Source organism: Streptomyces sp. CG4, from assembly GCF_041080655.1.
Classification (GTDB): domain Bacteria; phylum Actinomycetota; class Actinomycetes; order Streptomycetales; family Streptomycetaceae; genus Streptomyces.
The window spans coordinates 9,325,402-9,380,678 of sequence record NZ_CP163525.1 but is presented as its reverse complement, the minus strand read 5'-3'; the positions used below and the strand labels follow the sequence as shown (position 1 = coordinate 9,380,678).

The 55,277-nt window shown below is 69.3% G+C and carries 59 protein-coding genes and 3 pseudogenes (2 of these 62 only partly in view); 32 read left to right on the top strand and 30 right to left on the bottom strand.

The genetic code is table 11. From position 1 onward, the window contains the following. Positions 1 to 415: the final stretch of an acyl-CoA reductase gene (locus AB5L52_RS43330; protein ID WP_369368552.1), read on the top strand. It extends 2,111 nt beyond the left edge of the window; only the last 415 of its 2,526 coding nucleotides appear in the window; the start codon falls outside the window, past its left edge; its stop codon occupies positions 413 to 415. 197 nt (positions 416 to 612) lie between these two features. On the opposite strand, the gene AB5L52_RS43325 is transcribed toward AB5L52_RS43330, so the two are convergent. Next, positions 613 to 1,089: a MerR family transcriptional regulator gene (locus AB5L52_RS43325; RefSeq protein ID WP_351029725.1), complete on the bottom strand. Its 477-nt coding sequence runs from the start codon at positions 1,087 to 1,089 to the stop codon at positions 613 to 615. Positions 1,090 to 1,113: 24 nt separating this feature from the next. On the opposite strand from AB5L52_RS43325, the gene AB5L52_RS43320 reads away from it, so the two are divergent. After that, on the top strand, positions 1,114 to 2,562 hold the full coding sequence (locus tag AB5L52_RS43320; RefSeq protein WP_369368551.1) for an MFS transporter: 1,449 nt from the start codon (positions 1,114 to 1,116) through the stop codon (positions 2,560 to 2,562). Between the two features lie 223 nt (positions 2,563 to 2,785). Then, positions 2,786 to 2,950: a hypothetical protein gene (locus AB5L52_RS43315; RefSeq protein ID WP_369368550.1), complete on the top strand. Its 165-nt coding sequence runs from the start codon at positions 2,786 to 2,788 to the stop codon at positions 2,948 to 2,950. A gap of 61 nt (positions 2,951 to 3,011) precedes the next feature. On the opposite strand, the gene AB5L52_RS43310 is transcribed toward AB5L52_RS43315, so the two are convergent. Further along, positions 3,012 to 3,476, bottom strand: a complete 465-nt coding sequence (locus AB5L52_RS43310) for an SRPBCC family protein (RefSeq protein WP_369368549.1) — start codon at positions 3,474 to 3,476, stop codon at positions 3,012 to 3,014. 46 nt (positions 3,477 to 3,522) lie between these two features. Here AB5L52_RS43310 and AB5L52_RS43305 point away from each other — a divergent pair, with 46 nt between their 5' ends. Then, a complete protein-coding gene (locus AB5L52_RS43305; protein WP_369368548.1) occupies positions 3,523 to 4,131 on the top strand; it encodes a TetR/AcrR family transcriptional regulator in 609 nt (202 codons plus the stop codon). Between the two features lie 553 nt (positions 4,132 to 4,684). Here the strand turns inward: AB5L52_RS43305 and AB5L52_RS43300 are convergent. Next, complete coding sequence (locus tag AB5L52_RS43300) at positions 4,685 to 5,983, bottom strand: DUF5933 domain-containing protein (protein WP_351029739.1); 1,299 nt, start codon at positions 5,981 to 5,983, stop codon at positions 4,685 to 4,687. A 524-nt stretch (positions 5,984 to 6,507) separates the two neighbouring features. Between AB5L52_RS43300 and AB5L52_RS43295 the strand changes: the two genes are divergently transcribed. Then, on the top strand, positions 6,508 to 6,849 hold the full coding sequence (locus AB5L52_RS43295; protein ID WP_369368547.1) for a hypothetical protein: 342 nt from the start codon (positions 6,508 to 6,510) through the stop codon (positions 6,847 to 6,849). A 508-nt stretch (positions 6,850 to 7,357) separates the two neighbouring features. Here AB5L52_RS43295 and AB5L52_RS43290 read toward each other — a convergent pair. Further along, a complete protein-coding gene (locus tag AB5L52_RS43290; RefSeq protein ID WP_369368546.1) occupies positions 7,358 to 8,440 on the bottom strand; it encodes a S1 family peptidase in 1,083 nt (360 codons plus the stop codon). 545 nt (positions 8,441 to 8,985) lie between these two features. Here AB5L52_RS43290 and AB5L52_RS43285 point away from each other — a divergent pair. Further along, positions 8,986 to 10,161 carry an epoxide hydrolase family protein gene (locus AB5L52_RS43285; protein ID WP_369368545.1) on the top strand — a complete coding sequence of 392 codons (1,176 nt, stop codon included), beginning with the start codon at positions 8,986 to 8,988 and terminating at the stop codon, positions 10,159 to 10,161. Positions 10,162 to 10,331: 170 nt separating this feature from the next. Here AB5L52_RS43285 and AB5L52_RS43280 read toward each other — a convergent pair whose 3' ends face one another. Continuing rightward, a complete protein-coding gene (locus AB5L52_RS43280) occupies positions 10,332 to 10,982 on the bottom strand; it encodes a response regulator (RefSeq protein ID WP_369368544.1) in 651 nt (216 codons plus the stop codon). 2 nt (positions 10,983 to 10,984) lie between these two features. After that, positions 10,985 to 11,224 (bottom strand): hypothetical protein, encoded by a 240-nt coding sequence (locus tag AB5L52_RS43275; RefSeq protein ID WP_369368543.1) that lies wholly within the window; start codon positions 11,222 to 11,224, stop codon positions 10,985 to 10,987. 159 nt (positions 11,225 to 11,383) lie between these two features. Here AB5L52_RS43275 and AB5L52_RS43270 point away from each other — a divergent pair, with 159 nt between their 5' ends. From AB5L52_RS43270 to AB5L52_RS43240, 7 genes are all read left to right on the top strand, one after another. After that, positions 11,384 to 11,581 (top strand): hypothetical protein, encoded by a 198-nt coding sequence (locus AB5L52_RS43270; RefSeq protein WP_351765209.1) that lies wholly within the window; start codon positions 11,384 to 11,386, stop codon positions 11,579 to 11,581. A gap of 302 nt (positions 11,582 to 11,883) precedes the next feature. Further along, entirely contained in the window at positions 11,884 to 12,102 is a 219-nt protein-coding gene (locus AB5L52_RS43265; protein WP_369368542.1) for a YceI family protein, read from the top strand. Between the two features lie 210 nt (positions 12,103 to 12,312). After that, complete coding sequence (locus AB5L52_RS43260) at positions 12,313 to 12,591, top strand: ATP-binding cassette domain-containing protein (RefSeq protein ID WP_351034591.1); 279 nt, start codon at positions 12,313 to 12,315, stop codon at positions 12,589 to 12,591. A 481-nt stretch (positions 12,592 to 13,072) separates the two neighbouring features. Next, positions 13,073 to 13,426: a PadR family transcriptional regulator gene (locus AB5L52_RS43255; RefSeq protein ID WP_351034594.1), complete on the top strand. Its 354-nt coding sequence runs from the start codon at positions 13,073 to 13,075 to the stop codon at positions 13,424 to 13,426. 12 nt (positions 13,427 to 13,438) lie between these two features. Then, a complete protein-coding gene (locus AB5L52_RS43250; protein WP_369368540.1) occupies positions 13,439 to 14,002 on the top strand; it encodes a DUF1700 domain-containing protein in 564 nt (187 codons plus the stop codon). A 625-nt stretch (positions 14,003 to 14,627) separates the two neighbouring features. Next, a complete protein-coding gene (locus tag AB5L52_RS43245; protein ID WP_351576523.1) occupies positions 14,628 to 14,807 on the top strand; it encodes a PLDc N-terminal domain-containing protein in 180 nt (59 codons plus the stop codon). 159 nt (positions 14,808 to 14,966) lie between these two features. Beyond that, the gene (locus tag AB5L52_RS43240; protein ID WP_351576526.1) at positions 14,967 to 15,194 is read left to right on the top strand and encodes a hypothetical protein; all 228 of its coding nucleotides are present in this window, start codon (positions 14,967 to 14,969) and stop codon (positions 15,192 to 15,194) included. Positions 15,195 to 15,437: 243 nt separating this feature from the next. Here AB5L52_RS43240 and AB5L52_RS43235 read toward each other — a convergent pair whose 3' ends face one another. Together AB5L52_RS43235 and AB5L52_RS43230 are read right to left on the bottom strand one after the other, a co-directional pair. Further along, the gene (locus tag AB5L52_RS43235; RefSeq protein ID WP_369368539.1) at positions 15,438 to 16,475 is read right to left on the bottom strand and encodes an ABC transporter permease; all 1,038 of its coding nucleotides are present in this window, start codon (positions 16,473 to 16,475) and stop codon (positions 15,438 to 15,440) included. Continuing rightward, a complete protein-coding gene (locus tag AB5L52_RS43230) occupies positions 16,472 to 16,714 on the bottom strand; it encodes a hypothetical protein (protein ID WP_369368538.1) in 243 nt (80 codons plus the stop codon). The genes AB5L52_RS43235 and AB5L52_RS43230 overlap by 4 nt, the downstream gene beginning before the upstream one ends. Positions 16,715 to 16,789: 75 nt before the next feature. On the opposite strand from AB5L52_RS43230, the gene AB5L52_RS43225 reads away from it, so the two are divergent. Continuing rightward, positions 16,790 to 16,960: a hypothetical protein gene (locus AB5L52_RS43225; protein WP_369368537.1), complete on the top strand. Its 171-nt coding sequence runs from the start codon at positions 16,790 to 16,792 to the stop codon at positions 16,958 to 16,960. Further along, a complete protein-coding gene (locus AB5L52_RS43220) occupies positions 16,939 to 17,403 on the top strand; it encodes a DUF6545 domain-containing protein (RefSeq protein WP_369368536.1) in 465 nt (154 codons plus the stop codon). Before AB5L52_RS43225 ends, AB5L52_RS43220 begins: the two co-directional genes overlap by 22 nt. Positions 17,404 to 17,460: 57 nt before the next feature. On the opposite strand, the gene AB5L52_RS43215 is transcribed toward AB5L52_RS43220, so the two are convergent. Continuing rightward, the gene (locus tag AB5L52_RS43215) at positions 17,461 to 17,616 is read right to left on the bottom strand and encodes an integrase (protein ID WP_369368535.1); all 156 of its coding nucleotides are present in this window, start codon (positions 17,614 to 17,616) and stop codon (positions 17,461 to 17,463) included. A gap of 672 nt (positions 17,617 to 18,288) precedes the next feature. Between AB5L52_RS43215 and AB5L52_RS43210 the strand changes: the two genes are divergently transcribed. After that, positions 18,289 to 18,534, top strand: a complete 246-nt coding sequence (locus AB5L52_RS43210) for a hypothetical protein (RefSeq protein ID WP_351027333.1) — start codon at positions 18,289 to 18,291, stop codon at positions 18,532 to 18,534. Between the two features lie 560 nt (positions 18,535 to 19,094). Here the strand turns inward: AB5L52_RS43210 and AB5L52_RS43205 are convergent. The 5 genes and pseudogenes from AB5L52_RS43205 to AB5L52_RS43185 form a co-directional block, all read right to left on the bottom strand. Continuing rightward, a pseudogene (locus AB5L52_RS43205) lies at positions 19,095 to 19,400 on the bottom strand (leucine zipper domain-containing protein); the annotation flags it as partial. A gap of 274 nt (positions 19,401 to 19,674) precedes the next feature. Then, on the bottom strand, positions 19,675 to 19,836 hold the full coding sequence (locus AB5L52_RS43200) for a hypothetical protein (protein ID WP_351576540.1): 162 nt from the start codon (positions 19,834 to 19,836) through the stop codon (positions 19,675 to 19,677). 209 nt (positions 19,837 to 20,045) lie between these two features. Further along, a complete protein-coding gene (locus tag AB5L52_RS43195; RefSeq protein WP_351027329.1) occupies positions 20,046 to 20,456 on the bottom strand; it encodes a hypothetical protein in 411 nt (136 codons plus the stop codon). Further along, positions 20,453 to 21,133 (bottom strand): response regulator, encoded by a 681-nt coding sequence (locus tag AB5L52_RS43190; RefSeq protein ID WP_369368534.1) that lies wholly within the window; start codon positions 21,131 to 21,133, stop codon positions 20,453 to 20,455. The genes AB5L52_RS43195 and AB5L52_RS43190 overlap by 4 nt, the downstream gene beginning before the upstream one ends. After that, on the bottom strand, positions 21,130 to 22,314 hold the full coding sequence (locus AB5L52_RS43185) for a sensor histidine kinase (protein WP_369368533.1): 1,185 nt from the start codon (positions 22,312 to 22,314) through the stop codon (positions 21,130 to 21,132). Before AB5L52_RS43185 ends, AB5L52_RS43190 begins: the two co-directional genes overlap by 4 nt. A gap of 778 nt (positions 22,315 to 23,092) precedes the next feature. Between AB5L52_RS43185 and AB5L52_RS43180 the strand changes: the two genes are divergently transcribed. After that, positions 23,093 to 23,638 (top strand): hypothetical protein, encoded by a 546-nt coding sequence (locus AB5L52_RS43180; RefSeq protein ID WP_369368532.1) that lies wholly within the window; start codon positions 23,093 to 23,095, stop codon positions 23,636 to 23,638. 392 nt (positions 23,639 to 24,030) lie between these two features. Here AB5L52_RS43180 and AB5L52_RS43175 read toward each other — a convergent pair whose 3' ends face one another. Next, on the bottom strand, positions 24,031 to 24,879 hold the full coding sequence (locus tag AB5L52_RS43175; protein WP_369368531.1) for a hypothetical protein: 849 nt from the start codon (positions 24,877 to 24,879) through the stop codon (positions 24,031 to 24,033). Positions 24,880 to 25,184: 305 nt separating this feature from the next. On the opposite strand from AB5L52_RS43175, the gene AB5L52_RS43170 reads away from it, so the two are divergent. Further along, positions 25,185 to 25,349: a hypothetical protein gene (locus AB5L52_RS43170; protein ID WP_369368530.1), complete on the top strand. Its 165-nt coding sequence runs from the start codon at positions 25,185 to 25,187 to the stop codon at positions 25,347 to 25,349. A gap of 197 nt (positions 25,350 to 25,546) precedes the next feature. Here the strand turns inward: AB5L52_RS43170 and AB5L52_RS43165 are convergent, their stop codons facing one another. Then, positions 25,547 to 26,356 (bottom strand): SDR family NAD(P)-dependent oxidoreductase, encoded by an 810-nt coding sequence (locus AB5L52_RS43165; protein ID WP_369368529.1) that lies wholly within the window; start codon positions 26,354 to 26,356, stop codon positions 25,547 to 25,549. A 120-nt stretch (positions 26,357 to 26,476) separates the two neighbouring features. On the opposite strand from AB5L52_RS43165, the gene AB5L52_RS43160 reads away from it, so the two are divergent. Continuing rightward, positions 26,477 to 27,079, top strand: a complete 603-nt coding sequence (locus AB5L52_RS43160) for a TetR/AcrR family transcriptional regulator (RefSeq protein ID WP_369368528.1) — start codon at positions 26,477 to 26,479, stop codon at positions 27,077 to 27,079. Positions 27,080 to 27,364: 285 nt separating this feature from the next. On the opposite strand, the gene AB5L52_RS43155 is transcribed toward AB5L52_RS43160, so the two are convergent. Continuing rightward, positions 27,365 to 30,070 carry an NACHT domain-containing protein gene (locus tag AB5L52_RS43155; RefSeq protein ID WP_369368527.1) on the bottom strand — a complete coding sequence of 902 codons (2,706 nt, stop codon included), beginning with the start codon at positions 30,068 to 30,070 and terminating at the stop codon, positions 27,365 to 27,367. 274 nt (positions 30,071 to 30,344) lie between these two features. Between AB5L52_RS43155 and AB5L52_RS43150 the strand changes: the two genes are divergently transcribed. Further along, complete coding sequence (locus tag AB5L52_RS43150; protein WP_369368526.1) at positions 30,345 to 30,563, top strand: hypothetical protein; 219 nt, start codon at positions 30,345 to 30,347, stop codon at positions 30,561 to 30,563. Between the two features lie 287 nt (positions 30,564 to 30,850). After that, entirely contained in the window at positions 30,851 to 31,093 is a 243-nt protein-coding gene (locus tag AB5L52_RS43145; protein ID WP_369368525.1) for a hypothetical protein, read from the top strand. Positions 31,094 to 31,203: 110 nt separating this feature from the next. Here the strand turns inward: AB5L52_RS43145 and phoU are convergent, their stop codons facing one another. From phoU to AB5L52_RS43120, 5 genes and pseudogenes are all read right to left on the bottom strand, one after another. Next, on the bottom strand, positions 31,204 to 31,902 hold the full coding sequence (gene phoU / locus AB5L52_RS43140; protein ID WP_351576568.1) for a phosphate signaling complex protein PhoU: 699 nt from the start codon (positions 31,900 to 31,902) through the stop codon (positions 31,204 to 31,206). Between the two features lie 92 nt (positions 31,903 to 31,994). Next, positions 31,995 to 33,134 (bottom strand): PP2C family protein-serine/threonine phosphatase, encoded by a 1,140-nt coding sequence (locus AB5L52_RS43135; RefSeq protein WP_369369069.1) that lies wholly within the window; start codon positions 33,132 to 33,134, stop codon positions 31,995 to 31,997. A 280-nt stretch (positions 33,135 to 33,414) separates the two neighbouring features. Then, a complete protein-coding gene (locus tag AB5L52_RS43130; protein WP_369369068.1) occupies positions 33,415 to 33,633 on the bottom strand; it encodes a SpoIIE family protein phosphatase in 219 nt (72 codons plus the stop codon). Positions 33,634 to 33,830: 197 nt separating this feature from the next. Further along, positions 33,831 to 33,971, bottom strand: a pseudogene (locus AB5L52_RS43125) (IS5/IS1182 family transposase); the annotation flags it as partial. A 302-nt stretch (positions 33,972 to 34,273) separates the two neighbouring features. After that, positions 34,274 to 35,164 (bottom strand): helix-turn-helix domain-containing protein, encoded by an 891-nt coding sequence (locus tag AB5L52_RS43120; RefSeq protein WP_369368524.1) that lies wholly within the window; start codon positions 35,162 to 35,164, stop codon positions 34,274 to 34,276. 231 nt (positions 35,165 to 35,395) lie between these two features. Here AB5L52_RS43120 and AB5L52_RS43115 point away from each other — a divergent pair, with 231 nt between their 5' ends. Then, on the top strand, positions 35,396 to 35,854 hold the full coding sequence (locus tag AB5L52_RS43115) for a peptidoglycan-binding domain-containing protein (protein WP_351576573.1): 459 nt from the start codon (positions 35,396 to 35,398) through the stop codon (positions 35,852 to 35,854). Positions 35,855 to 36,154: 300 nt separating this feature from the next. Here the strand turns inward: AB5L52_RS43115 and AB5L52_RS43110 are convergent, their stop codons facing one another. Then, positions 36,155 to 36,844, bottom strand: coding sequence for an alpha/beta hydrolase family protein (locus tag AB5L52_RS43110; protein ID WP_369368523.1), 690 nt, complete (start codon positions 36,842 to 36,844; stop codon positions 36,155 to 36,157). After that, entirely contained in the window at positions 36,808 to 37,083 is a 276-nt protein-coding gene (locus AB5L52_RS43105; protein WP_369368522.1) for a hypothetical protein, read from the bottom strand. Before AB5L52_RS43105 ends, AB5L52_RS43110 begins: the two co-directional genes overlap by 37 nt. A 504-nt stretch (positions 37,084 to 37,587) precedes the next feature. Here AB5L52_RS43105 and AB5L52_RS43100 point away from each other — a divergent pair. After that, entirely contained in the window at positions 37,588 to 38,028 is a 441-nt protein-coding gene (locus AB5L52_RS43100) for a GNAT family N-acetyltransferase (protein WP_351576579.1), read from the top strand. A gap of 283 nt (positions 38,029 to 38,311) precedes the next feature. On the opposite strand, the gene AB5L52_RS43095 is transcribed toward AB5L52_RS43100, so the two are convergent. Together AB5L52_RS43095 and AB5L52_RS43090 are read right to left on the bottom strand one after the other, a co-directional pair. Further along, positions 38,312 to 38,926, bottom strand: a complete 615-nt coding sequence (locus tag AB5L52_RS43095; protein WP_369368521.1) for a DUF3995 domain-containing protein — start codon at positions 38,924 to 38,926, stop codon at positions 38,312 to 38,314. Between the two features lie 343 nt (positions 38,927 to 39,269). Then, positions 39,270 to 40,268, bottom strand: coding sequence for a hypothetical protein (locus AB5L52_RS43090; protein WP_369368520.1), 999 nt, complete (start codon positions 40,266 to 40,268; stop codon positions 39,270 to 39,272). Positions 40,269 to 40,548: 280 nt separating this feature from the next. On the opposite strand from AB5L52_RS43090, the gene AB5L52_RS43085 reads away from it, so the two are divergent. Together AB5L52_RS43085 and AB5L52_RS43080 are read left to right on the top strand one after the other, a co-directional pair. Next, positions 40,549 to 40,959 carry a MerR family transcriptional regulator gene (locus AB5L52_RS43085; protein WP_369368519.1) on the top strand — a complete coding sequence of 137 codons (411 nt, stop codon included), beginning with the start codon at positions 40,549 to 40,551 and terminating at the stop codon, positions 40,957 to 40,959. A gap of 67 nt (positions 40,960 to 41,026) precedes the next feature. Further along, complete coding sequence (locus AB5L52_RS43080; RefSeq protein WP_369368518.1) at positions 41,027 to 42,598, top strand: MFS transporter; 1,572 nt, start codon at positions 41,027 to 41,029, stop codon at positions 42,596 to 42,598. 105 nt (positions 42,599 to 42,703) lie between these two features. Here the strand turns inward: AB5L52_RS43080 and AB5L52_RS43075 are convergent, their stop codons facing one another. Next, a complete protein-coding gene (locus AB5L52_RS43075; protein ID WP_369368517.1) occupies positions 42,704 to 43,921 on the bottom strand; it encodes a PucR family transcriptional regulator in 1,218 nt (405 codons plus the stop codon). Positions 43,922 to 44,074: 153 nt separating this feature from the next. Between AB5L52_RS43075 and AB5L52_RS43070 the strand changes: the two genes are divergently transcribed. The 4 genes from AB5L52_RS43070 to AB5L52_RS43055 all read left to right on the top strand — a co-directional run bounded on the left by AB5L52_RS43070 (position 44,075) and on the right by AB5L52_RS43055 (position 48,109). Continuing rightward, entirely contained in the window at positions 44,075 to 45,622 is a 1,548-nt protein-coding gene (locus AB5L52_RS43070) for a flavin-containing monooxygenase (protein ID WP_369368516.1), read from the top strand. Further along, entirely contained in the window at positions 45,619 to 46,179 is a 561-nt protein-coding gene (locus tag AB5L52_RS43065) for an SDR family NAD(P)-dependent oxidoreductase (protein WP_369368515.1), read from the top strand. The genes AB5L52_RS43070 and AB5L52_RS43065 overlap by 4 nt, the downstream gene beginning before the upstream one ends. A 133-nt stretch (positions 46,180 to 46,312) precedes the next feature. After that, a complete protein-coding gene (locus tag AB5L52_RS43060) occupies positions 46,313 to 47,362 on the top strand; it encodes an alpha/beta hydrolase (RefSeq protein ID WP_369368514.1) in 1,050 nt (349 codons plus the stop codon). 189 nt (positions 47,363 to 47,551) lie between these two features. Then, entirely contained in the window at positions 47,552 to 48,109 is a 558-nt protein-coding gene (locus AB5L52_RS43055; RefSeq protein WP_369368513.1) for a pyridoxamine 5'-phosphate oxidase family protein, read from the top strand. A 102-nt stretch (positions 48,110 to 48,211) separates the two neighbouring features. Here AB5L52_RS43055 and AB5L52_RS43050 read toward each other — a convergent pair. From AB5L52_RS43050 to AB5L52_RS43040, 3 genes and pseudogenes are all read right to left on the bottom strand, one after another. Further along, positions 48,212 to 48,313 (bottom strand): annotated as a pseudogene (locus tag AB5L52_RS43050) (GNAT family N-acetyltransferase); the annotation flags it as partial. A 7-nt stretch (positions 48,314 to 48,320) separates the two neighbouring features. Next, entirely contained in the window at positions 48,321 to 49,976 is a 1,656-nt protein-coding gene (locus AB5L52_RS43045) for a DUF4157 domain-containing protein (RefSeq protein WP_369368512.1), read from the bottom strand. Positions 49,977 to 50,154: 178 nt separating this feature from the next. Next, the gene (locus AB5L52_RS43040; protein WP_369368511.1) at positions 50,155 to 51,231 is read right to left on the bottom strand and encodes a S1 family peptidase; all 1,077 of its coding nucleotides are present in this window, start codon (positions 51,229 to 51,231) and stop codon (positions 50,155 to 50,157) included. A 624-nt stretch (positions 51,232 to 51,855) separates the two neighbouring features. Here AB5L52_RS43040 and AB5L52_RS43035 point away from each other — a divergent pair. The 3 genes from AB5L52_RS43035 to AB5L52_RS43025 all read left to right on the top strand — a co-directional run. Continuing rightward, positions 51,856 to 53,373: a purple acid phosphatase family protein gene (locus tag AB5L52_RS43035; RefSeq protein ID WP_369368510.1), complete on the top strand. Its 1,518-nt coding sequence runs from the start codon at positions 51,856 to 51,858 to the stop codon at positions 53,371 to 53,373. Positions 53,374 to 53,701: 328 nt separating this feature from the next. Beyond that, positions 53,702 to 55,129: an alkaline phosphatase family protein gene (locus tag AB5L52_RS43030; protein WP_369368509.1), complete on the top strand. Its 1,428-nt coding sequence runs from the start codon at positions 53,702 to 53,704 to the stop codon at positions 55,127 to 55,129. A 76-nt stretch (positions 55,130 to 55,205) separates the two neighbouring features. Next, positions 55,206 to 55,277 carry the beginning of a hypothetical protein gene (locus AB5L52_RS43025; protein ID WP_369368508.1) on the top strand. Its footprint extends 1,146 nt past the window's final position, so 72 of the gene's 1,218 nt are visible here — the first part of the coding sequence; it begins with the start codon at positions 55,206 to 55,208; its stop codon lies off the right edge, out of view.

The following is a 55,277-nucleotide window of genomic DNA, read 5'->3' as shown; positions in this document are numbered from 1 at the left end:
GGAGCGCTACGAGATCGGTGATCTGGGCCGTGCGGTGGAGGGCATGTGTGCGTGCGGCAGCACCGTGCCGCGTCTGGAGCTTCTCGGGCGCTACGGCGATGTGGTGCGCGTGGGCACGTACTTCGTCAACTACCGTCGGATCGTACGGGTGTTGGAGGAGCGGCTCGCGTACCACGGCGAGGTGCAGCTGTCGGTGGCACCCGGCACCGACCGGGAGCAGCTGACGGTCCGGCTCGACGAGCAGTACGCCCCCGACCCCGACCTCACCCGTGCCGCGATCACCACCGAGGTTCCGGAGGTGGCCTCAGCGGTGGCGGAGGGCCTGCTGTCCCTTGCCGTGGAGAGCGTACGGAGGGAGACCTTCGAGCGCACACCTGTCAGCGGCAAGCTTCGCACCGTCGTCGACCTGCGCTGAGACGGCGAACCACCTGGCCGCCGGCGCGGCCTGGGCCAGGCCGCGCCGGCGTCGATGTCCTTGAGCACACCACGGCAATCGCCGTTCCCGCTTGCAGGAGCACGCTGCTGTCCGGGGTGATGACCTCGTCGCAGCGTTGCGGGCCAGGCAGCCCGCCGCGTGAGGCTGGTGTCGTGGCCCCAGCGGAAGAGCGGTTCTCAAGGCGAACTGACGGGTGCCCAGAGTTGGTCGGCCTCGCCTGCGGCCATGCTTCCACGGTAGACCTCGATCTTGCGGTCGATCATCTTCAGGTTCTCTGTGATCTCCGCGAGCCTGGCCAGGATGTCCGCGCGGTGGGCTTCCAGGAGAGCGAGCCGTTCCGCCTCGTTGCCGGACCCCGCGGCGACCAGTTCGGCGTACTCACGGATGCCCCTGATAGGCATGCCGGTGGCGCGCAGTTTGGTGCAGATGACGATCCACTTCAGGTCGAGTTCACGGTACCGGCGGCGACCTCCGCTCGTACGGTCGACAGGACTGATGACCAGGCCCGCGCGCTCGTAGTACCGAAGCGTGTGCACGCTCACCCCGGTACGACGGGCCGCCTCGGCGATGGGCACGCCCTCCGCGGGCACGGCGCCGAAGTCCGTCTTCGACTTAACGGCGCCGGATACTGGCTGCGATTTGATTTCGAGCACGCTCTAAATTCTAGCGTCGTGGCCATGAGTTCATCAGTGCTCTCTCCCGCAGCTGCTCCCCAACTGAGCCCGCGCCACAAGTCCCTGGTGCTGGCGATCTGCTGCATCAGCATCGTCGTGGTCGTGATGGACATTTCCATCGTCAACGTCGCGCTTCCCACCATGGGCCGCGACCTGCGCGCCTCGGAGTCCGGCCTGCAGTGGACGGTCGACGCCTACACTCTGGTGCTGGCCGGGTTCCTCGTGCTGGCCGGCTCGACCGCCGACCGGGTCGGCCGACGGCGCGTCTTCCAGGCCGGTCTCGCGGCCTTCGGCCTCGGGTCGCTGCTGTGCGGACTGGCGCCGGGCATCGACTGGCTGATCGCGGCGCGTGTGCTGCAGGCGGTCGGCGGGACCATGCTCAACCCGGTGGCCATGGCGATCGTCGCGAACACCTTCACAGATGCCGCCGAACGGGCCCGGGCCATAGGCGTCTTCGCCTCGATGTCCGGGCTGGCGCTGGCGCTCGGCCCCATCCTCGGCGGTGGTTTGGTCGACGCCTTCGGCTGGCGGTCGGTCTTCTGGATCAACGTCCCCATCGTGGCCGTGGCGATCGTGTGCGCCGCGCTGTTCGTGCCCGAGTCCCGCGCCGCCCGGGCACGCCGGTTCGACCCGGTCGGGCAGGCGCTGATGGTCCTGGTCCTGGGCAGTGTCGTGTACGCGATCATCGAGTCCAGGTCGCTCGGCTGGACCTCGCCGGTCATCGTCGGTCTGCTCGCCGTCGCAGCGCTCGGCGTGGCGGGCATCCTCGGCTACGAACCCCGGCGCCCCGACCCGCTCCTGGAACTGCGCCTCTTCCGCAGCGTCCCGTTCGGTTCGGCGATCGTGATGGCGCTGTTCGCCATGTGCGGCTTCGGCGCGTTCCTGTTCGTGACCACCCAGTACCTGCAGGACGTGCGTGGCCTGCCGCCGGTGACGGCGGGGCTGTGCCTGCTCCCGGTCGGGCTGCCGGTCCTGCTGATATCACCGCTCACCGGGCGCCTGGTCGGCGAGCGCGGTCCTCTGCTGCCGCTCGTGGTGGCCGGGACCGCCCTGGCCCTCGGCGGCGCCGCATCGCTATGGCTGAGGCCGGATACTCCCCTGCCGGCCGCGCTGGCGATCTACCTGCTGTTCGGCGTCTTCCTCGGCACGATCAACCCGCCGATCACCAACTCGGCGATCTCCGGGATGCCCCGCTCGATGGCCGGGCTGGCCGGCTCACTGGCCTCCACCGGCCGCCAGGCCGGCATGACGCTGGGCGTCGCGATCTCCGGGACCGTCGTCGGCCCGGAGATCGCCAGGGGCGGAACGGCGTTCACGAGCGCGACGCGTGGCGTGTGGTGGATGATCCTCGTCCTCGGCACGGGCATCCTGACCCTCGGCGCGCTCAGCTCCACCCCTTGGGCACGCCGCACGGCCGAACGCGCGGGCGTGATGGTCGAGGCCCAGTCGTGAGGCGGGAGTTGCGAGTGGTGTCGTAGACATGTGCCATCGCGGACGGGCTGGGTGAGCGGGGCCGCTGGGCCGGGGCCTGGACGGGGCTGTGGCGGTGGCGGTGGGTTGCGTGGCGGGGCTGCGGCTGGGGGGTGTCGCGGCGGGTGTGGTTGCATTTGTGCCGGTGGGGCTGGTGGCGGCGGACGCGTACGCGTTCGCGGGGACGATCAGGTGCCCCGTACCTGTGAATACGTCACCGGCGATCCGGCACTTCGACTCCCACTCGACCCAGTCCGCAGGCGCGCTCGCCGGCCTCCTCGCCACCGCGGCCACCAAGCGGCCGAAGTCCCTGCAGTCCTTCGCCAGTTCAACACTGTCCGTGCCCACCGACGCTACCAGCCACCGCTGACAACGGGCCCAAGAGACAAGTCAGTGAAAGGGGCGGACGCCGGGGTCGAGACGTGCCTCCGTCAGGCTCCGGCAGCGGACACGTGGCGAGCGAGCTCGGCGGCCAGGCGCCGCATGACCGTGCGGTTGGCGCGCCGCATCGTGGCCCGGACGGCAGGTGCCAGCAGTCGGTCGGCGAGAGGGGCACGCGTCCAGGTGTAGGTGAACGACACGCGGCTCCCGCCGGCCGCCAGCGGTTCGATGGTGTAGACGCCGTTGGCCAGCCTCCGGCCGGCCGCGCTGACATTGCGTTCCACGATGCGCCGCGGCGCCTCGGCCTCGACGACCTCGATGGTGACGTCGGTCTTCGTGCCGCCCAGCGCTGCGGTGACCATGGCGCACGATCCGATGCCGCGGCTGGGGCCGCTGTACCGCCAGTCGGTCAGGTAGTGGTTGGTGAATCGCTCGTGGTGAGCCATGACATCGAGGAAGTCGTAGACCTGCTCGGGCGTCTGCGGTACGTCGATCGACACGGTGACAGACTTCATGTACCACACGGTACATGCGAGTTGTACCAATTGGTACACTCGTGGTGTGGTGAATACGGATGACCCGCATCGCAAGGGCGAGGCAACGCAGGGTGCGGACAGGGACCGGCGTGCCCAGCTGTTGGACGCGGCCGTCGACCACGTCGCAGCACACGGCATCGCGGACCTGAGCCTGCGCCGCCTGGGCGCCGCGATCGGCGTCAGTCACCGCATGCTGATCCACTACTTCGGTTCCAAGGAACAGCTGCTCGTCGAGATCGTCCGGACCTCGGAACGGCGTCAGCGTGATCTGCTGTCCCGGCTCCGCCTGGAGCCCGGCCGCTCGCCCGCCGATGTCGCGCGGCTGCTCTGGCAGCACTTGACGGACTCTCGACTGGCCGGTCAGGAGCGGCTCTTCTTCGAGATCTGCGGACACGCGCTGCGAGGCCGCCCCGAGGCCCTCCCGATCCTCGACGGACTCGTGACGGACTGGCTGGAGCCGCTCGTGGCCGCCGAAACGGCCGCAGGGGTACACCCCGCCACGGCCCACAACCGCGCCAGGCTGGGACTCGCCACCGTCCGTGGTCTGCTGCTCGACCTGCTCGCCACCGGCGACCGCGCCGGCGTCGACGCGGCGATGGAGGAATTCCTCCGGCTGTACTACGGCTCGGAGTGACCCAGCCGCTTTGGCGGTCGTCTCGATGGGTGCCTGTGGCCTGGGGCCATGGCCCTGCGACCCGGTCCGCCAACCTGTCATGACCATCTGGATGTGTTCCGTGGCGGGAGGCAAGAGACGGCGATACTGCTGCCCGATGGGCTGGCTACGCCGGCGCTCGTGGTCGATGTGGATGTGCTGGACAGGAACATCTCGCGGTTGACCGAGGCTTCGCGGGCCCAAGGCTTCGCCCTGTGCCCGCACGCCAAGAGCCACAAGTACGCGCAGATCCCGACCGTCACTTTCGGTCCGGCGCACGCGGGCTGTCGGTGGCCACGACCAGCGAGGCGCTGCCGGCGCCTACCGGCCGCCCCCCATGCCTGGATCGGCCCCCTGAAACAACGGACGACGCCGCCCGTGAAGTAGTTCACGGGCGGCGTTCGTCGTGGCGATGGTCAAGTCGTTCGCTGGTACGTGAGCGATGAGCGGTTCCCGGGGACCCATCGCTAAGCACTGACGCAAAGTCACGTGCTCTACGAGTCCGCCGAGCTCGCACCTCCCGATGCGCCATGGCTCAAACGGGTTCGGGTTGCGGCTCCGGTTGCGGCGCTGGTGCAGTCGTCGGTTCCCACTGTCTGGTGGTTCGTATGTAGCCGTGGACCACTGAGGCCATCGCCAGAATGAGCAGGGGTCCGAACACCCAGGGGTGTTCGGCCATCTTCGTCGGCAGATAGCGGTACGACACCAGGAGCGCGGCGAACACCGTTGCGCCGTGAGCCACCAATTGGATTCCGGACCGATCCCAGCCGCGCGCGAGAGAACGCAGGGCTGCCTCGATCGTGAGCGCGAACACCACGCCGGCAATGAGATCGGCGCCGTAGTGGTAGCCGAATCCCAGCGTTGCGCCGAGCGTTGCTGTCAGCCAAAAAGTGCCCGCGTATCGGAGAATTCGTGGACCCTTGCGGGAATGGAGGAAAATCGTGGTGGCCCATGCCGTGTGGAGGCTGGGCATGCAGTTGCGCGGGGTCATCTCGTCGAACGTCATCTGGTGCGGGGCATCGATCGGCGGCGGTGTGTCCGGCCACAGGTTCGCCAGCGCCCAGTGCCCGCCGCCGGTGCCGAAGGCGCCGGGGCCGTAGGTGAAGATCGGTCCGACCACCGGGAAGATCATGTAGATGCCCGGGCCGAGGAGGCCGATCGCCAGAAAGGTGCGCACCAGATGATGACGCGGGAAGCGGCGCTCGACCGCCACATTCCGCAGTTGGTACAGCGCGACGACGACCGCGGCCACCGCAAGCTGAACATAGACGAAGTCGAGAACATGGGCGCCGATCGGGCCGGTGGCCCTGACCATCCGGCCTGCCAGCCACGAGGGGTTGCCCAGCGCATGGTCGACGGTTGCCACGTACGGGTCGAGCACCGCCGGACGGGTCTTCGACGTGATGAGCAGCCAGGCGTCGCCGGTCTTGCGGCCGGCCACCAGCAGCAGGGCCAGCCCGACGCCCTTCAGCAGCAGGACACGTTCCTGGCCCGTGCGGCGGGTGACAGCGATGACCGCACATCCCAGAACCACCCACAACGCGCCGTTGCCGAAGGGATGGCCCTCGGTCACCCTGATGTCGAGCGCCCACCGCACCAGCAGGAAGACGACGTCGATACCGATGGCGACGCCGGCGGCAATGAACCGTTGCCGCCAGGTGAGCACGACCATCAGCAACGCCATACCGGCGTACAACAGGAAACCCGACTTGGGCGGGAATACGAGCTCTCGCACCTGATTGGTGATCGGCCCGGGCAGGCCGTACCGACGCGCGGCGATCTCCAGGGCGATGAGGAACCCGAGGGTCACCGCACCCGCCATAACCCACAGCATCACCCGTGGTCGACGCCACGCGGCGAAATCAATTCTGCAATTTGTTCGCGAAAAAAACCGTGATGCTATGGGTATCAATTTGTTTGGCCGATTTTCTGGATGCTAGATCTATGAGACAGGTCGCTCTTCGTACCGGATGGCTTTGGTCTTCAGTCCTCACGTGAAGGACGGGCGATGAGGGCGCCCGTCGTGGGGTCGATCATGGTATCGGAACCGTGCGGGTGGATTTCACCGGTCAAGGGTGGGGCGTAGGTCCGTCGTTCCTGGACCGTTGCTCCAGCGTCCGCAGCCGGGTCCGTATGCACCCCGGCCGTCGCACCGCGACGGCGAAGCTCAGCGATGACGACACCCTCTCCCCTTCAAGCTCCGCAATGCACTGTTCCGGCTGTAGAGAGGCCTTCCCGGCGAGAAGCGTTCCAGATGAACGGGTTGTTTTACCCTGGCAGTGCGGCTCTCGATCCGGTGCGAGGGACAAGCGGCTCCGGGAGTCGACGAAGGCCGGGTGGAGGAATACGGTCGTGCGCGTGCTCCAGCCCGCGGCCGCGCCACTGCCGACGCACCGCGGCTGCCCTTTCGACCCTTCGCGGGAGTACGAGCGACTGCGTGAGCAGGGACCGGTCAGCAGGCTGGCCTTCCCGGACGGGAAGATGGGCTGGTTGCTCACCCGGCGCGAGGACGTGCGTGCCGTACTCGCGGACGACCGGTTCAGCTCGGACCGAATGCGCGCCTCCTCGCCCGTACGGCAGACCGCGCTCCGCCCGGAGGCCCCCAAGGCGCGCGCGGGCATGCCGATCTCCCTGGACCCTCCGGAGCATCGCGACGACGCCCCTGCTCAGCCGGGTGCTCGCGGGCGAGGATCAGAGTAGCCCCGGCATCGCGCTGAGTGACGAAGAGCTCGCCGGGTTCGGGCGACTGCTGCGGGTCACCGGCCACGAGACCACGGCGAACATGCTGGCACTCGGCGCCTGTGCCCTGCTGTGCCACCCCGGACAGCTGAAGGTGCTGCGGGAGGATCCCGCCTCGATCGTTCGGGCGACAGTCAGCCACCACCCGAACTGCACGCCTCCGCCCGGTTCGCGGCGGCGCTGTGTCCGAACGCGGTGATCCGCCTCGTCGAGGACTCCTGACCGGGGCCAGCCGTAAGTGTGGCGCGGGTGAGCGGGGCGGCGAAGTGAGGTTCGAGGCCCACCTGCACCAGGGGCCGCTGGACGCCCCGACCGATTCCGGACTCCCGCTCCCCTTCCCGAACGTGATCATGACCGACCCGCACGCCAGGCGGCCCCGGCGGGGCGCGGACGCCTGCTCGGCCCGGCATGCGGAGTCGGCTGGGAATGCCGGACAGCCTCCGGTCACCGAAGACCGGGCAGCCTCCCGTTACGGCAGGCTGGCGCCCTCCGCGCTCACTGCCGTCGGCACCGGCTGGAAAAAGGTCTCTCCGCCGGAGGAGCAGTCGCCGCTGCCGCCCGAGGTCAGCCCGATGGCCGCGTCGCCGTCGAAGAGCGCACCGCCGCTGTCGCCCGGCTCGGCACACACGTCGGTGTCGATGAGCCCGGAGACCGAACCCTCCTCGTAGTTCACGGTCGCATCGAGCCCGTTGACCGTCCCGCCGTGGACGCCCGAGGTACTGCCACTGCGCTGGACCGACTCACCCACGTAGGCATCGGCGGCGCGGGTGATCTGCTGGCTACCGCCGTTGTGGAGGTCGACGACGCTGGCGTGGTCACTGTTCGCGTCGTCGTACCGGGCCAGGGCGTAGTCGGCGCCGGGGAAGTGCGAGTTGACGGTCTGAGCCACCTCCCTGCCGCCCTGCGAGTCGGACCACGTCGAGGACGCGTTCCCGCAGTGACCGGCGGTGAGGAAGTACGGCGCGCCGTTCACGGACACGTTGAACCCGAGGGAGCAGCGCACACTGCTGCCCCAGATCGCGTCGCCGCCCGCGATGAGCGGCTTGAACGCGGTCGCGGCCCGACGGACTACGACCCTGTCGCCGAGCGACTTGACCACGGTGTTGAGTCGGGTGCGCTTGGCGCCCGTGACCGTCGGGTCGACGGTCACGACCACCTTGTCCTTACGAGGATCGATCGCCCACGCGGTACCGGCGATCCGGGCCCGCTGCGTCAACGTGCTCAGGACACCGCGGAGTTGAGTGGTGGAGTAGCGCACAGTTCTCGGGACGGCACCGGTGCCGCGCACCTGGTCGGCCGCGGAGGAATCGGTGATGTTGACGACGAAGTGACGGGCCGCGGCGTCGTAGTAGGAACCGGCGGCGCGGTCGCCCAGCTGTGCGACGAGGGCCGCGGTGGATGCGGCCTGGGTCGCGTCCGGCTTGGGCGCAGCAGAAGCGAGGGCGGCCGTGGCGGAGCCGGCGCCGGGAAGCAGGGCCGCGCCGGCCGTGAGGACCACGACGCTCGCTCCGGTGAGCGCCCGGGTGGTGAGAGTTGTTCGGCGTTGCGCCATGTGAAGCCTCCAGTGGGGGTTGCCCCGTCCACTCGACGGGCCGGGGCCGGAGGGATGACGGGCATGGGGGCGCCCGGCCCCCAAGGATCGGACGTGCCCATGCCAAACGCCGACGAATGTGGCCACGTGCTCCCGCCGCGACGAGCAAGGGATCCGGCGGGGCGGCTGGCATGACGGACAGTCAGGGACCGCTGCCGTCTCCGCACTCCGCGCCCCCGCTCCGACGCCCGGCGTCACGCACGATGCCTGCCACCGCGCCCGCCGTCCACGCTCGGTTTACCCATGGATGATCGGTACGCAACTACTCCGTCCCGAATTCTAACCAGACGTCCTCCTTTTGGCCCTCTCTTGACCGACCGATGACCTGACACGACACCAAGTCATCGCCTCGGGACAGACGTCGGCAGGGTTCACCGCAGAGCGACCCGGTGACGCCCTGAGCCGTACCGCAGGACACCTCGGGGCCGGTGGGCCTGAAGCGGTCGGCTCGGACCTGCTCAGCGCGTCTGGTCTAGCGGCGCGGCGCGGGCGGTAGCGTGGGTGTCATGCCGGACGCGCCGCCCCGCCCCGAACCGTTCACCCCGCAGGCCGCTCCTGCGGCGCTCGAAGACCTGCGTGCACGGCTGCGCGCGACGCGCTGGCCGGATACGCCCGAGGACGCCGGGTGGTCGCTCGGCACCGACCTCTCCTACCTCCGGGAACTCGTCACCTACTGGGCCGAGGAGTTCGACTGGCCGACGCAGGAAGCCACGCTCGCCCGGCTCCCCCGCTTCCGCGTGCCCCTCCGCGGCCTGGGAACCCACTTCGTGCACGTCCGGGCCGCCACCCCGGCCGGGCCCGTCCTTCCGCTGATCCTCGGCCACGGTTGGCCGGACTCCTTCTGGCGCTACACGAAAGTCATCCCGCTCCTGACCGACCCCGGCGCACACGGCGCCGACCCCGCCGACGCGTTCGACGTGGTCGTACCCGACATGCCGGGCTACGGCTACTCCGACCGCCCCACAGGCCCCACGCTCGACGCCCTCGCTGTCGCCGGCCTCTGGGCCGACCTCATGAGCCTCCTCGGCTACCCGCGGTTCGGCGCGGCGGGCGGGGACCTGGGCAGCCACGTCAGCCGCTACCTCGCGCTCGACCACCCCGACCGGGTCGTGGCCGTCCACCGCATGGACGCGGGCCTGCCCGTCTTCACCGGCGACCCGGCGGACCTCACGCCCGAGGAACGCGCCTGGCTCAAGGGCGCCGCGGCCTGGGGCGCGACCGAAGGCGCCTACGCCGCCGTGCACCGCACGAAGCCCCAGACCGCCGCCGTCGGGCTCACCGACTCGCCGGCCGGGCTCGCCGCGTGGCTCGTCGAGAAGCTCCGGGCGTGGAGCGACTGTGACGGTGACGTCGAGCGGAGCTTCACCAAGGACGAGATCCTCACGAACGTCACGCTGTACTGGCTGACGGGGACGATCGGCTCGTCGATGCGCATGTACCGCGCGAACGCCGCGATCCCGGCCGCGCAGCACGCCCGCCGGGTCGAGGTGCCGTCCGGCTTCTCCCTCTTCCCCGGTGACGTCGTCCGCCCGCCCCGGGCCTGGCTCGAACGCATGACGAACGTCGTGCGCGTGACCGAACCCGCGCGCGGCGGGCACTTCGCACCGTTCGAGGAGCCCGAACTCTACGCAGAGGAACTCCGCGCGTTCTTCCGCCCCTACCGCACGGCGGCGACGGGCTGAGGGGACGCGGGTCTGGGTCCAGCGCGCGGCGACCGGCTCGGTACCTGCGGCGCCGCCGTCGGCCGGGCGCAGCTCCAGGGACCGTGACCGCTCCGCTCGGCGTGTGCAGGGCACCCTCGATGCGGCCATGCATCAGCAGCCGGTCCGGTGCGCTGTGCGGCAGGGACGAGCTAGGCCTCGGCGATCCCCGTGTCGTGGGCGAGAAGGCCGGCCTGGGTCCGAATGACGCAGCCCAGTTTGTCGAGCGTCCGCGAGACACAGCCCTTGATCGTGGCCTCGGAGAGGTACAGCCGGGCGGCGATCTGCGCGTTCGACAGGCCCTCGCCGAGACCGGCCAGCACTTGGACCTCCCGCTCGGTCAGCGAGGCGACCGGTTCGCGGGCGCGGTCGCGGGCCGAGAGGCTGTCCGTCGACGCGGCGATGAGCCGGCGCGCGGCGGAGGGCGAGAGGACGGTGTTCCCTTGGGCGGCCGCCCGCCCGAGACTGATCAGCTCCTCCGGCGGGGTGGACTTCACCAGGAAGCCGGTCGCCCCGGCCCGCAGCGCACGCAGCACGTACTGGTCGGCGTCGAAGGTGGTCAGCACCACGATGTTCGGCGGGTCGGCAAGGGCGTTGATGTGCTCGATCGCAGTCAGACCGTCCATGCCCGGCATGCGCAAATCCATCAGAATGATGTCCGGGCGGCTGCGCCGTACCGCCTCGACGCCGGCGACGCCGTCGTGCGCCTCGTCGACGACCTCGATGTCCGGTGCCGACCCGAGAATGGTGCGCAGGAACCCGCACACCATGGGCTCGTCGTCCACCACCGCTACCCGGGCCACGCTCACACCGCCGATTCGGAGGTCGGGACGTAGGCGGGCAGCGTCGCCTCGACGCTGAACCCGCCGTCGGAACAAGGTCCGGCACGCAATGTGCCATGCACAAGCTCGATGCGCTGCCGCAGATGCGCGATTCCCAGACCGGAGCCGGTGCCGGCGAGGGCGCTGCGAGGTCTTTCGCTCGGTGGCGTGTTACGTACCGTCAGGCGCACGTGTGCGTTGTCGTACTCCACCCGCACGCGCACGCGCGGGCGCCGGGAGCGTGCTTGCGTACGTTGGTCAGTGCCCCGCTTCCTCGATCAGCTCGGTCGGTATCCCCACCGTGACGGACTCGGCGACCAGGTCGGCGAAGCCCGCCGCCGACGGGGTCTGGTCGGTAGAAGAGCGGGCCATAGGCGGCCGGCATGGTGGCGAGAGGAGCCCGCACGTTCCCCTGGTGCGCCGGCGTCAGCACCCCCGCCGGTGAGATCAGCAGCGTCACCGCGAGCACGAACGCGCCGAGCACACCGACGACGAGCAGCGGGGCGCTGCGGCGGATGGCGAGCGAGGCGCAGGCGAGCGCCTGCACGCCCAGCACGGCCCAGGCCAGGGTTCCGGGGTGAGCGGGCCACCAGGTGCCGCCGACCAATGCCAGGCCGGTGTCGAGCAACACGAAGGCGGTCGCGATCGTCATGTCCTCGGGCGGACCCTACGAAAGTCGTGTGCCAGACCTCGTGACCAAACCTTGGTCTGGTGACGTACCGACCGCTCGCCCTGCCGCGCGGCACGCCCACCGCCATGGAACGGGCGTATGGATACGACAGGTAACACCGTCACGATGACTCCCAGGCTCGGTCGCTACACGATCGACACAGACAGTTCGTCGCTCTCGTTCAAGAGCTGATACCTCTTCGGCCTTCTGCCGGTGCGCGGCACCTTCGCGATCCGCGGCGGCACCGTCGAAGTGACCGAGCCGCCCTCCGGGTCGAGAGTGCACGCGGAGATCGACGCGGTGAGTCTCCGTACGGGCAACGCCCGGCGAGACGCCACCGTACGGTCGGCGAAGTTCCTGGACACCGACCGGTACCCGCTGATCACTTCGCCTCCGACCGGGTGGGCGCCACTACGATCGCCGGCACCCTGACCGTATGCGGTGTCTCCCGGCCGGCCGGCCTTTCGATCGTGCACTGCGACGTGCTCGCGGATGCCTACCGTCCGTGCCACCACGCGGGTCCACCGCACCGAGTTCGGTGTGACGGCGTCCCGTGGCATGGCCGGGCGGCATCTCGACCTGACGTTGGAGATCCGTTGCGTCCGCGTGTGACACCAGCACGCAGGGCGTCGGGAGACGCCCATGGCTGACGCGGTCGTGGCGCAGGGCCTGCACCAGCGGTACGGCACGGTGTGGGCGGTACGCGGGGTGAGCTTCACCGTCGAGCACGGGGAGATCTTCGCGCTGCTCGGCCGCAACGGAGCGGGCAAGACGATCACCACCGAGATCCTGGAGGGCTTTCGGGGCCACGACTTGGCACGGGTCGACGTGCTCGGTCTGGACCCGGGTGAGAAGGCCACCGGGCGCACCCTGCGCGAGCAGACCGGGCTGATGTTGCAGGACATTGCTGTCGAGCCGTAAAACCTGCGGGCCCCTGGGGAACCACCGTTCTCCTCACCACCCACTGCGTGGACGAGGCCCAGGAGCTGGCCGACCGGGTGGCGGTGATCGCCGACGGACGGATCGTGGCCGAGGGCACCCCCGCGACCCTGGGCCTTGCACCGCGACACCGTGCTCGCCGGGCTGACGGTCGACCGGCCGAGCCTTCAGGACGTCTGTCTGCGCCTGACCTGGCGGAGCCACGGCGCGCCGGAGCGCACGCCGGAGAGCAATCTCACTGATCGTGTCAAGCCGTCTGCGTGACGGCCCCGCCAGCAGCAGCCGATCACCTGGGTCAAGCGGCTCAAGGCCGCGTAAGGGACGTCCCGGCCCGGAATGGGTGCAGCGAGCGCCTTCAGGGGCTCGGCTGCCCGCGTGGGTGAGCCGAGATCCGCCAGGCACATACCGGACCCTACCGACATCACCTTTGGATGTCTGGAGATAACCAGGTACTGTGCAATGCATGGAACCTGACATTGCAGGTAAGCCTGTCGCGGGCAAGGCGGAGAGCCAGCTCCGCAAGGGAGTGCTGGAGTACTGCGTGCTCGCGATCCTGCGGGAGGGACCGCGCTACGGCGTGGAGCTGCTCGAAACCCTCGGCGCGGTGAACGGCATGGTCACAAGCCAGGGGACCATCTACCCCTTGCTGTCACGGCTACGCCGTGACGGACTGGTGGAGACCCGCTGGCAGGAGTCCCCCAGCGGGCCGCCCCGGCGCTACTACGAGCTGACGCCGTCGGGGCATGCGGCGCTGAAGGAGTTCACCGCCATCTGGCCGCACTTCCGTGACGCGGTCGACCACTTCATCACCGACTGACAGGACACCATCGTGACGATCACCGAGCACCCGCTGGTAAAGCACTACCTGGCTACCGTGACGCGCGAGACGGCCGGACTCAGCCCGGAACGCCGCAACGAACTGCTGGCCGACCTCGAGGAGCACATCGCCGTGGCGCTCGAGGAGTCCACCTCCGGCGACGACGAGGTCCGCGCCGTGCTCGCACGCCTCGGCGACCCGCGCACGATCGCGGCGACCGCGCTCGGTGAGGAGCGCCCCGCTCCGCAGGCGAGCCGGATGCGCATCCTGGCCATGCTGGTACTGCTTGCGGTGACCGGACCCCTGACGGTCTTCACCCCTCCGCTGGGCCTCCTTGCCTTGATCGGCGCAATCTGGTGGCTGTGGGTCGCGCCGCAGTGGCGCTCCCGGGACAAGGCGACCGCGACGGCAGCTGCCCTCGTGCCGCCGCTGTTCGCGGCGTCGCAGTGGGTGCTCCCCGCGGGCGCGGTGAACCTCGGCGTCGGAGCGTTGTTCATCCCGTTCACCCTGGCCGTCGTGGCACTCCCGGCCGCCGTCGGCGTCCATCTGCTGAGGGCGGCGAGCCGGCCGGCATGACGCAGATCTGCTGCTGCCGATCGGTACGGCCGCGCTGCTCTTCCCCGCGCCGGCCTTCGTGCTGTTCGTGCTCGCCCCGCTCGCCGCCGGCACGGTGACCTTCGGCCGCCGTCTCATCGCGCTCCTGCTGGACGTCACCGGCATCGTGCCACTGACCCCGGTCATCGCGGTCCTGTCCTGCTGCTCACATACATCGGCGGGGGCGCGGCGCTTCCCTTCGCCGCTGGGACGGTCTTCGTCGACGTCACCTCTTCGGCCACCAACCCCTCCGCGCTGATCGAGATCGCGGGCCAGGGGATCCACCAGGAGATGGCGTACAGCCTCGGGGCCGACCCGGTAACCCCGCACACGTTCCTGCTGCTGCCGAGGCTCTGTCCGACCGACAGGCACCGGCACCGGTGGCTGTGACCGGCGGCTCCCGCACAAGTGGGTATCCGCCTCCCACCTCCAGCCACACACCTGGTGCGCCGCTCGCCCTCACCACCGGTCACCACATGCCCAGCCCGACCGACCAACTCTGAGAGTCCCCCCGCAGCAAGAGGAGAGAACGATGCAGTCACAGCTCGCACACCAAATGGCCCTGGCTCCTACGGGAGACATCATGATCGCAGGCGCAGGAGCTGCTGTGACCCTCGGCGCTCTCGCATTGTTCTTCGGCGCTCTGCTCAGCATCGTCAGGTCCGACCTCACCGGCGGGAAGGTGCTGGTCTGGCTCGCTTTCGCCTTGTTGGCCCCTTACCTCGGGAGCCTGCTCTGGTTCCTCATCGGTCGCCGCAACGCCGAGCGCCGGCCAGGCATCGCCTGACTCCAGGAGGGGCACCATGCTGTCTTCGTGATCGGGTGGTCACTGGGCTCATGCCGTGGCATGGCCGCGCCCGGGGCCTGATTACGCTGCCCGCCACGCAATCTGTGTGCGGGACGGTTCGCCGCTGCGGCGGTTCATAGGAACAGGAAAGGTGGAGACATGGCCAAACCAGTTCGCGCGGCTCTCGGGGGCGTGTGGATCAAGTGCAACTTCTGTCAGGGAGACCTCTTCAGGGACCGGCAGGTGAAGCTCAACAGTTCCGGCATGGAGTTCATGAACTTGGGATGGGCAAACGAGTCGGCAACCGGCCTGATCTGCTGGAACTGCGGCTATGTCCATCTGTTCGTCAACAGGGACCTCGAACTGTACAAACAGAAGAAGGGCTAGCGTGTCCTGAGTCGGAGATCTTTCGGTAGTTCTCTTGGGCGGCGCCGACTTCCATCATCAGCGGCCGCAATAGAGCATGCCGGTCGTGCAGCGAACAGCGAGTGGTGTGGTCTGGTCCGTCGGCGCGAAGTGTCCTCGATAGCGAGGCCGGATCGGGTCAGCCGGTCGCGGATGGTGTCGGCGGTGGCTCAGCGCGGTGTAACCGTCGTTGAACGCGCGCTCGTTGTCGCAGCCGACCAACCATCACGGGCGGCCCTGCTTCAGCGACTTGGCGCTGATTCTCGTCGTCGATGTCGGTGACATTCCTGACGAACAGGCGAACAGGCGAACAGCCAATTCGATCTCCGTTTGTTCGCTCCGGTAGTTCGGCGTGCCACAGGAGGTGAGGAACCTTACGGACACACGTCGGTCCGTGAGGGAGAGGCGGTGGACAGCCACGATCAGTGTTGTCGCGCAGAACGCGGCGACCACGGCAACGGCGATGGCGGAGGGAACGTGCCAGCCCGCCCAGCTGAAGGAGTCGAACCGGGGCTGGGAGGAGTGGCTGGGCTGAAAGGCGAGGACCGTGCGCCGCATGATGTCGACGGCGTAGGTCAGGGGATTGAGCAGGGTGAGCGCCGCCATCCAGGCCGGCAACGCACTTACCGGGAACATCAGGCCCGACAGGAAGGTCATCGGTGTGATGAGGACGGTGAGGACGGTGTTGAACGTCTGGAGCCGACGGATGGAGACCGCGACCACGGCGCCCATGAGGGTCATGGCCAGGGCCGCGAGCAGCAGTTCGGCCAGGAGCGCGGCGAACAGGTCGGGCCGGTAGGGCACTCCGATCAGCCCGGCGCTGGCCAGGACGACGGCGCCCTGGCAGGTGGCGACGGTTGCGCCGCCGACGCACTTTCCGATCAGCAGGGTGCTGCGCTGTACCGGGGCCACCAGCATCTCGCGCAGGAAGCCGCTCTGCCGGTCCCAGACGATGGAGGCGCCGACGGAGATGGCCAGAGCCTGGGCGACCATCACGAGGACGCCGGGGAACAGGAAGAGCAGATAGTTGTCGGAGGACCCCTCGGCCACCAGGCGGGACAGACCGACGCCCAGGATGTAGAGGAAGACCAGGGGCTGCAGGAGTGACACCACCACTCGGGTCCGGTCCCGGAAGAAGTGGATCATCTCTCGGCGCCAGACCATACGGCCGGCGCGCCACTCGGCTGCGAGGCGTCCCGCGCGCTGCTTGGAAGGACGCCCGTCCTCGTGCCACGGCAGGCGTACGGTTGCGGGCGCCGTCATGACCGGGCTCCCACGCTGACGGGGTCGGCACCGACGGTGCCGGTGTCCAGGCCGCGGCCGGTGTGGTGGAGGAACACGTCGTCCAGGCTCGGCCTGGTCACGGTGACCTCGTACACGGGCACGTCCAGCCCGGCGCACAGCGCCGGCACGAGTTTGGCGCCGTTCCTGGTGCGGACGCGGAGCAGGTCGCCGTCCGCGACCGGCTCCAGCCCGAACCTCTCGCGCAGTACGGTGGCCACTGCCGCGTTGCCTCCGTCCTCAGCTCGATCGGCCTGGGAGCGGCACTCGCCCTGCCGTACTGGGCGGCCAACGCCGTGCTGGTGTTCACCCCCGCCGACTCCGCCGTACCGGTCGTCCCCCTCCTGCCGCCGCTGGGGTGTTTGCTGACCTCGACGGCCGTCCTCGTCCCCACCCTCGCCGCCGCGGGCCGCGCCCCGGCCGACACCGGGACGATCTGGCGTCTGTGGCCCTGTGGCGCGGACTGATCGACGCGGTTCCCGAGGCCGTACTGAACTCCCCCCGGTGCCGCCTGTGCGAGGTGCTGCGGCGCGGCTTCCCCCGGCAGTTCCTGATGTACCGGAAGCTGATCGAGATACGCGACGCGATTCTCGTCTTGCACCGCCATATCGACACCACGACCGCACAGGCCGCACGCTCCCACGTCGCGACGGCCGAGCTCTCCGAACCGCTCGGCGAGGCTACCGTCCTGGCCTGCCTCGTCCGCGAGGGCTGCCGGGCTCACGTCTCGGGCGGGCCCGAACTGCCCCAGCCCTACGAGATCGTGGGTCCCCCCATCGACAACCTCGGCCAGGAGAAGGCGTTCCTTCTGAGGCCGGCCGCCGCCTACGAACGCCCGCTCGCCCGCGCTTTCCGTACCCCTGGTGATCACTTCCCGGGCAGGCGTGACGCGGGCGCAGAGCGCCACTAGGTTGGCTCGCACTCAAACGGCTGACCTGTGAACACAGCGACCGGCCCTTTGCAATGATCACGGCTTGCCACACACATGCCACACGGTCCGCCAGGAGTCCGCTTCACCCCGAGCCTTGCGGATCATCGAGCCCAGCCGTTCGGCCATCTCCTGGTCACGGCCGTTGACCAGGTGCTGATAGATCAGCACCGCGCGAGGCGTGCTGCGGCTCATCCTGGTGCTTGCCCTGGTTGGGGTGTCAGCAGCGTGGCCGAGGCCCTACGGCTGCGGGTATGTGACGCCCTGAACTTCTGACACCCGGTTGGCCTTACAGCCTCACACCCTGGACATGCCCGGAATGCCAGTTATATGAGCTGTCGGTACGTTCATCGCAGGTCGGTCGTCCGGCCGACGCACATAGGAAAGAGAGAAGTGTCCATGCCCTCGCGTACTTTCGCTGTGGTAGGCGCCGGAATAGGCGCGACCGTCCTTGCAGCCGGTGGCATCACCTATGCCTCGACCGTCGAATCCACCCCGGCTTCCCCGGCTGTCCACCGGGCAGCCCAGCCACTCCACCACCCCGCCCAACCGACCCACCACGCCACCCAGCCTGCGCAACACCCCGCATCCGCAGCTCCTGCCGCTTCTGCCTCGGCTCCTTCGGGCGCCAAGAACGGGGGCGGAGGCGGCAGCGGGAGCCGCGATGGCGGCGGACGCAGTGACGGCGGAGGCGGACGTGAAGGCGGCGGTGGGCACGGTGAGGGCGGCGCACGTGACGGCGGCGGTGGGCACGGTGAGGGCGGCGGACGTGACGGCGGGGGTGGACACGGTGAGGGCCACAGGAGGGGCGGAAGGATCTTCTTCAACGAACGTTCGTACCCCGGCTTCGTTAGGGGGTGCATCACCGTGGCCAGCGGACTGGGCGCTGACAGCTTCAATGTCCGCAATGAAAGCAGGAGGGCCGTCGAAGTCTTCCGGGGCTTCGACTGCGACGGTGGCCCTCCGGTCGCCGTCGTGGGACCCCGCAGCGAGACCTTCGGCGTGGTGCCCCATGACCACGGCGGCGAATTCGGTTTCGACGGCGATGGCGAATTCGGTCACCACGGCGTCGTGGGCAGCTTCCGGGTGGTCTGCGACCACGACGAGTGGTAAAGGCACCACTCGACGCACGGGAAAGTCTCAGGACCGATCACGGTCCGGGGCTTTCCCCATCTGCCCTTGAGCAGTGGAACTACCGCCGCCTATGCCGCTCCAGCACCTGGCACACCTGATCAGTCCTTGTGACCGGCTGCCGAGCGGCAGCCTCCGGCCACACGAGGCAGTCGAGACGCCAGTCCACGAATCCGGCCTCTCCGCGGGAACGGAAGCCCTCCTCTCCCGAACGGTCGTCACGCCACACCCTCCCCTGCTCGCAGAGACGACCAGTGGTGAGACATACGCCGTCTCGGGGTTGGAAGATGTGGGCACGGCCGCCGAGCCGTCATGTGTAGCGCCCGGGATGGCGCCCACTTCAATGCCTCCGTCACCTCCCTTGCCGTTCGACGAAGTGGGGGCGCCCCTGTACCCGCCGACTGACATCGGGGGGACGGAGGCGTTCCGGAGGGATCCGCCATTGGCACTGACCCACCGCCTGGCTTCCGGCCTGCGGCAGGACGTTGCGACGGAGGCGGCTTCCCCTACCTGTCCCGGGTCTCCCGCCAGCCCCGGGCCAAGCGGGCCAGCACGCGGTGCACGGTGGACGGGACCAGTCGCAGTAGGTGCGCGATGCGGGCCGGTCCCCAGCGGCGCATGACGCGGACCTTGATGATGCGCCGCTCGGTACGGGTCGGCATCCGGCGCGGGCTGGTGCGCGGGCGGCTGGAGCGATCGGTCATGCCTGCCTCACCGAACGCCTGGTAGCGGTCAGCCCAGCGCCGGGCGGTGGTCGGCGAGACCTGGCAGCGTTCCGCGGCACGGCGCAGCGGCCAGTCGTCTTCGACCACGCAGCGGGCAAGCCGCAGGCGTCCGGTCTCGGTCAGAGGTGCATACGGTGGACCACGAGGGCCTTTCTGTTCGTGTAGACGTCGCAATCCACACCGAAGCCGGAAGGCCCTCACCTGTTCGAGATCCCTCAGCAGAGACCTGCCTCACCCGTCCACAACCTCACCGGACAGAACATCTAGGGCATGCTGCTTGACCAGCGTTCTCTGTCACTCAGCGAGGGTGGGGGCGTGTAGGCGGGTGATGCCGAGCATGGCGTGGTGGAGACCGTCGGCGTTTGGTGGGTCTCGGATCGACCCGGCTCCTGAGCTGTCAACGGGCGGGCCGCTGCGGCTGGGCAGGGGCGGTGGACTTGCGGGCCTGCTGCCGACGGGCGCGCAGTTCCAGGCCGCGCTTGCGGAGGATGAACAGGGCCGCGATGACGACTCCGGTGGGGATGCCGATCCATCCGGCGATGTAGTGGGCGAGGAACATGTCAGGGCCTCCGGTTTGCTGTCATCGCTGCTGGGTGTTGCCTTGGATGTCCTTCACGCTAGGGACCGGGGTGTTCGCCGGGCGTCGGCGCGTGGTTGTACTCCGGGTGGGGGTTGGGTGGAGGCGGATACGACCATGGCGTGCCTGGCTCTGCCTAACGGGTCTGGGGCGCCCAGGAAGGCTGGCCGGGCTCGTGTCGGTCGGGGCGCTCAGGTGCGAGGGCGGGTGGCCAGCCACCAGCACAGGCCGGCGAGGGGGAGTTCGACGGCTGCGGCGAGGAGGAGGGAGAGCGGCAGGTCGTGAGGGGTGCTGGTGGTGATGTCGAACCATGCGTCGACGCAGAGCATGGCGGCGCTGGCGGCGGCGTGGGGAGGGACACGGTCACGCCGGCGGGAACGCAGGGCGTAGGCGCCGGTACGGGCGAGTTGGCCGAGGAGGAAGACGTCGAATCCGACCCAGGCCATGCGGTAGTGCTCGGACAGCTGGCGCCCCGGCAGGGAGTGGGAGAGGTAGACGATCCAGGGCAGCAGGATCGCGCTCAGCGTCAGATACAGCGGTCCGATCCAGCGTGGGAGCCCGAAGCGGGTCGTCGGCGGGGGTGTCGTCGGGCGGGTGGTCACGCGCTCGTTCCAGGCTCGGCATAGCCGTGGGTGTAGGCGTAGCGGATGGCCTGGGCGCGGTCGCGGCTGCCGGTCTTGGTGAAGATGCGGTTGATGTGGGTTTTGACGGTGGCTTCGCTGACGACGAGCTGGCGGGCGATCTCCCGGTTGGACCGGCCCTCGGCGATCAGACGCAGTACGTCCGCCTCGCGGGCGGTGAGATCGCTTGGGGCGGAGCCGGCGGGCGCGGCCGGGGCGGGTGTGCCGGTGGCGGCGGCGAGCAGGGTGCGCTGCGCGGCGGGGTCGAGGACGGCCTGGCCTGCTGCGGCGGCCTTGACGGCGCGTTCGATGTCGGCGCGGGTGGCGGCCTTGGTCAGGTAGCCGAGGGCGCCGGCCTGCAGAGCACCGAGGATGGACGTGTCGTCCTCGTAGGTGGTCAGCACCACCACCCGGATGTCCGGACGGTCGGCGAGGATGCGGGTGGTGGCGTCGATACCGTCGCAGTGCGGCATGTTGAGGTCCATAAGCACCACGTCCGGCTGGAGGTCGCGGGCGAGCGCAGCTGCGGCGTTGCCGTCCTCGGCCTGGCCGACGACCTCGATACCCGGGAGGGTGTCCAGCAGCAGCGCCAGTCCTTCCCGGACAGCGGCTTGGTCGTCGACGACGAGGACTCTGATGGGGGGCGTGGTACCGGTCACGCGGGAATTGTGACGCACACCTGCCAGGTGTTGTCCATGACTTCGGTGTGAAGGGTGCCGCCTGCCAGCAGGGCGCGTTCGCGCAGCCCGGTCAGGCCGTAGCCGGCTCCGGTGGCGCCGAGGGGCCGGGGAGCGGTGGCGTCGGGCAGCGGGTTGGAAGCGGTGAGCATGGTGTGGTCCTCGGTGTAGACGAGGGTGAGCGTGACGGGTTGGCCGGGGGCGTGTTTGGCCGCGTTGGTGACCGCCTCCTGTGCGGTGCGCAGCACGGCGAGGGTGGCGTCCGGTTCCAGGCGGCGGACGGTTCCCTCGACGTGGAGGCGCACGGCCGGGGCGGTGTCGTCCTGCTCGGGCCCGGTGGTCAGGCGGGCCAGCAGCTCGGGCAGAAGCGCGCTGTCCTCGCGAAGGGCGTGAACGGCGCGGCGGGTCTCGGTCAGCCCCGCGCGGGCGAGGTCCCCGGCCCGGCCGACACAACCGAGGGCCTTGCCCAGGGCGGGGTCCTCGCGGGTTGCCGGGCTTTGCTGCAACAGTGCCTGCGCGGCTTCGAGTTGCATGGACAGGGCGCCGAGGGAGTGGGCGAGGATGTCGTGGATCTCGCGGGCGATCCGGGTACGCTCGTGCAGGACGGCGGCCTGGGCCTCGGCCTGCCGGGCACGGCGGGTCTGTTCCAGCAGCGCCTCGGCCTGGTCGGCGCGCTGGATGTGGCCGAGACGGATGAAGCCCGTCCCCAGACCGGCACCGATCAGCACCAGGTAGCCGAGCATCACCGCCGTACCGCCGCCGACCACGATGGTGGTCACGGCCAGGGCGAGTGCCCCGGCCACGGCGATCGCGATGGACGTCTCGGGGGCCAGAGCCGCCGCCACCACCATTGCCGCCACGGCCGCCGCGGCGATGCCGACCGAGTGCGGGGACAGTCCGCCCAGGGCACCCCCGCCCAGCGCCGTCGCGGCCAGGGCCACGGTCAGCAGCCGCTGTCGGTGCTCCACGGCGATCCACAGCAGCCACCCGGCCGCGCTCACCGCCAGCGCGCAGGAAATCGCGAGCCCCCGGCCGTGCCAGCCGGCGGGTGGACGAGCATGCGCGGTGCTGGCGAGCAGGGCCGCCAGACCGGCGAGCCGCATGACGCGGATACCCCATAGATAGGCGGGCCGGTCGCGGAGCGCAGGGACGACGGCGGGCATACAGGCTCCCGGATCAAGCGGGCGAGCGCCGGCCGAGCCGGACGTACTCGGGGTGGGCCGGACGCGATAACCGGACCCTACCGCGCCCCGCACCGATGCCATCAGCGCTGGTGCCGGGCCACAGGGGCACCCCGGCACGGAGATCTTCCGCCCCCGAGCCCGCTTGCCAGGGGCTCAACCGGGGCCTTCACTCCCTGCGCCGACTCTCACTTCAGCCCACACGGGGAAAGCCATCCGGGCCTGCCGTCCACGCACCCGTCGATCACCGGCGGCATCAACCCGGTCTCCACCCGCGCTCCACTACCAGGCTGACGCGACCGACCTCTCCGCGTACCTAGCGTGGAATCCAGTCAGGCACCCCAACCACCGCACACCGAAAGCGAGTTCAGCGATGCTGATCGGTCTCCTCGTCCGTCTCGTCAAGGCGCTCAAGCGCCGCGGCTGATTCCCGTCCCGCCCATACCCATACCGGACGTGCCATGCCGTGAAGGGAGAAACGCCATGCTGATCGGTCTCGCCGTCCGCCTCGTCAAGCGCCTCACCTCTCGTGGGTGAGTGACCGCCCTCGGACCACCACGCCGAGCGCCCCGGGGATCCGCTCCCCGGGGCGCTCGCGCATGCGCCACCACACAACCGAGAGGTCATTCACACAGCTCAGCGGCGTCAACCCCGGCTCAACCCGGCACCCACCCGCAGACCGACGAGCCGGACCCACCCCCGCTCGTAGCTTCGAAGACGTCAGCCGACCCCGGCACCACCACACCGCGAAGGACCCGCCATGAACGCCAGCGTCTGGATCGTCAACCTCGCCGTCCTGACCACCGTGCTCCACGCCGACCTCGGCTACAAGAAGATCGCGTGGCTCCGCCTCGCCCGCCCGATCCTGCTCGCCGTGGCGGTCGTACCGATCTTCGCCAAGAACATCGCCACTCACGGCAACGGTCTCACCCTGGAGATCATCGGCCTGGCCGCCGGCCTGCTGCTCGGTCTGCTCGCCGCCGCACTGCTCAAGGTCCGCTACGACGAAGACCGCCGGGCCTCGTTCTCCACCGGCCGTACCCCCTACGCCGCTCTGTGGGCCGTGGTCATCGGCGCCCGACTGTGGTTCGCGTACGCCTCCGTGCACATCTTCCCCGCCCAGCTCGGCCACTGGATGCTCACCCACCACATCACCAGTGACGCCCTGACCGACGCGCTGATCTTCCTGGCCATCGGCATGCTGGTCGCCCGTACCGCGGCCCTCCTCGCCAAGGGCACCCGCGCCACCCGCACCCACCTCACCGACACCACCAGCGCCCCCGCCCAGCAGTACAACGCGGCCTGATGCCTCACGGCACAGAAGCCGGACCGCCGATGCCACCAGCGTGTGGATCGGCGGTCCCGTCGTGCGAAACGGGCCAGGGCTCGCAACGCGGGGGCGGGACCGGCTGGGACCACCGACCGTCACTGACTCGGACGGTGTGGCCGGTGAACGCCACCGTCGCGGTGGAGGGCGTGCACCGTCACTTCGTCGGTCGGCGCGAGGCAGTTCCTCACGTCCTGGCCTTCGCGTCCAGCCCTCACGGGAATGCCGACAGCAGCCTGAGCCCATCCGCCGGCACCGGGCGGTATGGGGATGAGCTTCGTGTAGCGGGTGTGGTCACGTCGCCTGAGCCGTCCACCGAGATGCCCCCGTCGATCTTGCCCGCTGCATCGGCTGCCCGCTCACGTGAGGCTTCAGCCGCCTCTCAGTCTTATCCCGAACCGGGTGCGCAGTCGGTGGATCTCCCACCATGCGATCGCCGTCACCGTGGCCGGACCGCCGATGAGCAGCGCATAGGCGATCGGCGTCGGTCCGCTGGGCAGTTTTGCGGTGGCCGCGAACGCCCAGACCAGGAAGGTGGCCAGTACAGGCGGTGCCGCGGGGTGAACCGCGGCCGCGCCGAAGCCGGTTCGTGCGATGGCGGCAGAGGCGAACAGGAACACCGACCACACGACTGCCGCCAGGAACCCGAAGGACAGCCACGTGGCCACAGAGCCGCCGAGTCGGGAGGGAATGGCTACGCTCCAGGCGACGACCAGCACGACGATGAGCAACAACATGCCAACGAACAAGCTGAGTTGGCGCAATGAGGCGCGCAGGGCGGCCCACATCGTCCGGCGGCGGCCGGGAGCCGCACCCCAGACGAAGAGCATGAAGACCACCGGTGCGGTGACGACGAGCAGCCACGGCGTGGCGAGGAGCGCGCCCCAGCGATCCGAGAGCGACTCGCTTATGTCCTGCACGGTGCCGAAGGCCACGACGTCCGCGAATGACGCCGCGAACGCCGCGCACGTACGGAGCCTTTTGACGCGTGCCACGTCCGGATCGCGCACGGGGACGGAGCCTGCGTCACGAAGGAAGAGGCGCCAGGCGACGCGGCGGGCGCTGCGGGCGAGGCCGTACAGCCCCATCAGGGGAGAGAGCAGCAGCAGGACGGGCGACAGCAGGAGCAACACACCGCCGGGCAGGCGACCGAGGAGCCCGAGCAGCGAGGGCCAGTCCCGGAACAGTGCCGGGCCGGCCGGGTCAGGAGCTGGGGGCACAGGCACCCTGTTCGGCGCCCTGGACGGCAACGGACCACTTCCCGGTCGAATGGAGACCAAGTCCACGCACCTCGCCCGCGGGTACCCCTACGTCTTCAACGCATCCCCCGGCAAGACGCGCGGGCCACACGGTGTGGTTCCCGCACTGTCAGCCACCCACCACGTCCGGCGAACGGCGCGCCTGCCGCGCCGGCTCCCCGCCACACCAGACACAAGGCGCCGGTGGGTGAGAAGGGACTGACCAGGCGGTCGGAGGCCGGTGCACCCACCAGACACCCTCCGCGAGCTCCTGGTCGCGCGAGCGCTTGGGCACCAATGCGGCGAGCAAGGCGCTGGTGTCCCGCAGCACGATCAGCGAGAACCGCCGGTGCGTCGACAGCCTCGGAATCTCCGGCGGGAGCTACGAGCAGGACCAGCAGGCCGCCGGGGAGGCCCTGGCCGCCCTTGGGTTCGAGCTGCCCGTTCACTGACGAGGTGTCATCGAAGCCCTGGAAAACCCGGCCGGCGGTCTCCGCGGCCCGCACAGACGAGACCTTCACTTGATGCCCTCGGAACAACGAAACCGGGTCGCATCGGCGATCGCCCACCGTGGGCGAGCCTCCAGCCGCACCGGCGTTATTGCCCTGCCGGATAACGTCGCGGAGCGGAAGCCCGTCGGCGTGGGTGGTCACGGCACCGGCTGGCGGTCGGCGGTCGTGGACCCCATGAACTGGACCATGCGGCGCCGGCTGGCCGTGCGCCCCAGGGCCGCCATCGCGCGGTTGAGGCGGCCGGAGATGACGCTCGGCGGTGGTGTGCGGCGGTCGAGCGCGCGCAGTGCCGTGGCAACGACCTCCTGCGGGGACTGGCGCTTGCTGCCGCCGTCTGCCGCATCCGTGCCGACGACGTCGAAGAACTCGGTGCTGGTCGCACCGGGCGACAGCGCGAGAACCCGCAGCCCGGTCCCGCGGGATTCATGCCACAGAGCCTCGGTGAAATTCAGCACGAACGCCTTGGCCGCCGCGTAGACGGCCATGTTCGGGACGGGGAAGTACGCGGCCATGCTCGCGACGTTGACCAGCACTCCGGTGCCGGCGGTCCGCAGCGGCTCGATGAATGCCCGGCTGATGTCGACGACGGCCACGATATCGACGCTGATCTCCTGACTGAGCCGCTTGGGGTCCTCGGTGTGGAAGGGGCCGAAGGTACCGAATCCGGCGTTGTTCACGACGCTGGTCACCTCCAGGCCGCGGCGCGCCACCTCCTCGGCGAGGGTCTGCCCCGCGGCGGGCAGGCTCAGGTCGAGGGGGATGACTGCGGCCCGTACGCCGTGAGCAGCGGTGAGTTCGGCGGCCAGCTTCTCCAGCCGTTCCGCGCGGCGGGCAACGAGGACGACGTCTGAGCCGCGGGCGGCCATCTGTCGGGCGAACTCGGCGCCGATGCCGGCGCTGGCGCCGGTGATGAGGGTGGTCTGGCCGTGGTAGTCGACGGTGCTCATGGGCGGCTCCCGGGAAGGGGTGGACACTCTCGGCGGTGACACTGCTCTGGCACTGTACGCCGAAACTGTCACACAGTGCCAGACTGGTACTGAGTGCAGAATGCGGTAGGCTACGGAGTCATGGACCATCGCGCGGGCAATCCGACGGGACTGCGGGAGCGCACCCGGCGAGCCGTACAGGCCGAGATCGTCTCCACTGCGATGCGGCTGTTCCTCGAGCACGGATTCGAGGCCACCACCATGGAGCAGATCGCGAACGAGATCGGCATCTCGCGACGCTCACTGTTCCGCTACTTCGGCACCAAAGAGGACATCGTGCTCGGCGACCACGCCGAGCACGGCAAAGCCCTGCGGACCGCGCTGGAAGCGCGTCCAGCCGGCGAACTGCCCTGGGAAGCTCTCCGAGCGGCCCTCAAAGCGCTCTACGACTCGCTCCCTTACTCACCTGAGGACTTCCTCAAGATCACCAGCATGCTGCACGCCTCGCCCTCCCTCCGGGCACGCCAGCTGGAGAAGCGCCAGCAGTGGACGGACCTGCTCGTCCCGGACATCGTGCGACGCCTGGGCGCAACCACGGACCCGATGAACGAGCTGCGGGCCCGCGCGCTCGCCGCCTGCGCCCTGGCCTGCTTGGAGACCGCAACGGACGCCTGGGTGCGCAGCGGCGGCACGATCGACATGGAGCGGGCCTTCGACGAGGCGGTCGCCGCAGCCCGCGGATGAGGAGGCCGTCAGGCTCAGTCGCAGGAGGCTGCCGTCGCGATCAGCGGGTTCGCGGGCCCGGCGACTCAACGCCCTCGTTCACCGCGACCACCACGCGGCGACGCCGTGTCCGTCACCGCGGGTGACCAGGTGCTCCAAGTGTCGGACGCCAGCGCGCTGTTCACCAGGCGGTTCGCCGTGGTGGTTCCCGGTCACGGCGAGCTCGGCGGCCCGCAGGCGCTTACCGACGTCCGGCCGGGCAGGAATGGATCGAGCCGGGCGTCGAATGCCGGGCCGTGCGGCACTTCACCGGGCTTCATCCCACCCCGCCCATTCTCCGGCTCCGCCTGCCCCACTTGGTAGACAGGTCCCAGCGCCGCCACCCGTCGCTCGGTCCGTCAGCCTTGGCAGGAGTTCCTCGACGGTGGTGTTCAGGTGCAGTTGAAGCTGGCGGTGCGGGAAGAAGAACCCGCTGTCCGTGCGGTGGAGCAGGACGCGTTCCTCCGCGGTGTGCAGGAACCGCCGGTACCGGTAGGGGGTGCGCCCCCGGTACGCCAGGACCGCCCTGATCGTCCAGTGCCGCAGCACGGCGAGCCCCCCGTAGCGGAAACCCCGGACCACGGCGAACAGTGCGCCCAGCAGGATGGCGATGAAGCCGGCCCGGCGCAGATCGTGGTCGGGCGTGGCCAGGCCGATCAGCACGATCAGGCCGATGCCGCCCACGGCCAGCCCTGCGAACCCGTGGACCAGGAAGAACCGGACCGTGCGGCGTACCCCGTCGTTGGGGCGCGGGCGGCGGTCCTGCAGCGAGGGTTCGAATTGGTTGCCGACCACGTAGACCAGTCCCATCAGGAAGGCCGCGGCCGGGCCGATCCACGGGGGGTTCGGACAGAGCAGGTGGACGACGTATCCGAGCAGGCAGTCGATGGCGATCCACACCACCACGGACAGCGTGCCGCGCGCCATGGGTGAGTGGATCACGTACTCGCGTCGTCGCCAGGTCCACCGCAGTTGTTCCACCGGCTGGAACACGTCTGTGTAGCTGGCCTCCATCTGTGTGACCGCCACCCAGAGGTAGGCAAGACCCACCACGAGGCATCCAGGTGACGTCAGATCGGCCTTCACCACGAAGACCAACCAGACCAGAAGCACGAACATCACGGGCCCGTTGGCCATCATGGGCAGGGCTATCGCCCCGCGCTCCCGGCCGGCGCCGGCCTTGTCGCCGTCCTCGCGTTCGTCGATCTGCAAGAAGTGCCGCTCCGCCAGGTACGCCTGTGCGCCGACCGTGACTGCCATGGCCAGGGCAAGGGCACCGGCGTCCCGCAGGCTGGTGTGCAGCACGCCGGCCCGGACAGCGAACGTCAGCCACACCAGGGTGAGCCCGAAGGCGAAGAACGGCATGGTCACGTTGGGGATGATCCGCGGGAGGATCCCCTCGGCGCGGGACAGCCAGCTCAGGTCCAGCCGGTCCAGAAAGAGGACGTGCTCCCCGCGTGCGGTGAGCGTCCGGGCGAGCCAGGTCAGCCACGTCAGGGTTCGCTCGGGGGTGTCGTCCGGCCTCGGGCGCTCCCGGCGCAGGCACTCACGCGTGTACGCGTCGAAGATCCGGTCGCGGCGCTCGGTGAGGCTGCCGGGGGCGCGCAGGTCGTCGGCAGGCCGGTTGCGGTACGTGAGCCTGATGAAGCCGAGCATCATCGGCGACTGGAACAAGGGCCACAGCTCCGGGTCTTCCTCCAGCGCGGCGTGGACGTCCGCAAGGGCTTCCCGGTCCTCCTCCAAGAACTCCTGTACGTCCTGCCGGCTCGGCGGCTGGATCTCGACGTACCGCAGCGCACGGAGGTCCTGCGCCAGCCGGCGCAGGTCGGCCTCGTCCGTCCTGCAGCCGACGGCCATGCCCGGGCAGAGCCGGCGCAGGCGCCGGAGTTCGGCGACGCACTTGGGCCGGTCCCGTTCCGGCACCTCGTCCAAGCCGTCCAGCACGGGGAGCAGGCGATGCTCGCTCAGCCAGGTCCGCACCAGCAGGCCCGAGATGCCTTCGTAAGTGGTCATCGCGGCGGCCAGCCACTCCTCGATGGGTTCGCCCCGGTAGGTATCCAGCCGCAAGTAGACCGGAATGTACGGGGGTTCGCGGTCGTCGGGGCCGTTCAGCACCTCCACGGCCATCCGGTGGGCGAGCCGAGCCAGCTGGGTGGTCTTCCCCATGCCTGGGCTGCCGAGCACCACCAAGTCGTCGGTGTCCTCGTAGAGCGCGCGAACGCTCGTCACTCCGGTCGGCACCGGCACGAACTCGGCCCGCCGGGCTCTTCTGGCGCGGCGTCTGTGCCCTGCGCTCCTCGGTTCCGACGGCTTCTCGGTGAGGATCGCAAACCGTGGTGTGAGGTAGTGGTGGGCCTCGGCTCGGCCGAGATCCTCGGCTGCCCGCTCCCTGACCTGCTTGACCAGTCGGCGGCGCATCTGTACCTCATGCCTGTCCCGGCGGGCCCGGACCGGCCAGGTGACGGTCATGACGACCCACGCGACGAAGGCCCGCACGAGTCGCCGGACGGGATAGCGGAGCGCCCCCGCGCCGGGGGCGGTCGAGCCCACGTCGGGCGCGGCACCGGCCTCCTGGCCATCGCCGCCTGCATCAGCCCCCTCGCGCTGCTCCTTGATCCCAGGAAGCAGCAGACGATCCGGTTCCTCCCCGGCACCCGCCTCCTGCCGCATCCGTGCCGCATGCCACCGTGGCTCCCACTCGTCGGTGTCCCCACCCAGCGCCGTGACGATCAACAGGAACTTGTCCAGGGGCGGGCGTCGCTTGCCGGAGAAGAGCGCGGAGACATAGGACTTGCTGAGGTAGGCGGCGGCGCCCAGTCCGGTGACCGTGGGGCGGTCACCGGGGTCGAGCCCTTCATAGAGCTCGTCGTAGACACGGCGCATCAGCGCGACCCAGGGCCGTAACTCCGGTGTGGCTGTCGCCGGATCCGGGCGCTGCGGCCCCTTGCGTGGGAAGCCGGAACCCTCTGCCATCCGCTCTCCTCGTTCACAAGTCGTTCATTGCTGTTCACGCGTTCACAGCTGCTGGAAGTGCCTGGTCGGCGGCGTGCGGCAGGTCGTAGAACTTTGCTCGGCGGACGGCACCGGCCGATCCCGCCGCAACTGCCCCCCAGCCGTCCCGGCGAATTCATCTTGCCCTGCATGGCGCGCTTTGTCCGGCCAACTGCCGATTTACCAGATCGGCTTGACATATCCGAGGAGTACTCACATGGCAGGTTCACGCTTTCTCGCCCCTTTCAGTGGCCTTTTGACTGCCGGGCTGGGGGTGCCGGCCGAGGCGCCCTGGTGGGTGCACGTGACACTGGCGTTCGCGACGCTCCTGGTCCTGCACGCCGAGGCCCTCGTCAGCGCCCACAACGAGGCCCGCCGCGGCCGCCACGAAGGCCGCCTCCTGTCCGAGCTCCCCCGTCGGCAGGCTCTCGCCTACCTCCGCGAGGCCCGACACCCCCACCGACGCCGCCGGTGAAGGCCGGGCTCCGTTCAGTCGATCTCGACAGGGGTCGCAGGGCTCGGATCGACTGCCGGCAGCATCGCCGCTGCCCCACCACACACAGCAGGCTCCGTCCGGCCCGGTCGAGTGGGACCGGGCCGGGCGACCCACAGCACCGTGATCGCCATCGCCGCCGTCCCTGAAGGGTCGTCAAGGGTCGGTCAGAGACTGTCCGCCGGAGGACACCGAGGCGCGCAGGAGGATCCCGGCGTCGTGGCTGACCGTCGTCGGCTGGGGTTCAGACGTGGGTCCGCCGCACGCCGGTGCACGCGGTCAGCCTGCTGCTGTCTTCGGTGGGAAACAACATGAACGTCCAGGAGCCATCGGCAGCCCATCTGCCCCAGGCGAACTGGCTGCTGATGCCGGCCGAGCAGTTCCACGGCGTGTGCCAGATTCGTGGTCTCGATGCCCCGGCGGCGCGTGTGCCGCAATCGACGTCCACAGGCAAGGCAGAGCAGCTCAGCAGACGGGGACGCCTCGTCGTTGCACGCCGTAGCGTCCTCTGAGGACTGAAGCGCGACCTGTATGACCGTCTCGGACCGATCTCTGTAGAGCTACGGTTCAAAAGGCTGCAGGTTCGGATCCTGCCGAGTGCGCACAGAACAGAGGCCCCGGGCTACGCCAGATGCTCATCGCCCACTACGACATCCTGCTGTTGGCCGGTGAGCGGGTCGTCCCCGTGCTCGCCCGTGACGAGGTAGACCACGCGTTGAGCCACTCCCACGGCATGGTCGGCGAAGCGTTCGTAGTAGCGGCCGACGAGCGTGGCGTCCACAGCCGTCTCCACGCCGTGATGCCACCGGTCGTCCATGAGGTGCTCGAAGATCGTGCGGTGCAGGAAATCCATCCTGTCATCGTCTTTCTCCAACTGGAGTGCCGCGTCGATGTCCCGGGTGATGAGCACCTCTGCGGCCTGGACCATCAGGCGCTGCGCGAGATGGCCCATCTCCAAGATCGTTCGGCGCAGGTCGCGTGGAATCGCGCTTCGGGGATAGCGCAGCCGAGCCAGCTTGGCCACGTGCTGAGCCAGGTCTCCCGCCCGCTCCAGATCGGCGCTCATGCGCAGTGAGGTGACCACGATCCGCAGGTCCGTGGCGACCGGCTGCTGTCGCGCCAGCAGCGTGATCGCCCGGTCCTCCAGGTCGCGCTGCAGATCGTCGACCCTCTCATCGCCCGAGATCACGTTCTCGGCAAGCTGCAGATCGGCATCGAGGAGAGCGGTGGTGGCTCGGCCGATGGCCGAGCCGACCAGGTTCGCCATCTCCACAAGGCCGTCAGTGATCGATTCCAGTTCTTCGTGGTAGTGCTCGCGCATCGTGTGCCTCCCCGGGACGTCGCTTGTTGCCCAACTTCCTCCGGCTGGACGGCTGGCCTGATGGGGTCGGATCGACCTCACTCACCTCCATTTCAGGAGCCTTCGCCGAACCTGCTCGTGTGGATGACGCGCCCGTGATGGCGGTGTCGGTGGATGTCGGGCTCGCGGCGGAGCGCGACGAGCGCCGCGTCGTCGTCAAGGCGTCCGCCGGTGTAGGCGAGTAGATCGCGCTGGATGTGGTGCAGCAGAGATTCTGGGCCCGCCGCGCTCCAGTGGGCGGCGCGTGTCTCGAACGGGTAGAACTGGCCGTGGGCGTCGCGGGCCTCAATGACGCCGTCGGTGTAGAGCAGGAGTGTGTCGCCGGGCTCGAAGGAGAGCACATCGATCTTGTATTCCTCCGGCCCCAGTTCGCCGATCCCCAGCGGTGGCGCGGGGTGCAGGCTGGGAATGGTGAGGGCACTGTTGGGGCTGAGCAGCAGGGGCGGGGGGTGCCCGCAGCTGACTATTCGAGTGATGGGGTCGTCGTCGGGGAGTTCCAGCAGCAAGGTGGTGGCGAAGCGTTCGCCAGTTTCCTCGACCGGCTCGAAGTCGGCCAGGTAGCGGGTGACGCTCTGTTCCAAGGAAGCGGCCAGATCGGGCAGGGATGTGTGCCGGTGGGCGGCTTCGCGGAAGGCTCCGAGCAAGAGGGCGGCCTCGCCGATGGCGGACAGCCCTTTGCCCCGCACATCGCCGATCATGATGCGCACGCCGCCGATGATGCGGGTGGCCGCGTAGAGGTCACCGCCGATCTGCGCCTCGTCCTCGGCGGCCAGGTACTGGCAGGCAATCCGCAGGGCGCCGATTCGCTCCGGCAGCGGCCACAGCAGGACGTGCTGCGCGGCCTCTGCGACCGACCGCACCTGGGCCATCTGGCGTCGGTGCCGCTCACGTACCACGCAGAAGAACACGATCATGGCTGACAGCACTGACAGGGCGAGAATCTGCACCAGCACGTTACGCGAGAAGAGCACTCCGAAGTGCCAGCCGATGTACGCCTGCGCTGCCGTGGCCAGGAACCCGATCAGCCCGGTCAGCCGTGGGCCGGCGAACGAGGCGGTGATCGCGGGGGCTATGACCAGCAGCGGGCCGAGATGGATGTCCGCCGGGACCAACTGGTCCACCGCTGTGATCACCACGATGAGCACGATCGGGACCACCAGCAGCGTATGACTCGACTGCCACAGCTGCCGCACATCAGCCAAGCCGTGCCCGGCCTCCACATGTTCCAGATTGCCATCGCCAAAGGCGGCTGACGAACGATGGCGGCGATATGAGTAGCGGCGGCAATGACATGCCTCTGATGCCTTAGCACGCTGTTCCGCTCAATCTTGGTGCCCCGAACTCCTTGATCAGATGCTCCAGCGCCGTCCGTGTGATGGCCATCGCCACGCGTGGCAAGCGCGGCTCCATCGGAGGTCGTAGCCATCACGGAAGCTGTCCTGATGGCTACGCCGAGTAGTGGATCGGCTGGAGTCACCCCGTTGGGGTTTCACGGAAGCGGGGCATATGAGACAGGTCGATGTCTGTGCCGCGTTCCTCGACGAGGCCGTCGGTGTACAGCTGCAGCACGGTGCTGAGCGGGATCTGCACGATTGTCGACTCGTAGTCGCCGAGTTCGGTGCCCAGGGGCGGTCCGGCCAGTACCCAGAGCACTTCCGGCGGGCACCCGGAGCGAGCCAGGACGGGATTCAGGTGCCGGCACTGGCCAGTGAGGTTCTGTCTCTCTGGTCAGCGTCAGGCCCGGATGTGGATGGCGGCGAAGTGTGTGAGGCCTGGTGGGCGAGGGCGAGTTTGATGCCCCTATGGATGTCATACGGGGTGGTCAGCCCACGCCTCTGCTTGAGGTGGTTGACGCTGCGTTCGACAGTGTTCCGCTGCTCGGTTCGAGGCACGCGCATGCGGGCCATGACGGTCTCGAAGGCGGGTGTGTCACCTTCCTGACCTGCGGTGACTGTCAGGGCCAGTGGGCGGGCTCGGCGCTCGGCGGCCGGGGGGACTTTGGTGCTCAGCCCGCCGCGGGAACGTCCGAGCGCATGGTCGTCCGGCTCGTTGCTCCTTGCGCCCCCTTCGGTGCGGTACTTCAACGCGATGGTCTCAAGAGGTGCGACGGTGGTCGGCCCATCGCCGCCCGCGCACCGGATCGGCCGGTATCAGCGGCGCGATGTGCCTTCGAGAACCCCGACGTCTGGACCCACGACATCCGCCACACCTTCCGCCCCCTACGCTGAAGCACCGATCGCGTCCGCATGTACCGGGCCCGGGCGATTGCCAGACCGCGCCGCGCCACGGCGCCCGGCAGAGGAGCGCGGCCAGCCTCCAGGGAACGCCGTACTCAGAGGGTGAGTTGGGGCACGCACGAGAGCCGGCGGTCAGTGGCGGGCCCGAGTATCGCGCTCGTCACCTGCCCCGGGACGAAGTCCTGCGCATCGCGCGGGGAAGCCGCGCTGCGGTGGGCGCGGAAGGCACTGGGGGTACGGCCCGTCATGGTTTTGAACACCCGGTCGAAGTGCGGCTGGTCGTGGTACCCGGCCTGAGCCGCGGCATCGGCCCACGAGGCTCCGGCCTCCTTGCAGCGCAGGGCCTCCTGCAGCCGCATCACCTGGGCAGCCCCTTTCGGGGTCAGCCCGATCTGGCAGCGGAAGCGGCGTTCGAGGTGACGGCGACTCCAGCCGGTGCGGACCGCGAGGTCCTCAACCCGAATCCGTCCGCAGGTGCTCCGGATCCGGTGCCAGGCCCAGGCCACCTCGCAGCTTACGGCGGGGCCCGTGTCGAGTGACTGGCGCAGGACGCGGTCCAGCAGGGCGAAGCGGCCTTCCCACTGCGGGACGTGAGCCAACCGGGCGGCCAGGGCGGCAAAGGGCTGGGGCCGCAGTTCCTCGGGAGGCACCGACAGCTGGGCCCACTCGGACATGGGCACCCCGAAGAGCCGATAGGCGGCGAGCGGGGTGAGCAGGATGGTCACTCCGTGAATGAGGCCGGTGTGCTCGCCGATCGCGGCCGTCGTGCGTACCCCGCTGGCCAGGCAGACCCCGCTGGCCAAGCGGGCCGTGTCGCCGGAATCTCGGACGCGCACCGGGTCGCCGAAGCCCAGCATCACCTTCACCACGCCGTCGGGGATCAGCAGTCTGCGCCGCATCCCGATCACGTCGAAACGAAAACCGCGATAGCCCAGGACTCGATCGCGCAGGTCCACGGCAGCGGGGCGTAAGTGCAGTTCGTGCACGGGCCGATCCCCCCATCGGTCAACGCAAGCACCGGCAACCCTAGAAGCTCCGCGCGTCCCACGGCCCCGGCATCGTGAAGTTGGCCGGTATCAGGGGACGTTGACTGATATCGGACACCACAGGTGGCAGGTCGCATTCGTGCAAGCCCTGGGCACCCGCTCCCGACGAGCCTGGGGCAGCGCGGTCGGCCGGTGACGGCCACCGAAGGAAACGACTGAGAAGGGGAAACCATGCGTGCTGTATCCAGAGCGCTCGTGAGTGCCACCGCCGTCGTCGGGATCGCCGTGGGGAGTCTGGCGGGCGCCGGAGCCGCCTTCGCGGCGCCCCAGCCGGCCATCGGAGCCGCGGTGAGCACCCGTGCCGTCTCCGCTCAAGCCGTGGAGAACCTCGGTCTGAGCACCACCGAAGGAAAGAGCGTGCAGTGCTACGTCCGCGACGCCGGGTTCAGCCCCGGCGCGATCGACGGCCAGCTCGGCTCCAACAGCTGGAAAGCCTGGCAGAGTTTCCTCAATGACCGCGGATTCAACGCCGGAACCGTCGACGGCAGCGTCGGCCCCAACACCATCCGTGGCCTCCAGCGCTTCCTCGCCGCCCTCGGCTACGACACCGGCGGCATCGACGGCGTCGCCGGACCCAAGACCAGGGCCGCCTGGAAGGCGTTCTCGCACCTCGGCGGAGGCTGGTGCTGACCACCCGCCGCGGCGTACGACGGCGACTGAAGCACGCCTACTCGGTTCCTCACCGCGTAGGCGTGCTTGGTCGCGGCTACCTGCGGGCTTGAGAGCAGCGTTCCGGGCGGCCAGGCCGTGACCGGCCGGCCAGCCGATGATCAAGGCGACCGGCCCGTCGCCGGTGGGCTCCTCGGCGGCCACAACGACCAAGAGACCCGTCACATCGTGCACGCGTCGCGCGCTCGCCGTTGCGGCCTTCGTCGCCATCGCGCACGCGGCTGAGCCCGGCGATTCGGTCGACGAGGCTCTGGCCGCCGGTCAGGGAGTGACCTGCGGGTTGGCCTTGTCCAGGGCGCTGTCGAGCCAGTCGAGGATGGCGGGGATCACCTCGGGGAACTTGGAGACGGCGCAGTGGCCGGTGTCCGGGAGGAGCTGGACGTCTGTGTCGCTGCGTTCTTGTAACACGAGCGTGTCCTCCTGCGGGACGTGCACATCGTCGGCGCCGTTGACGACCAGCATAGGGGCGTTGGTGTCCTCGTCGAGCAGCGGGCGCAGCGAGAAGTCGGCCAATTTCGCGGACAGTTCCTCGGGGGTGGGCTGGTGGTCGAAGCCGATTGCGTTGCCGACGATTCCGTCCATGCCGAACCGCAGCGACCCGGCGCGGGTGAAGGCGTGCTCGACCGGCCCGCCCAGCACGACAGTGGCGTCGACCTCACCGGCCAGACCGGACCGGGCCGAGAAGTACCCGCCCATCGAGATTCCCAGGTGCCCCACGACACCATTGCCGAGAGTCCGCGCGTGGGCGATCACACCGCTGACGATCTGTGCGCCACCGTCCGGGGTCATCGGCACCTGGGACTCACCCGTGCCGGCGATGTCAAAGGCCAACACCTCTACATGCAACTGCGCGGCGATCAGCTCCAGCAGCGTGTGCACGTCCATCTTCCAGGTGTCCACCCCACCGCTGGCGATCACCACCGGCCGCTCCGGGGGCAGATCGATCGGCACCAGCACATGACGGGCACCGCCGTGGAGCCGCCCTGGTACGGCAGCTCGAGCACCTCACGCCGGAACGACACACCGAACCCGGGCGCGGCCAGCTGGTACTGCTCGAGCCGGCTCGCCAGCGCGGCACGCTTGAACTCATCGGCCAGGACCGGGAACTTGGCCCATCCGTAGGCCAGCGCAGCGAGTTGGTGTGAGTCCGCCGCGGCGTAGCCCGAAGCCAGCCGGGACCACTCCTGCACCCATCCCCCGGGGGCCTTCCGACCACATCGGTGATCGCGGCGCGCAGCGCCTCCACGTCCGCGACCGGCAGACCTGTGTTGACCATCTGCGCGTACCGCTCATCGAACAGTTCCTGCGCGTCCACTGTCCATGGCGGCCACCGCCGACGATGCGGCTGCTCATCTCCCCCATCTACTTCCGGGCACTGCTCGCCCGTAGACCGATCGACGATGACCTCGTCGAGCAGACGGTGGATGCCCTCCTGCACGGATTGACCCGGTGCAGGCCTTCATCCCAGCGCTGAGAGCGGCTGACGTTCTCGTCCGCACGTTCGCGCACGGGGGCTCGGATTGCGATCGCGTGCCTTCCCAGTGCGACGTTGCGCACCTTCTCTGCACGAAGGCGCGACCGGCGGATCGCGCGCCAGTGATTAGGCGCGTCGTCCGGGTCGAGTGGCAGGGCCCATCGGACGGACCCTGGAAGTGAGAGGTGGCGACTTTGGCGTACGTGTCACACTCTGCGGCATGACATATGATCACACCGGTGGGAAATTGAGCGTCGGTCAACGTGACCCAGAACTCAACGAGTGCTTGTCCCAGGGCCTGGACGAGGTCAACTTTCCGGCCACTGGAACCACTGCCGCCGATCAAGGCTCGCTCTCGGTGAAGGTTGTCGACGACGCCGGCGATCTCATCGGGGGCCTCGCCGCTTGGACGTGGGGTGGGCTACTCGGTATCGAGATGCTCTGGATCCGTGAGAAGAGCCGTGAGGACGGGTGGGGAACGAAGATCCTCATGGCTGCGGAGGAGGAAGCGCGTCGGCGAGGCTGCAACCGCGCCTGCGTATCGTCATTTACCTTTCAAGCTCCGGGGTTTTACCAGCGTCACGGATATGTCGAGACCGGCCGGACCCTGGGGATCCCCGGTGGCGCCGAGGATGTCCACATGTTCAAGACACTCGCATAGGCTTCGACGGAGCAGTCGGTCACCCGCGGCCCCCGTTTAGAGGGAACGACTGGGAGCCCCAGCGATACCGGAACGTGACGCTCGAAGCACTGGTCCTGCTGTCGTGTGCTCCGCAGCAAGCCGGGAGTGAGGTCGATGGTCTCGATTACCCCGAAGGCTTCGAGACAGAAGGGGAGACACTCCCGGCGAGTGGTGATCCAGCGTCACATGTGTGAAGCCCCTGGCAGGCACCGGTCTGCGAAGATCACGTTCCGTGCCACTAGAGGTCCCAGGCGAACGGTCGTCAGCCGATCCCGGTGATCATCGAAGCCGATGACAGGAGCAACGCGCCCAGCGCCCCCAGAGCACCGTAAAGTCGTACCTCGCCCCTGGCACCCAGTCGGCGGACATACCGGGTGGTGGCAGCAGCGAAAGCCAGACCGCCGACGATGAACCACGGTCCCCACAGGTAGAGGTACCAACGGGTCAGCCCGGCCAGGTCGGGCGCGACAGAGCGGATCCCGGCCTCGATCAGCACTCCATGGGCAACGAAGAGACAGCCGTGCCAGACAAGCAGAACCGCCGCGCCACCGCCACAGAGCACCATGAGACGGCCTATCCATCTGCCGCGCCGGTGTGTCAGCCCGATACCGATCAGGGCTCCAAAGATCTTCAGGAGACCGGTCACGCACAAGACGGCCACGAACCACGCCACGCGATCGTCAGCGAGCTTCACCAGGGACGGCGACACCGTCGTCCGCGCGCCGAAGGTAGTTCCCATCGCCCAGGCGAAACTGGGTACCGCAAACAGGAGCCCCCATGCCGCGGCGGCGAGGCCCGGCCATGCGACCGGCCGAAGGCGGGGTGCCCGGCGCGGGGCGGGACGCGCTGCGTCGTCCGCAGAAAGCTTGATCGCCATGAATCCATCCTGCGCCGGACCACGACGACGAATGGTCATCCGCACGGATGATGGACCTCCGCCGCAGGAGCGACCTCGCGACGTCCCTGTGACGGAGACATACGGGCTCCGCACCGGCAGCCTCAAGGATTAGATCCGGGACAAGTCTCAGGCGTCGTTCGGTCGTCTACGTGGGGCAGACGCATGAGACCTCTCTGCGTCGGCTCGGGGTCGGGCCGAGTGGGCGCAGGCCGGTGATGTTCGCTGCGTCGGGCTTTGCGATGCCGGTGCGCTACGCGATGGGGAAGACGCAGTGCTCAAGGTGACGTGGCAAGCGGGACAATCCCTTCAGGAGCGCGGGCGGTCAGAGGCGGTGGACCGGTGCGGACGCCTCAGTCCAGTGCCAGTTGACGGGCGCCCACTGCTTTTTCAGGGCCGTGCGTTGCCGGGCGTATCCGCGCAGTGCCTCCTCGACGGCGGACGGGAGTTCGGTGAGGTCTTCGGGGACGGGGACGCGGAGTATCAGGTGCTGCTTGTTGTGGATCAACAGCAGGTCGCCGGCTGGCGTGCAGGTGGTGAGGGTGAAGTGGGTCAGTGGCTTGAAGGCCTTGGTCGCTGTATCGAGTTTCGCCCGCAGTGCTCCAGCCCTGTTCCAGGCGTACAGGCCATAGCGGTTGAGGTGGAAGGCATGGCCTCGATGGGGGTCGGCTGCCAGGTTGTAACAGAGACCGGTGAAGGGCGAGTCGCGCCATGCGTGCATGCCGTCGAGGCGTCCGGTCATCTGACCCTCGTCGTTGATGAGCGCGAAGACGAATGGCTGACCACGGCTTCCGGCGCGGAACGTCTTGGCATAGGCGGGGACGACGAACAGGTCGTCGGCCAGCGGCACGGGCCGGCCGAGGTGTGAGTAGCGCCAGCCGGAAAGCCGGTCCTCGTCGGCGACCAGCTCGGTCAGCGCGGGCCGGGGCCGGTTCGCCGGGCTGACCGGGGCTCCCTTGTACGTGACGTGTGCGTGCAGGTCGATGTCGGTGTGGCGGGCCGGTTCCGGATCGAGTGAGGTCAGTGCCTCGATCGCGGGCTTGGAAGACGCCGTGAGGGCGCCGTCGGCCACGCCGACGACGTTGGTGATGACGCTGGCGGAGTCCCACACGCCGTACTCGGCCACGGTGCACAACAGGCGGCCCGAGGGCGTGACGCTGATGGAGGTGGCGTAGGCGTCGCCTGGTGCGACACCCCCGAAGGGGCGCCGGTCCTTCGAGTCGTAGACGGCGACGACCCGGCTCAGATCAGATGCGATCAAGGTGGTGTTGTTGGGGCGGGCGCTGACGGCCAAGGTACCGTCCGGCAGGACGCACAGGGTCATCTCGCTGCCATCGACTATTGCGGCATCGGTTCCGTCCGACGAGGCCGGGCAGTTGATGACGCCGCCAGGTGCCAGAACAGGGGGGGCTGGATCGGCCGCATGCCGTTGGTGAGCGTGCGGGTCATACGGTGCAGGCCCGAGCGGCCCACGGTACGCCGGGAGGACCGGTGAAAGAGTCTCCTGCTGGGCCTGACGTCGCGTGAGCCGCTGCCCTGCCGGCCTGACAGGCGCACTTGGTAAACCGTGCCTCTCCAGTTCATGCCGACGCATGATGGCGACCATGTATGACAGTGAGAACTATCTGACGATCGGCGAGGTCGCCGACCGGCTGGCGATCTCTGCGCCGACGCTGCGTTACTGGGAGGAGCGGGGACTCCTGCAACCCGCGACACGGCAGTCGGGGCGGCGACTCTACGGGGCGACGGAGCTGCGGCGGATCGCCTTGATCCGGATCTGGCAGGAGAGCGGCATGCTGAGCCTGGACGAGATCGCGACCGTGCTGGCCGGACGCACGGAGACCGGTCACTGGCGGGACACGGTGCACGGACGTCTGACGGCCATCGACGAGCAGATCGACCGCCTCGCGCGGGCTCGGGCATACCTCGTGCACTACCTGGACTGCCCGCGTGATCACCCGGCGGAACACTGTCCGGTGGTGCGGCGGGAGGTCGAGGCCTACCTGAACGCTTGACTTCAAGTCGACGTGAAGTGGAACGGTGCGACCCTCGCCGTTTCCTCACGACCGGTCAGGAGTCGCTGTGTCCGTACCGCGCCGCCCCGTCGGGCTGCTCACGGCCGTCTTCCTCGGAACCTTCATGGCCCTGCTCGACATGAGCGTCGTCAACGTGGCGCTCCCGGCCATGCAGAGCCGCCTGCACGCCCGGATCACGGACATCCAGTGGGTGGTGGACGGCTACACCCTGTGCTTGTCCGCCTTCATGCTCACCGGCGGCGCGCTCGGCGACCGGTTCGGACGCAAGAAGGTCTTCCTGACCGGGCTCGCCCTGTTCACTCTCAGCTCGGTGCTGTGCGCCGTGGCCCACAGCACCACCACCCTGGTCTTCGGGCGGCTGCTGCAGGGCACCGGGGCCTCCACCGTCACTCCGGGAGCACTGTCGCTGCTGGCACAGGGGTTCCCGGACCAGGCGCAGCGGGCGCGGATGATCGGCCTGTGGGGCGCGTGCAGTGCCCTGGCCGTGGTGCTCGGGCCTCTCCTCGGCGGAGCGCTCACGGACTCCGTCGGCTGGCCCGCCATCTTCCTGATCAACGTGCCCCTCGGCCTCATCGCCCTCACCGCCGGCATCAAGGGCATCACGGAGTCCGCCGACCCGAAGCACGCGGCCACCGATCCCGTCGGTCAGATACTCGGCATCGTCTGGCTCGCCGCGCTCACCTACGCGGTGAACGAGGCGGGCCGTGACGGCTGGACCGCTACACCCAACCAGGTGCTCTTCGCAGTGGCGGCCATCGCCTTCCTGGCCTTCGTCGCCGTCGAGCGTCGTGTCCCGCGCGCGATGCTTCCGGTCGCCCTCTTCTCCAACCAGCGCTTCGTCATCACCAACATCGCGTCGTTCATGCTCGGTTTCGGCGGCTACGGCACCTTCTACCTGCTGTCGCTCTATTTGCAGCAGGTCCAGGGCACCAGCGCGGCGATGACCGGTGTGAAGTTCCTCCCGTACTCGGCGGCCATCGCCATCGGCTCGACCCAGGCCGGCAAGCTGACCGCCCGCTTCGGCCCTCGATGCGTCATGGTCGCCGGCTACGGCCTGGTCAGCGCCGGCCTGCTCGGCCTGGTCACTCTCACCCCCACCACCGGCTACGGCCAGGTGGGCGTGCTCTTCGCGGTCCTCGGCCTCGGCATGGGGCTCGGCATCGTACCCACCAACGCCGCCGCCATGGCCGCCGTACCCCGGGAGCGGTCCGGCGCGGCCGCCTCCACGGTCAACGCCACCCGCCAGGTCGGAACGGCCCTGGGCATCGCCGTGCTCGGCTCCCTGCTCAACGCCCGTGCCGAGACCTCGGTCGCCCGGAACCTTGCCCACTCCCCCAGCGCGATCGGCCCGAGCGAGCGCGGCACCGCGGCCCACCTCATCGTCACCCGGCACGGGACCGCCCCGTCCGATCTGGGTCTGGACCTGCGCGCGGAACTGCGTTACTTCGCCTCCGGCTTCGTCGACGGGCTGCACACCAGCCTGCTGGTGGCCGGGGTCACCACCGCGCTCGCCACCGTCGCGGTCCTCTTCCGTCTCCGCACGCCGAAGCCTGTGCCCGCGCCTGCGCCGCAGCGCCCCACCCAGCAAGCCCGCGCCCGGGGCTCGTGGGACGACTGATGGACATCACCGATTCAGGTTCAGTAGCAGAGTACGGCCACACACTGACAGCCGACGGGGCTTCACCCGGGGGCAGCCGGGTCCGGAATGTTGTGCTGCCCCTCTTCAGCCCGTGCCGCGCCAGCGCAGGATCTCGAGTGCGGTGCCGACGCCGAGGATGTCTTCGGCGAGCGGGCGAGGCAGCAGGCGGTCGGCGTGTGCGAGGCGTCTCAGCAGGGTGTTGCGGTGGATGTAGAGACGGTCGGCCGCATGTGAGGCGTTGCACTGGGCGGCGATGAAGACGCGGGCCGCTTCGCGGATGTCCGGCTGGGCGTGGGCCAGATCTCCGAGGACGCGCCGGACGAAGCCGTCGGCGGCTTCCACGTCGGAGGTGGCCAGGGCGACCAGTTCCACCTCGTCATGGGTGGCCAGTTGCTGTGCCGAGGCCAGGCGGGCAAGCATCCGCTGGACGGCGAGGGCGTCGATGTGGCTGCGGCGGAAGCCCGCCAGATCCTCGCCGGTGGAGCCGACCGCGACCCGCACGCTCGGCTCGGCGGCCAACTCCTCGCGCAGCGCGGCCGGATCGGGGGCACCGTGCAGCCACATCCAGCGGGTCGCGGCGCCGGCGAGCACCGTGAGCGCCCGTGGATCGGCGGCGTTGGCGGCGATCAGGTCGGTGGCCCGGCCGAGCACGGCGGAGTCGGCGTGGGCGCCCTCGCTCCAGACGACGGCCGCGGTGTGACAGCCCGTCAGTCGATAGCCGAGGCGCTGTTCGGCCCTGGCCCGCGGGATCGGGGCGCCGTACAGCAGCAGGCTGACGGTTTCGCGTCGTTCGGCGTGGGTGCCCTGGGCGAGTTCGTCGCGTTGCTCGGCGATGAGCTCAGTCACGGCGGCGATGGTGTCGTCGACGAAGGTCGTGATCGAACGACAGGAGACGTCCAGGAGTTCGCGCAGTTCGTCGACGTCGGAGGTGAGAGTGAGGCAGATCCCGATCCACCGTCGGATGGCGACGCCCTGGCCGGCCCGGTAGGCGTCCAGGGCGCTCTCGTTGAGCCCGCGGCGGACGAGGTCGCGGGCGACGGCCACCGGGACGTCGCCGATGTTCGGCGCGACCCGCGCGCCGGGCCGGTCGATGTTGGCGGAGGCCCAGAAGAACAGGTTGGACCGGTTGGCGCGGCGGGTCGCCGCGGCGAGCACCGGGTCGTCGCTGATCTGGGCGTGATGGGGGCCGGAGAGAGTGGCCTCGTCGAGTTCGCGCAGCCACTCCTCCGGAGGGTCGAGCGCCCTGCGTGCTCCTTGGCGGATCAGTTCGCGTACGCGCGGGGACGGCGGCTCCCAGGACACCTCGGCAGCATAGCCCGGCTCGGGTCATTCTGCTGCACGATTTGACGCTTCTTGGGCACTCTGCACCTGGCAGTGTGCCCGTGAGTGCCAGAGAATGACCATGACTCCGCCCCCTCCTCCCTCCATGTCCGCCTACGTCCGGGAGCTCGTCTCATGTCCTTGCCCGCCGTCCCCGCTCCCGCTCCCGCCCCCGCCCCCACCGAGCTCGACGTGCTGATCGTGGGGGCCGGGATCTCCGGGATCGGCGCCGCCTACTACCTCCAGCGCGACCATCCGGGGCGCAGCTATGCGATCCTCGAGTCGCGCGGAGCCTCCGGTGGCACCTGGGACCTCTTCCGCTACCCCGGGATCCGCTCCGACTCCGACCTGCACACCTTCGGCTACGCGTTCAAGCCCTGGCGCGACGAGCACGCGATCGCCGACGGGGACAAGATCCTGGCCTATCTGCGGGAGACCTCGGCGGAGAACGGCATCGACCGGCACATCCGCTTCCATACCAAGGTGCTCAGCGCCACCTGGTCCTCACAGCAGGCCCGGTGGACCGTCGTGGTCGAACGAACCGACACCGGGGAGCGGTCCGCCCTCACCTGCTCCTGGCTGTTCTGTGCCGCCGGCTACTACCGCTACGACGAGGGCTTCACCCCGCGCTTCGCCGGCCGCGAGCGGTTCCGCGGGCGGATCGTCCATCCGCAGCACTGGCCGGAGGACCTCGACTACGCGGGCAGACGCGTAGTCGTCATCGGCAGCGGGGCCACTGCGGTGACCCTCGTACCGACGCTGGCCGAAACCGCCGCACACGTCGTCATGCTGCAACGCACTCCGAGCTACATCCTGCCGGTGCCCGCCCGCGACAGGATCGCCGACCTCCTCAAGGCAGCCTTCGGCGAGGAGCGCGGCCACGCACTGGCCCGGCGCAAGAACATCCTGCGGCAGGCAACCGTCTGGGGCTTCTGCCGGCGGTTCCCCAAGACGGCACGGCAGCTCGTTCGACGCGTCAATGCCAAGCTGCTGCCGGAGGGTTATCCGGTGGACGAGCACTTCAATCCGCCCTACGACCCGTGGGACCAGCGGCTGTGTGCCGTGCCCGACGGCGACCTCTTCCACGCGATCCGGCGTGGCGACGCCTCGGTGGTGACCGACAGGATCGAGACCTTCACCGAGACCGGACTGCGTCTGGCCTCGGGCCGCGAGCTCACCGCGGACATCGTGATCACGGCCACCGGACTCAACGTCCAGGCCATGGGCGGGATCACGCTGGACGTCGACGGCCGGCCGGTCTCCATCGACGACACGGTCGCGTACAAGGGGATGATGCTCTCCGGAGTGCCGAACTTCGCCTACACGATCGGCTACACCAACGCCTCCTGGACCCTGAAGGTCGGATTGCTGTGCGAGCACTTCTGCCGGTTGCTCACGCACATGGACGAGGGCGGCTTCGACATCGCCTGCCCGGAAGTCGCCGACGCGAACATGCCGCTGCGCCCGTTCCTCGACTTCCAGGCCGGGTACATCCGCCGGGCTGTGGACCGGCTGCCCCGGCAGGGCAACCGCGCACCGTGGCAGACGTCGATGCAGTACCTCGGGGACGTCAGACTGCTGCGCAAGCTGCCGGTGGACGATCCGGAGCTACGGCTGTCCCGGAGCCCCGTGTACCGGTCCGCGCACTGCGCCTGCACCGACTCGACCGGGGCCGGGCTGTGACCGGGGCGAGGCTGGGCCGCTTCGACTTCACTTCCGGAACGGCGATCGTCACCGGCGCGGCGAGCGGCATCGGGGAGCAGCCGGCCTACGGGCTGGCCCGCAGGGGCGCTGCCCTGGCGTTGGTCGACCGGGATGCCGCCCGCCTGGAGCGGGTCGCCGACACCGCGCGTTCCCGTACCGCCGTTCCGGTGGCGACGTATGTGACCGACCTCGCGGACGACAAGGCCACGCACCACCTCGGCGAGCACCTCGCCACCTGCCTTGTGATCGACAATGCCGGTGCTGCCCTGGCCGGCATGTTCGACCAGGTCAGCGCGGAGGAGTTCGACTGGCTGCCGGCGGTCGGCTTTCGCACCGTGGTGACCCTGACCCGAGCTCTGCTGCCCACGCTGCGCGCGCGGTCCGGCGCCCATCTGGCCAACGAATCGCCGCCACGGTCGCGGGTGACGTGGGGCGGCGCGACCGGGACGGCATCGCTCGACTGCTGGCCTACCCACCCGAGCGGGCCGCCGCGCAGATCCTCGACGCCGTGGCCCACCGCAGGCCGCGGCTGCTGATCGGCATGACCGCCCGACTGCCCGACCTGATGTCCCGCATCACCCCGGCCCCCCTCTCCCCCGTACTGCTGGAATCATTCCGCAAGCACTCATCCCGACGCGCCTGGCCACCCCCGATCCCCGGAGACCCTCCATGCCTGCACTCAACTGGAAACCCGACCTGCTCGAGGGCTATCACCAGCACACTTTCGAACTCGGCGTGGACCCCGACGGCGAGGGCACCGCGGCCGCGGTCCTGGTCCGCCGGGACCCGGGCGGTGGCGAGAGACACGATCCGCTCCCTGTGCGGGGAGCCGTCCTGTATGTCCACGGGTTCTCCGACTACTTCTTCCAGACCGAGCTGGCCGACTTCTTCGCCGGGCGCCACCTGGCCTTCTACGCCCTCGACCTGCGCAAGTGCGGCCGCGCCCGACGCCCTGGGCAGACCGCGCACTATGTCAGTGACCTCGCCCTCTACGACCGGGAACTCGACCTCGCCGTCGAGGCCATCGTCCAGGAGCACGGGGACGTGCCCGTACTCCTCGCCGCCCACTCCACCGGCGGGCTGATCCTGCCGCTGTGGCTCGACCGCCGCCGCGCGGCCGGCCGCACCGAGCCGATCTCCGGTGTCGTCCTGAACAGCCCTTGGTTCGATCTGCAGGGCACTGCGATGCGGCGGGGCCTGCTCACGCAGGTGCTGCGCGTGGCGGCCAAGGCGGCTCCCATGCGCGCGCTCGCCGTCCCGACCAGTGTCTACGGCGACACGCTGCATCAAAGCCGCAACGGCGAATGGGAGTTCGACCTCGAACTCAAACCCCTGAGCGGCTTCCCGGTCACCGTCGGCTGGCTCAATGCCGTCCGACGCGCCCACGCCGCCCTGCACCTCGGGCTCCACATCGGCGTCCCCTCGCTGATCCTGCGCTCGGACCGGAGTCATTTCTCCAGCCACTACTCGGAGTCGAGCGACCTGGCCGACCTCATTCTCGACGTCACCCAGATCGCCCGCTGGGCCGGCTGCCTCGGCGACGAGACCACGGTCGTACCGATCCCCGGCGCCCGTCACGATGTCTTCCTCTCCCGCCCCGAAGTCCGAGCACATGCATACTCCGTGGTCGACGCGTGGCTGGAGCACCATCCGGTGGTGACCGGCCGTCAGCCCCGCGAGGCCGGCGCCCTCGGTCAAGAGAAGAGCCGAACAAGGTGACATCGGCGATCGCCAAGGAGTCAGCGGGATCCCGGGACATGCGGGGTCGTATGGGAGCGCGCGGTGCACGGACGGTCTTCCGGACCCTCGGATGGCAGACCTGACGACCAAGATTTTCCCATCTTTCGGCGTGGCGATGAATTCGGTGCGGGCAGCCGGTCTTCATGGGAGAGAGGAAGGAGGAGCGGTATGCCGACCACAGGATCCGCCAAGCAGCCCACGTCCGAGCTGGATGCTCGCTACAGCTCCGCGCTCAATCCCCGCCCGGGTGCAGCGGAGGTCACCGCCACCGAGTGGGCCGAGGCCGAGCGCCGGCTGGCGGCCGCCGAGATCTTCTGGGTGTCCACGGTGCGGCCCGACGGCCGGCTGCATGTAACCCCCGTGATCGCCGCCTGGCACGACGGGGTGTTGTACTTCTCCACCGGCCCAGGCGAACAGAAGGCCAGGAACCTCGCTCATCACGCTCACTGCGCGCTGACCACCGGCACGAACTCACTCAGCGAAGGGCTCGACCTCGTCGTCGAGGGTCAGGCCGAGCCGGCTGCCGATCCGGCCGTGCTGGAGGAGGTCATCGCGGCGTACGAGGCGAAGTACGGCGCACACATCACCTCGCCCGAGGGCACCTTCCATGGGTTCGGGGACGGGATCCGAAAGGGGGACGTGGTCGTGTTCGCGGTGGTCCCCGAGACGGCGTACGGCTTCGGTCGGCGCGATGGGCTTTTCACTCACACGCGGTGGAAGTTCTGAGCGGGGGCGGATCGTCGAATTCTTCGCTCAGTCGATCGTGATGCATCCGCGGTGCTGATGCCCGACCATTTTCCAGCGGATCTCGCCTTCGGGCCGTTCGTTGGTGATCGTCGCTTGGACTGTGCCCACCAGGCACGCTTCGTCACAGAGCCGGATCACCCGGTTCAGCCAGGAGACAGCCCGATCGGGAGAGCCTGCTGTCAGCGGGCTCTCACAGGCTGGAGATCTTGAGGATGTGTGTGGCGATCAGTTGGAACTGGCGCAGTTGTCGTTCGATCTCGGAGCCGTAGTCCGGGGCGTCGACGGTGACGGGCCAGTCCCGGCCCTTGGCCCGGTAGTGGGCAGTGATCTGTTTGGTCCCGGCAAAGCGCAGTGCGACTCCCTCCGGCCATGGCTGTGTCATCAGAAGGGGACCGTACGGCTCGAACCACGCGGGGAGGATGAGGGACGTGAAGCCGCCCTCGCCCGCGGGGATCTTGTCGGACGGCACATCGGACTCGTATGCCCCCAGGCCCGGTGAGAGGGTCGCGACATCGGAGCCGGGCTTGCTGATGATCGCCATCGCCGTGTTCTGTGTCCGTTCCTGAAGCAGCGATACGTACTGCTCCACCGTTCTGCCCTGGGCCTCGGAGAGCCGTTCGCGCCCCATGGCCGAAACAAGCCCCCTGATCAGGCTCTCGTCGCCCCCGGCGGCCTGATGGATGTCTGCGAGGTCCTTTTCGGACAGCGTGCCGTCATCGACCAGCGTGGCCATCTCGTCAAGGATGATGTCATCGTCCACGGGGCGTTCCATGGCGACACTGAAACTGCCGTTGTTGGGCTCCGTCAGCGAATTCGTCACCACGTCCTGGATCTGGGCGGAGCTGTGCGCCGTCCTTGCGTCGAGGACGTTCACCGCCAGCGCGGTACTGTCGCCGCGGTCGTTCGACCCGGTGTGGGCGATGCCCTGCTCCGTGAGCGCCCTGCGGCCCAGGATTCCGCTGGTGTTGATCGAGTGGACCAAGTCGATCATCGCGGCGATCCGGCCGACCTCAAGGACGAGTTCCTCGCCGTCCCTCGCCTCCAGTGCGGAGTTGAAGGCCGGCCGCGTGACGATGCGCAGCACTTGCTCACCCGTGCTGGTGAGGAGGTAGTCCAGCCCGTTCTCCTTGATGAACTCAAGCGGATCGCCGACCTGTGCGCCGCCTACGATGACGGTCCGCTGGACCGCCGCCGCGGGAACAGCCGGAACGGATTGCGTCGTACCGGGAGCGTGGTCCGCGGTGTGACGGGGCGCCGCGGCGGCCATCACCCGGGTCGCGGTGGCCTCCGCTTCGCGTTCGAAGCGGTCCGAGGGGTCCGAGATCCGCAGTCCGTCGCCGTTGTCCGTGCCTGCCACCGATCCGCGACGCTGCTGGATGACGTGGGTCAACTCGTGGGCGAGGGTGTGCTTGTCCGCCCCGCCGTCGCCGATCACCACATGGCTGCCGGAGGTGTAGGCGCGGGCGCCGACCGCGGCGGCGGACGCGCGCGCGGCAGCGTCGTCGTGGATGCGGACATCCGCGAAATCGGCGCCGAGGCGGGCTTCCATGTCCGTGCGGGTGGTCTCGTCCAGCGGGCGACCGTCGCTGCCGAGCACCTCTCGGACCGCGGAGCGCTGCACCCTTGCCTGCTCATCGGGCTGGTGACCGCAGTCGGCGCTGTGCAGGTGCTCCTCCTGGGCGCCCGGATGGCCAGTCCGGCGCAGGCGCTGCACGACTGCGGCGTTGCCCACCGTCGCCTGCAGGGCCAGCAGGCTGTGCTGTCGCAGGTCATCTCCGGCGGACGCAGCCTTGGCAGCGCGGCCTTCCCTGGCCTCGGTGGCTTCCCTGTTCCCGCGCTCGCGCATCGGTTCCGCTCCCCGTGTGATCGTGCAACAGGGCTATCACTAAACCTGATTACGGCGGGGCTCGGAAGCCACCTACGGGTCATCTGCCGACCCCTGTGAAGGAGAGAGCCTCAACCGGCCCCGTACGAAGGCCGGTTGAGGCATCCCGAGTTGCTCACGGAAATACGAGCACCCCCGCCTACGGAAGAGTGGCGCCCTCCGCGTTCAGCGCCGCAGGCACCGGCTGGAAGAAGGTCTCTCCACCGGAGGAGCAGTCGCCGCTGCCGCCCGAGGTCAGCCCGATGGCCGCGTCGCCGTCGAAGAGCGCACCGCCGCTGTCGCCCGGCTCGGCACACACGTCGGTGTCGATGAGCCCGGAGACCGAGCCCTCCTGGTAGTTCACGGTCGCGTCCAGCCCGTTGACCGTCCCGCCGTGGACGCCCGAGGTACTGCCACTGCGCTGGACCGACTCACCCACGTAGGCATCGGCGGCGCGGGTGATCTGCTGGCTACCGCCGTCGTAGAGGTCGACGGCGCTCGAGTGGTCGCTGCCGGAGTCGTCGTACTGGACCAGGGCGTAGTCGGTGCCGGGGAAGTGCGAGTCGACGGTCTGGCCGACCTCCCCGCCGCCCTGCGAGTCGGACCACGTCGAGGACGCGTTGCCGCAGTGACCGGCGGTCAGGAAGTACGGCGCGCCGTTCACCGACACATTGAACCCGAGGGAGCAGCGCACACCACTGCCCCAGATCGCGTCGCCACCCGCGATGAGCGGCTTGAACGCGGTCGCGGCCCGACGGACTACGACCCTGTCGCCGAGCGACTTGACCACGGTGTTGAGTCGGGTGCGCTTGGCGCCCGTGACCGTCGGGTCGACGGTCACGACCACCTTGTCCTTACGAGGATCGATCGCCCACGCGGTACCGGCGGTCCGGGCCCGCTGCGTCAACGTGCTCAGGACACTGCGGAGTTGGGTGGTGGAGTAGCGCACGGATCTGGGAACGGCGCCAGTGCCGCGCACCTGGTCGGCCGCGGAGGAGTCGGTGATGTTGACGACGAAGCGGCGGGCCGCGGCGTCGTAGTAGGAACCGGCGGCGCGGTCGCCGAGTCGTGCGACGAGGGCCGCGGCGGACGCGGCACGGGCCGCGGCCGGGGTGGCCGCGCCGGAAGCGGCCGTGGCCGAGCCCGCACCGGGGAGCAGTGCGGCGCCGGCCGTGAGGACCACGACGCTCGCTCCGGTGAGCGCGCGGGTGGTGAGAGCTGTGCGGCGTTGCGTCATGTGAAGCCTCCTGTGGGGGTTGCCCCGCTCACTCGACGAGTGGGGCCGGAGGAACGGAAGGCACGGGGACGCCGACCCCAAGGCCAGACGTGGCCATGCCAAGCGCGACGAGTATGGCGACGCCCGCCCGCCACAACAAGGAAGCAATCCGGCCGGGCGTGGGGTGCGACGGCCGGTGCCCCGCCGCAGCCATCTCGGCACGCCGGGCACGCGTACCCACGACGGGCGTCACACACGGTGTGCGCCATCGGGCCCGCGGTCCACGCTCGGTTCACTCGCCGCTGGCCGGTTTGCGACGATGATGTCCGGAATCCGGAAAGAGCCTCCCTTATTTGGACTAGACTTGGCTCGTCTGTGACCTGGCGCGACGACCACACCGCCAATTCCCGCCAGATACGGGTAAGTTCTGCCGCCCGCAGCACCGCCGGTACCTCGTCGCGCGGCGGCTCGCCCCCGGCCCTCGCACGCACTCCGCCGGCACGGCTCGCATGTGGCTGCCGATGTCGCACTTGACGTTCCGTTCACCCGGATCTCACCGTGCCGTTCACCGGCTCCCGACGAGAATCGGCGGCCATGAACACTCCTGACTCTGTTGTCCGTTCAGGCCCCAGCAGACGAGCACTGTTGGCGGGTGCGTCGGGGGCGGGGCTGGCCGGTGCGGTGGGGCTGGCCGGTGCGACGCCCGCTGCGGCGAGCCCGGTGCTGTGGGAGAAGCCGGGTGCACTGGGGGCACCGCGGGTCGCGGGGCTGCATCTGCAGTTCGGAGCCGATGCCTCCCGTGAAGTCGTGGTCTCCTGGCACACCACCGCGTCCGTGTCCCGGCCACGTGTGCTGCTCGGCACCCCGGCCGGCGGTCTCGGCCGTACCGTCGCCGCGCAGACCACGACGTACCGCGACGCCAAGTCGGGCACCGAGGTGCAGGTGCACCACGCTCGGACGCGCGGCCTCAGGCCGGACACCGACTATGTCTACGCCGCCGTACACGAGGGTGCGCAGGCCGAGTTCGGCAGCGTGCGCACCGCACCGCGCGGCCGCTCGGCGTTCACCTTCACGAGCTTCGGCGACCAGGGCACACCGACCCTCGGCAAGAAGAACGACAGCGGCATCTACGTCAACGACAACCTCGGCTCCCCCGCCGCCGGCGACACCACCGCCGGGGTCGAGCGGATCGCCCCGCTGTTCCACCTGGTCAACGGGGACCTCTGCTACGCCAACCTGGCCACGGACCGGGTGCGCACCTGGTCCGACTGGTTCGAGAACAACTCCCGCTCGGCCCGCCACCGCCCGTGGATGCCGGCCGCCGGCAACCACGAGAACGAACTCGGCAACGGCCCCATCGGCTACGGCGCCTACCAGACCTACTTCAGCCTGCCCGACGCGGGCGCCGACACCGAACTGCACGGACTGTGGTACGCGTTCACCGCGGGTTCCGTACGGGTGATCAGCCTCAACAACGACGACGTCGCCTTCCAGGACGCCGGCAACTCCTACGTCCACGGCTACTCCGGCGGCGCCCAGAAGCGCTGGCTGGAGACCGAACTCGCCGCCTCCCGCGCGAACCCCGACATCGACTGGCTCGTGGTGTGCATGCACCAGGTGGTGATCTCGACCGCCGACAAGTTCAACGGCGCCGACCTCGGGATCCGCGAGGAGTGGGTGCCGCTGTTCGACCGCTACGGCGTCGACCTCGTTGTCTGCGGCCACGAGCACCACTACGAGCGCTCGCACCCCCTTCGGGGCCAGCAGCCCAACGACACCCGCACGCCAATCCCGGCCGCCACCGACACGCATGCCGTCGACACCACCAGGGGCACCGTGCACATGGTGATCGGCGGGGGCGGCACCTCGGCCCCCTCCAACCAGCTCCTCTTCCCCACCCCGCAGTGCCGGGTGATCACCAAGGTGGGCCCGGCCGACCCGGCGACCGGCAAACGCCCGCCCGTCTACGTCCTCGAGGACGCCCCCTGGTCGGCGGTACGCGACGCCGAGCACTCCTATGGTTTCGCCGCCTTCGAGGTCGACCCCGGCCGTCCCGGCGGCACGACCTCGATCCACGTCACCTACTACACGGTCAGCGGACCCTACGGCGACCTCGTCCCGGTCGACCGCTTCACCCTCACCCGCCCACGCGGCGACCACTGACGGCAGCCCGCCCCCGTGCGGGGATACGGCGCCGGGACGGTCGACCACACCAGGGCGATGGTCCCGGCGCCCCTCACCTGCTTTGCCATGACGTAGGGCGGGGGCCATCCGTGTAGCAGCCAGCGTTTCTCAACGCACGGCAACATCGGTGCAACGCCCGGGCGTTGAATATCACGGCTTGGCCAAGCCCTTCCCGCGCGTTGGTCGCATGTTCATGGCGTTTGCCTGATGCGCCCTGTCGGCCCGAGCGAAGGATGGTCGGTGGCCCGCTTTTCCGTCGGGCCGGCCGTCACTCCGGAGCGCTTGTCCCGCTCAAGAAAGGGCCGTCATGGCTGAGTTGACACGCCGTAGACTACTGAGTTCGGCCGCCGGTGCGCTGGGCGCCACCGCGGCTCTCTCCCTCCTCCCGCCGAGCATCCAGAAGGCCGTCGCCGCCGGGCCGCCCCCGAACGGATCGCTGCGCGACATCGAGCACGTGGTCATGCTGATGCAGGAGAACCGGTCGTTCGACCACTACTTCGGCACCCTGTCGGGGGTCCGGGGCTTCAGCGACCCGGACGCTCTCAGGCTCGGCAACGGGCGTTCGGTCTTCTACCAGCCCGACGCCAAGAACCCGAAGGGCTATCTGCTGCCCTTCCACCTCGACACCCACAAGTCGAGCGCGCAGGCCATCCCGTCCACCAGCCACGCCTGGGCCGTACAGCACCAGGCCTGGAACGGCGGCAGGATGGACCAGTGGCTGCCTGCCCACCGCAGGGCCGACGGCGTCAACGGGCCCTATGTGATGGGCTACTACACGCGCGAGGACATCCCGTTCCAGTTCGCGCTCGCCGAGGCCTTCACCATCTGCGACAACTATTACTGCTCGGTGTTCGGCCCCACCTGGCCCAACCGCCTGATGTGGATGACCGGCACGATCGACCCTGCCGGCACCCACGGCGGCCCGATCATCAGCAACGTCGCGCCCACGCCGTACCGCTGGACGACGTACGCCGAACGCCTCCAGGCGGCCGGCGTCAGCTGGAAGGTGTACCAGCAGGACGACGACTACGGCTGCAACCTGCTGGAACAGTTCGCCGCCTTCCAGAAGGCGCGGCCCGGCTCCGAGCTGTACGAGCGCGGCGTACGCCCGCAGCCCGAGGGCACCTTCGAGGACGACGCACGCAACGACCGTCTCCCTGCCGTGAGCTGGCTCATTCCCACGGGCTACCAGTCGGAGCACCCCGACTATCTCCCGGCCGCCGGCGCCGACTTCGTCGCCTCGAAGATCGAGGCGATCGCGGCCAACCCCAAGGTGTGGCAGAAGACCGCCTTCATCCTCAACTACGACGAGAATGACGGCTTGTTCGACCACGTGGCCCCGCCCACCCCGCCCGCGGGCACGGCGAACGAGTACGTCCAGGGCCGGCCCATCGGAGGCGGTTTCCGCGTCCCGGCCATCATCATCTCACCCTGGACCGTGGGCGGTTGGGTCGCTTCGGAGGCCTTCGACCACACCTCGGCCCTGCAGTTCCTGGAACGGTTCACGGGGGTGGCGGAACCGAACATCAGCAACTGGCGACGCGCCACCTTCGGCGACCTCACCACCGCCTTCCGCTTCAGCGACGCCCGTCCCGACGCGCCCCAACTCCCCGACGACACCGCGGAGCAGCTGGAGAAGGCGAAGGAGGAGGTGGCGACGCTGCCGAAGCCGACGCTGCCCGGAGCGGACCAGACGTTCCCGCACCAGGAAAGCGGTCACCGCCCGCACGTGTGACACCAGCGTCCCGCGCCCGTTGTGCCCGGGCCCTCGCCGGGGCCCGGGTACGCACGCTCCTCCCAGGCTCCGGTCATTGCGCCCACGCCACCATCGCGTCTGCTTCCGGTCATCCTCACTTCGCTCGGGTACGTTCCTGGTCGGCGAC

What these genes read in the sequence shown, in the direction of transcription:
- AB5L52_RS43040 (WP_369368511.1), bottom strand. Translation starts at nt 51,231, where the DNA reads ATGACGCAACGCCGCACAGCTCTCACCACCCGCGCGCTCACCGGAGCG.
- AB5L52_RS43285 (WP_369368545.1), top strand. Translation starts at nt 8,986, where the DNA reads ATGCCGGACGCGCCGCCCCGCCCCGAACCGTTCACCCCGCAGGCCGCT.
- AB5L52_RS43290 (WP_369368546.1), bottom strand. Translation starts at nt 8,440, where the DNA reads ATGGCGCAACGCCGAACAACTCTCACCACCCGGGCGCTCACCGGAGCG.
- AB5L52_RS43270 (WP_351765209.1), top strand. Translation starts at nt 11,384, where the DNA reads ATGGTGGCGAGAGGAGCCCGCACGTTCCCCTGGTGCGCCGGCGTCAGC.
- AB5L52_RS43100 (WP_351576579.1), top strand. Translation starts at nt 37,588, where the DNA reads ATGACATATGATCACACCGGTGGGAAATTGAGCGTCGGTCAACGTGAC.
- AB5L52_RS43200 (WP_351576540.1), bottom strand. Translation starts at nt 19,836, where the DNA reads ATGTTCCTCGCCCACTACATCGCCGGATGGATCGGCATCCCCACCGGA.
- AB5L52_RS43235 (WP_369368539.1), bottom strand. Translation starts at nt 16,475, where the DNA reads ATGACGGCGCCCGCAACCGTACGCCTGCCGTGGCACGAGGACGGGCGT.
- AB5L52_RS43240 (WP_351576526.1), top strand. Translation starts at nt 14,967, where the DNA reads ATGGCCAAACCAGTTCGCGCGGCTCTCGGGGGCGTGTGGATCAAGTGC.
- AB5L52_RS43095 (WP_369368521.1), bottom strand. Translation starts at nt 38,926, where the DNA reads ATGGCGATCAAGCTTTCTGCGGACGACGCAGCGCGTCCCGCCCCGCGC.
- AB5L52_RS43180 (WP_369368532.1), top strand. Translation starts at nt 23,093, where the DNA reads ATGAACGCCAGCGTCTGGATCGTCAACCTCGCCGTCCTGACCACCGTG.
- AB5L52_RS43255 (WP_351034594.1), top strand. Translation starts at nt 13,073, where the DNA reads ATGGAACCTGACATTGCAGGTAAGCCTGTCGCGGGCAAGGCGGAGAGC.
- AB5L52_RS43060 (WP_369368514.1), top strand. Translation starts at nt 46,313, where the DNA reads ATGCCTGCACTCAACTGGAAACCCGACCTGCTCGAGGGCTATCACCAG.
- AB5L52_RS43215 (WP_369368535.1), bottom strand. Translation starts at nt 17,616, where the DNA reads ATGAGCCGCAGCACGCCTCGCGCGGTGCTGATCTATCAGCACCTGGTC.
- AB5L52_RS43160 (WP_369368528.1), top strand. Translation starts at nt 26,477, where the DNA reads ATGGACCATCGCGCGGGCAATCCGACGGGACTGCGGGAGCGCACCCGG.
- AB5L52_RS43045 (WP_369368512.1), bottom strand. Translation starts at nt 49,976, where the DNA reads ATGCGCGAGCGCGGGAACAGGGAAGCCACCGAGGCCAGGGAAGGCCGC.
- AB5L52_RS43090 (WP_369368520.1), bottom strand. Translation starts at nt 40,268, where the DNA reads ATGACCCTGTGCGTCCTGCCGGACGGTACCTTGGCCGTCAGCGCCCGC.
- AB5L52_RS43030 (WP_369368509.1), top strand. Translation starts at nt 53,702, where the DNA reads ATGGCTGAGTTGACACGCCGTAGACTACTGAGTTCGGCCGCCGGTGCG.
- phoU (WP_351576568.1), bottom strand. Translation starts at nt 31,902, where the DNA reads ATGCGCGAGCACTACCACGAAGAACTGGAATCGATCACTGACGGCCTT.
- AB5L52_RS43115 (WP_351576573.1), top strand. Translation starts at nt 35,396, where the DNA reads ATGCGTGCTGTATCCAGAGCGCTCGTGAGTGCCACCGCCGTCGTCGGG.
- AB5L52_RS43055 (WP_369368513.1), top strand. Translation starts at nt 47,552, where the DNA reads ATGCCGACCACAGGATCCGCCAAGCAGCCCACGTCCGAGCTGGATGCT.
- AB5L52_RS43185 (WP_369368533.1), bottom strand. Translation starts at nt 22,314, where the DNA reads ATGCCCGCCGTCGTCCCTGCGCTCCGCGACCGGCCCGCCTATCTATGG.
- AB5L52_RS43320 (WP_369368551.1), top strand. Translation starts at nt 1,114, where the DNA reads ATGAGTTCATCAGTGCTCTCTCCCGCAGCTGCTCCCCAACTGAGCCCG.
- AB5L52_RS43070 (WP_369368516.1), top strand. Translation starts at nt 44,075, where the DNA reads ATGTCCTTGCCCGCCGTCCCCGCTCCCGCTCCCGCCCCCGCCCCCACC.
- AB5L52_RS43085 (WP_369368519.1), top strand. Translation starts at nt 40,549, where the DNA reads ATGTATGACAGTGAGAACTATCTGACGATCGGCGAGGTCGCCGACCGG.
- AB5L52_RS43310 (WP_369368549.1), bottom strand. Translation starts at nt 3,476, where the DNA reads ATGAAGTCTGTCACCGTGTCGATCGACGTACCGCAGACGCCCGAGCAG.
- AB5L52_RS43165 (WP_369368529.1), bottom strand. Translation starts at nt 26,356, where the DNA reads ATGAGCACCGTCGACTACCACGGCCAGACCACCCTCATCACCGGCGCC.
- AB5L52_RS43155 (WP_369368527.1), bottom strand. Translation starts at nt 30,070, where the DNA reads ATGGCAGAGGGTTCCGGCTTCCCACGCAAGGGGCCGCAGCGCCCGGAT.
- AB5L52_RS43300 (WP_351029739.1), bottom strand. Translation starts at nt 5,983, where the DNA reads ATGCTGTGGGTTATGGCGGGTGCGGTGACCCTCGGGTTCCTCATCGCC.
- AB5L52_RS43260 (WP_351034591.1), top strand. Translation starts at nt 12,313, where the DNA reads ATGGCTGACGCGGTCGTGGCGCAGGGCCTGCACCAGCGGTACGGCACG.